We start from the raw sequence: 57671 nt of genomic DNA on the forward strand, positions 1-57671 counted from the left end.
GGCTAATGTGAAAAAGTTTTCAAAAAGTTTAGCGCTTGGGTTTGGCTTTGCGCATGACGGCCAAAATAGGGCCTGAACACACATAAGCTGCAAACAGCAGCAACAGCATGACCGACGGCTCGACGGAGATCATCACAAAGCCCAGCACGACGGCCAACAGCACTACGAAAGGCACCGGCTTTTTGAAATCAAGGTCCTTGAAGCTGTAGTAGCGGATGTTACTCACCATCAAAATACCGGCCGCACCGACGACGACGAGCATCAGCAGTTTGAAGCCAAACGCATCGGCATCGAAACTGTGAAACGTCCACACGCTAGCAGCTACCAGCGCCGCTGCAGAAGGGCTAGGCAAACCGATAAACCATTTTTTATCGACGCTACCAATTTGCACGTTGAAGCGTGCCAAGCGCAGCGCAGCACAGGCAACGTAAAGGAACGCCACCACCCAGCCTGTTTTGCCAATATCTTGGAGAATCCAGGTAAAGGCGACCAATGCCGGTGCCATCCCGAACGAGATCATATCGGCAAGACTGTCGTACTCAGCGCCGAACTCGCTTTGGGTGTTGGTCATGCGCGCCACACGGCCATCCAGACCATCCAGCACCATAGCAATGAAAATGGCCACGGCCGCCGAGGTGAACTCACCGTTGATACCGGCGACGACGGCAAAAAAACCGGAGAAAAGCGCGGAGGTCGTGAACAGATTGGGCAGTAGATAGATCCCTTTACGACGAATCTTCTTACCGTCTTCGACGGCCTCTTCCACGACCTCGGTTTCCCGCAGGAACGCCGCGGCGAGATCTTCATTACCGACGGTATCGTCCTTTGTCGTTGCGGGTTGTGGGGAGTCACCGCTGGCCGACGTCTCGGAAGGCTGCGTGTTGCCGTGCTCTTGATCGCGAGCATCCTGGGTCATAAGTGTCATCCATTTAAAGTGAAGTCACACGAAAAGTGATCTCTTTTCATTCTACACGGTGACGCCCAGGCGACCAGCCAATTGCCATAGACAACGAAAAACGCCCCGAAGCAGCGCGTCGGGGCGTGGGTAACTCGATGCGTCGATTAGTTTTTGGACTTGTCGACCAGCTGGTTGGCAGCAATCCACGGCATCATACCGCGCAGCTTGGCACCTACCTGCTCGATTTCGTGTTCCGCGTTCAGGCGACGGCGTGCCGTCATGGACGGGTAGTTGGTGTTACCTTCCTGAATGAACATCTTGGCGTATTCACCGGTCTGGATACGCTTCAGTGCGTTACGCATCGCCGCACGAGACTGGTCGTTGATCACTTCAGGCCCCGTTACGTACTCGCCATACTCTGCGTTGTTAGAGATGGAGTAGTTCATGTTGGCAATGCCGCCTTCGTACATCAGATCGACGATCAGTTTGAGCTCGTGCAGACACTCGAAATAAGCCATTTCCGGGGCGTAACCGGCTTCCGTCAGCGTTTCGAAGCCCGCTTTTACCAGCTCGACGGCGCCGCCACACAGGACCGCTTGCTCGCCGAACAGATCGGTTTCGGTTTCGTCTTTGAAGGTGGTTTCGATAATACCGCTGCGGCCACCGCCAACACCGGCTGCGTAGGAGAGCGCCAGCTCTTTCGCACTGCCAGACGCATCTTGGTGAATCGCGATCAGGTCCGGAATACCGCCGCCTTTGACGAATTCGGAACGAACGGTGTGGCCCGGCGCTTTCGGCGCGATCATGATCACGTCGAGATCTTTACGCGGCTCGATCTGGTTGTAGTGAATGTTGAAGCCGTGGGCGAACGCCAGCGTCGCGCCCTCTTTCAGGTTCGGCTCGACTTCCTGCTCGTAGATGGCTTTTTGGTTTTCGTCCGGCGCCAGGATCATGACCACGTCAGCGGTCTTGCACGCTTCCGGCACGCTCGCCACTTTCAAGCCAGCCGCTTCTGCTTTCGCTGCAGAAGAGGAGCCTTTGCGCAGGGCAACGGTCACGTCGACGCCCGACTCTTTCAGGTTGTTAGCGTGTGCATGGCCCTGCGAGCCGTAACCAACGATGGTGACTTTCTTAGCCTGAATAAGGGACAGGTCGCAATCTTTATCGTAATAAACGTGCATAGCGAAACTCCAGAAGTCGATGAAACCAAAACTTTTTTTGCGTATAGGTCAGCGTTGATGGCCACCCGTGCCGTCTTTTGCAGCACTAGGATTCGGCGTTGGGGTCACTCTACGACAGCGCAACCATTGCGTAAAACGCTATGTTTGCAACATACTATTTCATATTATGAAACCACGTTCAGGTTGCAGGTTCTCATGGATTTCCGTCTCCTCAAGCATGTCATTACCCTGGCCGATACGCTGCACTTTGGCCGCGCCAGCGAGCTTTGTCATATCAGCCCATCGACGCTGAGCCGCTCTATTCAACAGGTAGAGAGCGAGCTAGGCACGCGCCTGTTTGAACGGGACAACCGCCACGTGACGCTCACCCCTCAAGGCATCACGTTCCAACGCTATGCCAAAGAGACCCTGGAGCAGTGGGAAACTCAAAAACGCACCTTGGCCGCCACCACGGCGCAGCTCAGCGGCGAAATCAGCATTTACTGCTCCGTCACGGCGAGCTACAGCTTTCTGTATGAATTGCTCAGCGATGTACGTACCCGTCACCCTGGCATTGAGCTCAAGCTGCATACTGGCGACCCTGCCGATGCGATGTCGCGGGTACTGGAAGGTGCTGATGACATGGCCATCACGCCGCGGCCGCGTATCCCACCTAGCGCGCTGGCCTTCAAGTCGCTGACCCGCTCACCACTGCTGTTCATTGCACCGACCGAACCGCATGCGTGGCTACCGCAGCAGCCGGAAAGCTCCACCGCCGAGCAGTGGCAGCACGTGCCGATGATTTTGTCGGAAGCGGGTCTTTCCAGGGAGTATGCCAATACGTGGTTTAAAGCCATGGGCATTGCACCGCGTATTTATGCCCAGGTCGCTGGGCATGAAGCCATTGTGAGCATGGTGGGGCTGGGGTTTGGCGTGGGCGTGGTTCCCAAGATCGTGCTGGACAATAGCCCGCTGGCAGAGCGCGTGCAGGTACTCAACGTCAAGCCTGAGCTACCCCACTACGACGTTGGCCTCTGCGTGTTGAACCGACGGCTCAAAAACCCGATGATCGACGCGTTTTGGGTGGCAGTGACTCCGCGTTGATGTGCTGACCATCCATGACGAGGCACGCACAAAAAAACCGCCCAGCAAGGGGCGGTTTTTCGTCGACACCTTCCAGCGACTCGGCGCAGGCTACAGCGACAACACCTTATCACCACGGGCAATACCGGATACCCCGGTACGCGCCACTTCGAGAATGCCCACCGGCGCCATGGCCTGTAGGAAAGCATCCAACTTCGACGCGTCGCCCGTAATCTGCACGGTGTAGAGGCTTGGCGTCACGTCGACGATCTGCGCGCGGAAGATATCCACCGTGCGCTTTACTTCGTCGCGAGCAGCGCCAAGCGCTTTCACCTTCACCAGCATCAGCTCACGCTCGATATGATTACCCTCGGTGAGATCCACCAGTTTCACCACATCGATTAGCTTGTTGAGGTGTTTGGTGATCTGTTCGATCACTCGGTCATCGCCCACCGTAGTGACCGTCAGGCGAGACAGCGACGGGTCTTCCGTCGGTGCCACGTTCAGCGTTTCGATGTTGAAGTTACGCTGGGAGAAGAGCCCGACCACACGTGACAGCGCACCCGGTTCGTTTTCCATCAGAATCGAGATGATATGACGCATCAGGTACGCTCCGTTTTAGACAGCAGCATGTCACGCATAGCACCCAGCGGTACCTGCATCGGATAGACGTGTTCATGGGGGTCGACCTTCACGTCCAGGAAGACCAACTCATGCTTGTTGGCAAACGCACGCTCCAGCGCCGGTTCCAACTCGTCTAGCGTCGTCACGGTGATCGCGGTGAACCCGTACGCTTCGATCAGCATATGGAAGTCGGGCAGCGACTCCATATAGGAGTGCGCATGGCGAGATTTGTAGTTCAAATCCTGCCACTGGCGCACCATGCCGAGCGATGCGTTGTTCAGGTTGACGATCTTGACGCCCACGCCGTACTGCTTACAGGTGGAGAGTTCTTGCATCATCATCTGAAAGCTGCCTTCACCGGTGACGCAGACCACATCGTCGTCCGGGAAGTTTTGCTTGATGCCCATGGCAGCAGGGAAGCCAAAGCCCATGGTGCCTAGCCCGCCTGACGTGATCAGACGATTCGGCTTGTCGAACTTGTAGTACTGCGCCGCAAACATCTGGTGCTGCCCCACGTCCGTGGTGACGTACGCTTCGCCACGGGTCACTCGGCACAGCGCTTCGATGACTTCTTGCGGTTTCAGCACTTCGCCGGGCTTGGAAGGCTCGTAGAGCTTTCCTTCACGCTCGGCGCGCCAGCCGTCGATCTTCTGCCACCATTCGGTCAGCGCGTCGGGGTGCGCGATGGCGTTCCCCTGCACCAGGCTAATCATCTCGTTGATGACGCTGGCGGCTGGCCCTACGATCGGCACATCAGCACGTACGGTCTTGGATACCGAGCTTGGGTCGACATCGACATGAATGATTTTCGCTGTTGGGCAGAACTTCGACGTGTTATTGGTCACTCGGTCGTCGAAGCGCGCGCCAATGGCAATGATCAAGTCAGCATGGTGCATGGCCATGTTGGATTCATACGAGCCGTGCATGCCCAGCCACCCCAGACACTGGCGGTCGCTTTGTGGGTACGCACCAATGCCCATCAGCGTAGTGGTAATCGGGAAACCAAGCTGCTTCACCAAATCGGTCAAGCCTTCGCTTGCTTTGCCGGTCACCACGCCACCGCCGGTATAGAACACTGGGCGCTTGGCCTTCAGCATCATTTCGACGGCTTTTTTGATCTGCCCGGTATGGCCACGGGTTACCGGATTGTACGAGCGCAGTTTGACCTTTTTCGGGTACACGTACTCATAGCGCTCGGTGGGGGCCGTCATGTCCTTAGGAATATCCACCACCACCGGGCCAGGACGACCGGTCGATGCCAGATAGAAGGCTTTTTTCAATACTTCAGGAATCTCGGACGGGTGACGAATCGAGAAGCTGTGCTTCACGATAGGACGCGTCACGCCGACGATATCGGTTTCCTGGAAGGCGTCGTCACCAATCAAGTGGCTCATGACCTGGCCGCATAGCACGACCATGGGAATGGAGTCCATGTAGGCGGTCGCAATGCCAGTCACCGCGTTGGTAGCGCCGGGGCCAGAGGTCACCAGCACCACGCCGGGCTTGCCGGAGGCACGGGCATAGCCGTCGGCAGCGTGGGTGGCTGCCTGTTCGTGCCGCACGAGGATGTGCTTCACTTTGTCTTGGCGGAACAGCGCGTCGTAAATATGCAGCGCCGCACCACCGGGATAACCATAAATGTATTCGACGCCCTCATCTTGCAAGAAGCGGGCGATCATGTCTGCGCCGGAAAGCAGTTCCACTGTGTTTCTCCCCTGGAGGTCTCGAGTGCGATCCGCAGGACATCCTGCGGGGTCGAGTGCGGCGGTATGCCGCTGCCGGCCCATGCCGGCACCTGATGCCAAACCCTGGCAATATGGCCCGGTTAGGGCCTGCACTCTCATCGGGAACGCTCATCTATGTCGACCATAAAGAGCGTTTCCCTAACACGGCGGTTTGCCATGTCGGGGCGTTGGCCAGGTCAGGCGGTTAGCCCAAGCCCGGAAGTCCTTCGGCGGGTAGAGGCGTGAGCCTACCCTTCGCGCGGGGATGAGGGGTTGCCCGTTGGTTCCGCGCCCGCAAATCAGGAACCCACAAGATTCCATTAGCACCCTTAACCTGTCAACCTCCGATCCAGCCAAACGCAACAAAGGTCGCAGTCAGCACAAAAAAATGCCCCGACAGCGGCGCTGACGGGGCATTTGCCCTATATCATTGCGCAATCCCCGCACGGTATTGCGCCAAGTCCGGCTCTACGAGACGGCATGATTAGTGAAACACCAGCTTACCCTCTTCCGCGCTGATGTGAATGGTCGTACCGGGAAGGTACTTACCTGCCAGCAGATTCTGCGCCAGCGGGTTTTCGACGCGGCTTTGGATAGCGCGCTTGAGCGGCCGTGCCCCAAAGACAGGATCGAAGCCCACCACCGCGAGCTGCGCCATGGCATCGTCGCTCAACTCCAGGCGCAGATCGTGTTCCGCAAGCCGTGCCTTCAAGCGCTCCAACTGAATGCCAGCGATGGCCTGAATCTGCTCTTGGCCGAGGGCGTGGAACACGACCACCTCATCGATCCGGTTGATCAACTCAGGGCGGAAGTGATTACCCACAACCTCCATCACCGCGTTTTTCATCAGCTCGTAGTCGTTATCATCCCCGCCCATGCGTTGAATGATGTCTGAGCCCATGTTGGAGGTCATCACAATCACGGTGTTACGGAAGTCGACGGTACGACCCTGACCATCGGTTAAGCGGCCATCTTCCAGCACTTGCAGCAGAATGTTGAACACATCCGGGTGCGCTTTTTCCACCTCATCCAGCAGCAGCACCGAGTAGGGCTTGCGGCGCACGGCTTCGGTCAAGTAGCCACCTTCTTCGTAACCGACATAGCCGGGAGGTGCGCCAATCAAGCGGGCCACGGAGTGCTTCTCCATAAACTCCGACATATCAATGCGTACCATGGCCTCTTCCGTATCGAACAGGAAATTGGCCAGCGACTTACACAGCTCGGTTTTCCCCACCCCGGTCGGGCCGAGGAATAGGAACGAACCGTTGGGGCGGTTGGGGTCGGCAAGGCCCGCCCGAGAGCGGCGCACCGCGTTGGCGACGGCCTCGACCGCCTCGTTTTGACCAATGACGCGCTCGTGCAGGGCGTCTTCCATGCGCAGCAGCTTGTCCCGCTCGCCTTCCAGCATTTTAGAGACAGGAATGCCTGTCCAGCGGGAGACCACTTCCGCGATCTCTTCTTCCGTGACGTTGGAACGCAGCAGCTGGTGGCTCGCGGTGTCTGCTTCACCTTCGCCCGCTTCGCTGATCTTCTTCTCCAGCGCGGGAATTTTGCCGTACTGGATTTCCGACATACGACCTAAATCGCCCTGGCGGCGCGCTTGCTCAAGGTCGATACGCGCTTGCTCAAGCTCCGCCTTAAACTGAGCCGCACCTTGGATACTGGCCTTTTCCGCCTTCCAAATCTCATCCAAGTCCGCGTATTCACGCTCCAGCTCATGAATCTGCTGATTGAGTGCTTCTAAGCGTTTCTTGGTGGCTTCGTCGGTCTCTTTCTTAAGCGCTTCACGCTCCATTTTGAGCTGAATGAGGCGACGGTCGAGACGATCCATCTCTTCAGGCTTGGAGTCCAGCTCCATGCGAATCCGCGAGGCGGCTTCATCGATCAGATCGATGGCTTTGTCCGGCAGCTGACGGTCGGTGATGTAACGTGTCGAGAGCTTGGCAGCGGCAATAATCGCCGAGTCGGTAATATCGACGCCGTGGTGGACCTCATAGCGCTCTTTCAGGCCGCGCAGAATGGCGATGGTATCGGCCTCGGTAGGCTCGTCCACCAGCACTTTCTGGAAACGGCGCTCTAACGCGGCGTCTTTTTCGATGTACTTGCGGTACTCATCCAGCGTGGTGGCACCTACGCAGTGCAGCTCGCCTCGCGCCAGCGCCGGTTTGAGCATATTGCCCGCATCCATCGCACCTTCGGCTTTCCCAGCCCCCACCATGGTATGCAGCTCGTCAATGAACAGAATCACTCGCCCCTCTTCTTGGGAGAGCTCTTTCAGCACGGCTTTCAGGCGCTCTTCGAACTCGCCGCGAAACTTGGCCCCGGCGAGCAGCGCGCCCATATCCAATGAGAGCACACGCTTCTCTTTCAGACCTTCGGGCACCTCGCCATTGACGATACGCTGAGCCAAGCCTTCGACAATGGCGGTCTTACCCACACCGGGCTCGCCAATCAGTACCGGGTTATTTTTGGTGCGACGCTGTAGCACTTGGATCGTGCGGCGAATTTCGTCGTCACGGCCAATCACTGGGTCGAGCTTGCCGTCCAGCGCGCGCTGGGTCAGGTCCAGCGTGTACTTATTGAGCGCTTCACGCTGCTCTTCCGCATTGGGGTCGTCGACCTTGGCACCGCCGCGCAGGCTGTCAATGGACGCCTCTAGGCCTTTACGGCTTAATCCCGCCTCTTTCATCAGTTTGGTGATGGCGCTGTTCATTTCCAATGCGGCCAGCAGCACGAGTTCCGAGGCGATGAATTGATCGCCGCGCTTCTGGGCTTCACGGTCGGTGAGATTGATCAGCTTGACGAAATCACGAGAGGGCTGAACGTCGCCATCGAACTGGCCGACTTTGGGCAAATCGTCCATTTGACGCTGCAAACCGTCGCGCAGGCGTGAACTGCTGCCGTCGGCTTTCTCGATCAGCGCTTTGATGCCGGTTTCTTTGGTATCGATCAGTGCCAGCAGCAGGTGCGCGGGATCGAGCTGGTTATGGCCTTGGCCCACGGCGAGAGACTGCGCCTCGGCAATGGCGGCCTGTAATTTGGCAGTGAATTTATCGAATCGCATGACGTGCCTCCTGGGGAGTGCCGTGCGTTTGGACCCACGGCGTTTCCCAATAACCTGTCGTTGAACGTGCTAAAGACGATTAGCTTGACAAGTTAAATGGCGTCATATCCACGCATTTCAAGTGGCGATTAGTTGATCCAGATCACGCTTGCCATGCGGCCGGTATTGCCGTTATCACGGCGATAGGAGTAGAAGCGCGACTCGCAGGCGGTGCAGAAGTGCCCGCCGCTAATATGATGAATGCCCAAAGCTTCCAGGCGAAAGCGCGCGAGCCGATACAAATCGGCCATATAGTGCCCAAGCCGGTACGGGCTGTGGTCGAACGCGTCGGCCGTATCTGGGTGTATTGCGACGAAAGCGCCGTACACTTCTGGCCCTACCTCGAACTGGGCATTGGAGATCGCAGGGCCTAACCACACCAGAACATCGTCGGGATCGCAGTTCATGGCAGCTACCGTGGCTTCCAGCACGCCGCCTGCCAACCCGCGCCAGCCCGCGTGGGCCACCGCTACCTGCGTTCCTTGGCGATTACAAAACAGCACTGGCAAACAGTCGGCGGTGAGCACGACACAAGCGTACTCGCGGCTGTTGGCAAGCGCAGCATCGGCATCGGGTGCATCGCTTTGGTACTCCTGCTGCACCCTCGCGCCGTGGGTTTGGTTAAGCCACAGCAGCGGGCGGTCATCGCCAATCTCTTTTTGAAGCAATCGTCGACACAGCGCCACATGGTCGGCGTTATCGCCCACGTGAGCGGCCGGATTGAAGGCCGCAAAGTCGTTCTGGCTCGGCCCCGTTTCACGCGTGGTCACAAAGGCCCGCACGTTGGCGGGCGCGGGCCAGTCCGGTAGCAGTAGCGTCGGGCGTAGGTCTATAGCATCGCTCATCGCATGGTCTCGCTATCTTCGCGCAGGTAGTCCAACAACATTAGTAGATCATCGGGCAGGTCGGCTTGAAAAGTGAGGGTTTCGCCACTGACGGGGTGTACGAAGCTCAACTTGCGAGCATGCAGCGCTTGGCGAGGAAACTCGCGCAAAATCTCTTTCAACGGCCCGGCTGCCCCCGGCGGAAGCTTGGCACGGCCACTGTAGAGCGGGTCGCCAATCAGCGGATAGCGGGCATGGGCCATGTGCACACGGATTTGGTGGGTACGGCCGGTTTCTAGCTGGCAGCGCACGTGGGTGTGGGCACGAAAGCGCTCGACCACGCGGTAATGCGTCACGGCTGGCTTGCCGGAAGCCGTCACTGCCTGACGCTTGCGGTCTTTCGGGTGCCTGCCAATCGGCGCATCGATGGTGCTCCCCGCCACGGGCTTACCGATCACGATGGCGTCGTACTGACGCGACACGGTACGCGCCTGAAGCTGCTCCACCAGCACGGTTTGGGCGGGCAAGGTTTTGGCGACCATCATCAGGCCAGTGGTGTCTTTATCCAGGCGGTGGACGATGCCCGCACGGGGCACTTCCGCCAGTGTGGGGTGATGATGCAGTAGCGCATTGAGCAAAGTGCCATCCGGGTTGCCCGCCGCCGGATGCACGACCATGCCCGCAGCCTTGTTAATGACGATGACGTCATCGTCTTCGTAGACGATGTTCAGCGCAATGTCCTGGGGCTCGAAACGCGTGTCCTCTTCGATAGTCGCATTGAGCGTCAGCACTTCATGGCCGTGCAGTTTGGCTTTCGGCTTGACCTTGGCACCATCGACGGTGAGCTCACCGGCGTTGATCCACGCTTTCAAACGCTCGCGGGAGTAATCACTGAACAACTCCGCTGCCGCTTGGTCCAAACGTGCGCCAGCTAGCGTGGCGGGCACCCGCTGCGTGGCTTCAACAATACGAGACATGAATAACCTCTCTGAGACGCTAACCGCCCAAACAAACCACCCAAGATGTACAACTTGCCGTTGCGACGTGTCGCTAAGCCTGCGTTTTGCGTCTAGGTGTTTTATAGTGGGCTCACTGCGACCTATTCTACCATTTCTACTTATGGCCATCGTCGCTTTTCGGTGATTGAGGCTTGTTTGCAACGAGGATGATGATGCGCGTTTTTTCCGCTGCCCACCGCTTTGGCGCCCTAGCCTTGAGCCTTGCCCTTCTCGCAGGCTGCGCCAGCAACGACACGACCCCGGAAGAGGAAGACGAGTTTGCGGGTGTCCAGGAGCGCGAGCTGTACGAGCTGGCACGCACCGCGCTCGATAGCAACCGTTTTCCGATTGCTATCGAGCGCCTTGAAGCGCTGGATACCCGCTACCCGTTCGGTCCTCACGCTGAGCAGGCCCAGCTCGAACTGATTTATGCCTATTACGAAAACAGCAACTGGGAAGAGGCGCGCGCTGCCGCTAGCCGCTTCATCCGCTTACATCCGGATCATCCCCAGGTGGATTACGCTTACTACCTGCGCGGACTTTCTGCCTGGCAGGCGGGACGTTTCAGCCTCGAGCGCCTGCGCCTGATCGACATCTCCAAGCGTGATCTAGGGGCATCGCGCGATGCTTACAACGACTTCCGCGAACTGATTCAGCGCTTCCCGCAGAGCCAGTACGCCCCGGATGCCCAGCAGCGCATCGTCTACCTGCGCGAGCTCTTGGCGCGCCATGAGTTGCACGTAGCCGATTACTACCTGCGTCGCGGCGCCTTCCTGGCCGCCGTCGAGCGGGGTCGCTGGGTGATCGAGAACTATCCGGAATCCAACGCGACTCGCGATGCGCTGGCGACGATGGTCGAAGGCTACCAGGGGCTGGGCATGGATGACCGTGCCAGTGAAGTCCTCGCTGTGCTGCGGGAAAACGCACCGGATCACGAGCAACTACAAGGTGGTCGCTTCACACCAAAGCATGGCAACAGCGATTGAGCGTTGAATCATGCCGCTAGCGGCTGCCACGATTTGGCTGTACAATTTGCGCACTAATAAAACCACGCTTCGGCGTGGTTTTTTTATTCTTACCTAATTAAAACTTCATTAACAAAAACTTAATCAATTCGAAAAACATAAATAGTCATACAGATGTTGTACAAATTATGCTGCCAGCACTATTATCCCCTTTGCCGAACATAATAAAGCGCCTTCACGGCGCCTAAGGAGCCCCTTGCATGACCTCCCTGATGAAACGACTTTCGGGTACGAAAATAAGCACCCGACTCGCCGTCGGATTTTCTATCCTTCTGGCATTACTGGTGCTGCTCACCGTGGCAGGCATCCTTCAAGTCAACCAAATTGACCGTGGCTTAACCCAGATCAACGATGTTCACGGCGAAAAACAAGGTTACGCCGTCGATATGCGAGGCAGTGTTCATGATCGCGCCATCGTCTTGCGTGACATCGTCATCACTGCAGGTGATGGCATGTTGACAGAACTGCAGGCCGAGATGCGCCAACTCGAGGAGGCCTACCAAGCCGCCATGGCCGGAATGGCACAGGTCAATCAAACCTCGACGGCCTCGGCAGACGAGCAGCGAATGCTGGCGAACATCGGTGAGCAAGCCGATGCGACGAAGCGCTTGACGGCGCAAGTCTTGGCCGCTCGAGAGACGGGTAACAATCAGCAAGCCCAAGCCATTCTGTTAGAGCAGGCAGGCCCTGCCTACACGGAATGGCTCAACCGCATCAATCAGTTCATCGACCTGCAAGAACAGATCAACAACGTGACCACCGCCGATGCCCGTGCCACGGCTTCGGGTTTTCAGCTACAGATGCTTGGCTTAACGCTCTTTGCCCTACTGATCGGTGGCCTGATTGCCGTCTTCCTGTCGCGTCAGCTATTGCGGGAACTGGGTGCCGAACCCTTTGAGGTGAAAGCCTTTGCTCAAGCCATCGGTCGTGGCGAACTCGCCACCAAAGGACGGCTTAAGAAAGGCGATACCCGCAGCATCATGGCGTCGCAGGTCGAGATGGCGAAGCACCTCCAAGACATCGTGGCGCAAGTGCGCGCCTCGGCGGAGGCCGTCGCCTCCAACAGCGAGCAGATTGCGGAAGGCAACAACGATCTTGCCTCTCGCACTGAGGAGCAGGCCAGCGCCCTGGCCGAAACGGCCTCCGCCATGGAGGAGCTCAACAGCACGGTGAAGCAGAACGCCGATAACTCCGAACAGGCCAGCCAAGAAGCCGCCAGCGCTTCGACAACGGCCACCCGGGGCGGTGAAGCGGTGCATCAGGTCGTCGCCACCATGAACGATCTCAATAAAAGCTCTCAAGAGATCGCTGGCATCATTTCGACCATTGATTCGATCGCCTTCCAAACCAACATCTTGGCCTTGAACGCCTCGGTCGAGGCAGCCCGAGCAGGCGAGCATGGCCGCGGGTTTGCCGTCGTTGCCGAAGAGGTGCGTAAGCTGGCCCAGCGCAGTGCCGATGCTGCGCGGGAAATCAACAACCTCATCAGCAGCAATCTCGAGCGCGTCAACCATGGTAACGAGCGGGCGGAAGAAGCCAGCAAATCCACCGAAGAGATCGTCGAAGCCATCCAGCGTGTGACCACCATCATGCAAGAGATCAGCAATGCCAGCGCCGAACAGAGCGCTGGCGTTCAGGAAGTGGGCCAAGCGGTCACCGAAATGGATCAGGTCACGCAACAAAACGCATCGTTGGTACACGAAAGTGCGACTGCCGCCAACAACTTGCGTCAAAATGCCCACCAGCTGCTGCATGCCATGGGCGCATTCAAACTGCCGTCGACGGCGTCGAGCACACCACGTCGCGTGAGCCAAGCCACCCCACCGTCCTCCCCCGCGCCCCAGAAAGCGCCGGCGCTGCCTGCAGCCAACTCCAGCGCTTCTGCGGAACCTGAGTGGGAAAGCTTCTAAATAAAACGCCTGACCTGCCGTTAATTATTTAGAGAGGCCGTGGCGTGATGCGCCACGGTCCACTGCTTTCCCTTGAGGTTACTATGAAACCTTCGCAAAGCCTGTTCATGGTGTTTTTGCTCCCCATTCTGATGGTCGTACTTCCCGTGGCACTGCTATTGGGGCTAGCCACCTATACGATCAAAGAGCAGTCGCTGCAGAGCTATCAGCTTCAGTCCAACGACCTGGATACCCTTGTGCAGATGGCGACGTTTGATCGTCAACTAGGCGATCTTCATCAACGCATGAGTGAAGTGTTTAGCCGCGCGGAAGCGACCGATCTGGGCGCCATGCAGCGTTACTCCGAATACGGCCTGATTAACCAAGAGCTATCGCGCATTGGTGACAGCATTGATCAGTTGGCCGCCTCGCCGCTGATCTTCGACCTGAGTCAGGAGAGCGCCGACACCTTACAGCGCGCCTTTCGTGAATATCGCCGGTTTGTCAGCATGGCGAACGAAGCGGCTACCCTGAACCAGGGAGACCCAGGGTATTACCTGCAAGAAGCCCAGCGCCACTTCTCGACTTTCAGCCTCTTTTCTCAGCAGATTTTCGAGGCGCTGACCCAGCGTGCCAGTGATCGTCACCGGGAGTCGTACACCGACCTCATCCAATCGCGCAACTCCACGCTATGGCTCGGTCTGGGACTCTTTGCCCTGCTGATCAGTGCCGCCTTTTTGGCCGCGTGGCGCATCAATCAGCGGCTCGTCACGGTGGGCGACGCGATTCTAGCCCTATCCGACAACCACCAAGCCCTGCCCGACATGCAGGCCGTCGAACGCCTAAGCAAACAGCACAGCGGCCCGCTTCAGCGCATTGCGCTTTCGCTGCTCTCTTTTCGCGATACCGAACAGCAGCGTCGCGAAGCGGAGCGCCAGGTCCATCAACTGGCGTACTACGACACGCTCACCGATCTACCTAACTGGCGGTTGATGAAAGAGCACTTGCAGCACTCGTTGGAAACCAATAGCCAAACCAATACCTACGGGGCGCTGGTGTACGTGGATGTGGACGAATTCAAGCGCATCAACGACGGCATCGGCCATCGGGCGGGCGACGACCTGCTCAAGCAGATGGCCTCGCGGCTAAAAACGTTGGAGCAACAGGGCTGCACCATCGGCCGCCTGAGCGGCGATGAATTCGTGCTGATCGTAGACGGTTTGGATGCCGACAAGCTGAAGGCCGCTGAGAAAGCCGAGTTCTTTGCGCAGCAGATCAATCACGCGCTGACCCAGTCTTACTGCTTGGATGGGCATTACCAGTATCTCAATGTCAGCCAGGGGCTCGTCTTGTTCAAAGGTGTCGATGACAGCGTCGACCAGCTTTTCCAGTACGCCAACTCAGCGGTTCACCTCGCCAAGCGCGATGGTCAAAATACGATCCGCTTTTATGACCCGACGGTGCAAGCACAGCTGGAAACGCGCACCGAGCTCGAGCGGGATCTGCGTCTCGCCATTGAGCGGGAAGAGTTCGTACTGGTGTATCAAATGCAGGTGGACAGCCAAGGGCGAGCCATCGGCGCGGAAGCGCTCATCCGTTGGCAGCACGCTACCCGAGGTTTCGTCTCGCCAGGCACCTTCATTCCGCTGGCCGAGGAGACTGGACTCATCGTGCCTATTGGCACCTGGGTACTGCACGCTGCCTGCGAACAGCTCGTCATGTGGGAAACGGCGGCACACACCAAGGACTTGGTCCTGGCCGTTAACGTCAGCGCCAAACAGTTCCAACAGCCGAACTTCGTTGAAGAGGTGGCCAACGCCCTGGAACTTAGCGGCGCTTCGCCGCACAAGCTGAAGCTTGAGCTAACTGAGAGTACCGTGATTGGCAAAGTAGAAGATACCATCGCCCGTATGCATCAGCTGAAGGCGCTGGGGATCAGTTTCGCCATGGACGACTTTGGCACCGGCTACTCATCGCTTCAGTACTTGAAGCGATTGCCGCTGGATCAGATCAAAATCGATCAATCCTTCGTGCGCGATCTTCATCAGGACGAAGATGACATGGCCATCGTCGAAACGATCATTGCCATGGGGCATTCGCTGGGACTGAACGTGATTGCCGAGGGGGTAGAAACCATGGAGCACTGGCGCTACTTGAACGAACACCAGTGCCACGCTTACCAGGGTTACTACTTCTGCAAGCCAGTAGCCGCGGAAGAGATGGCCAAACACTGTCTGGCCCCTCCTCCGGTACTGACTTAAGCCAGTGCGCGCTTGGGCCCTTAGTCCCCAGGCTGCCAGCCGTTCACGATGGGGTAGCGACGGTCACGCCCGAAACCACGGGGCGTGACCCGCACGCCCACCGGCGCCTGGCGACGCTTGTATTCACAGCGATCCACCAGCTTGACGACCTTGTAGACATCCTCTTCTTCGAAGCCGGCGGCAATGATCGCCTCGGCGCTCATATCTCCCTCAATGTAGCGAACCAGAATGGCATCCAGTACATCGTAGTCAGGGAGTGAGTCGCTATCCTGCTGGTCAGGGGCGAGTTCCGCACTAGGCGCACGCTCGATCACCCGCTCGGGAATCGCCGGAGACTGCGTATTGCGCCAGCGGGCCAAGCGGTATACCCAGGTTTTATACACATCCTTGATGGCGTTGTAGCCGCCTACCATATCGCCATACAACGTGGCGTATCCCACGGCCATTTCACTCTTGTTACCCGTGGTCAATACCATCAGCCCTTTCTTGTTGGAAATCGCCATGAGCAGCACGCCACGGCAGCGCGACTGCAGGTTCTCCTCGGTCGTGTCGCGCTCGGTACCGGCAAAGCTCTCAGCTAAGGTCCCCATGAACGCTTCCACCATCGGCTCGATGGGCAAGACGTCATAGTGCACGCCCAGCAGGTTCGCCTGCTCGGCGGCATCCTGTTTGGAGATATCCGCCGTGTAATGGTAAGGCATCATGACGGCTTGAACCCGCTGCGGCCCTAGCGCATCCACTGCAATGGCCAGCGAAAGCGCGGAATCGATGCCGCCAGACAGTCCCAGCACCACGCCTTTGAAACCGCTCTTGTTGACGTAGTCACGCAGGCCGGTCACCAGCGCACAGTAGAGACTCTCTTCCGGCTCAACGTCGGGCTCGATCTCCCCGGCTTGGGGCTCCCAGGCATCCGCGCTGGTTTGTAGCAACTGAATGGGCATCAGCCCTACCTGCCAGTAGGGCGCCAGCACCTTGAGTTGGCCACTGGCATCGACACAGCTCGATCCCCCGTCGAACACCAGCTCGTCCTGACCGCCAATGGTATTGACGTAAACGATAGGACGCTGCACGTCTTGGGCGCGCTGTTCCAACAGACGCAGACGCTCGGCGGGCTTGTCCTGATGGTAGGGTGACGCGTTCAAACTGATCAGCACTTCAGCACCCGCCTCGCGAGCGGCCTTCACCGGCGCGCCTTCCCACAGGTCTTCGCAAATCAGCAGGCCCAGCTTGGCTCCTTTGTGCTCGTATACCAGCGGTTCGGTGCCCGGGGTGAAGTAGCGCTGCTCATCAAACACTTGGTAGTTGGGCAGCGCTTGCTTGGCGTATTCCGCTTCCCATTGGCCGTTGTACAGCACCCCCGCCAAGTTGTAGCACTTGCCTTCACGGACGCCGGGATAGCCGATGATCACCAGCACATCGCGGGAGATCTTTTCCGCCATTTTTGCCCGCGCTTCCCGCAGACGAGTTTCCATGGAAGGGCGCAGCAGCAGATCTTCCGGCGGGTAACCGGATAAAAAAAGCTCAGGGAAGACAACAATATCCGCCCCATGCTCGATCCTCGCTTCACGCACCGCTTCAATGGCACGCGCGGCATTGCCGGGAATATCTCCTACCAGAGGGTCGAGTTGGGCCATTACCAGCGTTAAGTCTTGCATGGGCGTCAAAATCTCTTGAGAATCTTCGGAATACGGTGGCATCTACCTCGTTGCTGCATTGTCCCGCAAGGCGTGCCCAGTGGCAAAGGCCAAGCGGCCACGAATGCGATGTCACCGCCCTTTCCCACATGGGAGCCATTGAGGATGAACCTATTGATCATTCGGCTGATTATTTTCGCCGCGCTGTTTTACGCAGGCCTGAAGCTTTACGGTATGTACCGCCAACGTAAGCTGGCTCACCAGCAACAAACGCCACCACGCCATGAGGGTGGCCGAATGGTGCGCTGCCGCTGGTGTGATGTTCACGTACCGGAGAGCGAGGCGCTGCGCGACGCAGAGCAGTGGTTCTGCTGTAGCGCCCACCGTGATCGTTTCCTGCAGGAGCAGGAAGACAGCCAACGTTAATCGTCACGCTAAACGCTCGGCCGTTAGCCGATAAGGCGTCGGGTCCATCAGCGGCTTGCGCCCTAGCACTAGATCGACCAGAAGATGGGTCGACGCGGGCGCCAGCACCAACCCATTACGGTAGTGCCCGGCATTGACGAACACGTTCGGATGGTCGGGCAGCGCGCCGATGAAAGGAATGCCCGCCGGTGAACCGGGACGCAATCCCGCCCAATGGTGCGCGACGGGGTAGTTGGCTAACGCGGGGATTATGTTCTCTGCACTGCGCTTGAGCGATGCCAACGCCTCTTCATCGGTGGTCGTATCGAAGCCCGCCTCTTCCAACGTCGACCCCACAAGCAGTAGCCCATCGCTGCGTGGAATCACGTAGCGGCCATCTTTGAGTACCACACGCTGAACCAGCCCTGGCGGCGCTTGATAAGCGATCATCTGACCTTTGACTGGCCGAACCGGTAGGCGCACGTTCACCTCCTCCAATAGCTGGGCCGTCCAGGCCCCACCACAGACGATGAACTGCTCTGCCCACTGCTCTCCACGGCTCGTTGCGACGCCCACCACACGGCCTTGGCGCTGAATCATGCCTTGTACGCTGCAGTGCTCCATCAGCGTCACGTTGGGCATGGCGGCCAGGCGCGCGCGTAGCGCTTGGCCCAAGCGCGGATTACGCACGCTGCCGAGGGTGGGCATCCAGAGCGCACTGCCCTGCGGAGCGGCAGCTTCAGGCTCTTTATGGCGAACGAATTCTGCATTGACTCGTTCCAGCGGCTTGCCTAGCTGTCGGGCCCAATGCAAGGCCGCCTCGTCATCGTACACGTTCAAGTAGAGCAAGCCCTTTTGGCGGTACTCCGGGTCGATGCCGGTCTCTTCCAACAGGCGCAGGGCCAGCGTGGGGTATACCCCTTCGGACCAGCGCGAAAGCTGAGACACGGGTTCGCCATAGCGCCATGGGTAGAGCGGCGAAACGATTCCGCCACCGGCCCAGGACGCCTCTTTTCCGCATGTCCCACGCTCTATCAGCGTGATATTCTGACCAGCATCCGCCAGTTGCAGGGCGGTCATCATGCCGATGACACCACCGCCTATAATTAAAAAATTGCTCACAAATATTGCCCATTATTGCTAATAGAGTCGCTAATAGAGTACCAGCGCCTTGGCGGTATGAGGAAAATGAGCATAGGGATGCGTTTCCACAGGTCAAGCTATTGAGAGAGACTATGGCACAGCCTCACTACACTGCTAAGCGCAATATTAAGGGCTTTACGCTGCTTGAGCTGCTCGTGGCACTCGCCTTGATGGGTATATTGGCGGCCTGGGGGCTACCGAGCTTCCAAGCATTAGGAGAGCGCTCAGCAGTCACCAGTGAGATTAATCGGCTGCAAGCCATTCTCACCCTGGCAAGAAATACAGCCATTACTCAACAAAGTGATATCACCGTTTGCCCCACCAATGATAGTCGGGAGGCCTGCACGAACGATTGGAACAACTCCGTCGTTGTAGTCAAAGGAGATCAAACAACCAACATCAGTGATGCAGACATCGTGCGCATTTTCGCACCCACAAAAGGCACTCGCGTCACTAAAAATGGCCAATCAAGAATAAAGTACAATTCAGTAGGCCATGCGGGAGGATTTAACAGCACCTACACTGTTTGTCCTAGCAGTGACGAAACGTCACTAACGGGAAAGACACTGGTGGTCAGTCGATTGGGGCGTTCGAGAGTAGGAGAAGATCCCATCAGCTGTACGAACTGATAGGATCTCCTTTTCTCAAAGAGATGAGGGATCAGGCAATACCGTCCAGGTAACGCTCGGCATCCAGCGCTGCCATACAGCCGCTGCCTGCCGAGGTGATCGCTTGGCGGTAGATATGATCCATCACGTCGCCGCAGGCAAACACGCCCGGCACGCTCGTGGCCGTGGCATTGCCTTCACTGCCCGATTGCACCTTGATATAGCCACCGTTCATCTCCAACTGCCCTTCGAAGATGCCCGTATTGGGGCTATGGCCAATGGCAATGAACAGCCCCGGCGCGTGTATCTCTTTCGTGCTGCCATCCTGGGTAGACTTCACACGCACGCCGGTCACGCCGGTGTTATCCCCCAGCACTTCCTCGACTTCGTAGAACCACTCCAGGGCAATTTTACCCGCCTCGGCTTTCTCGAAGAGCTTGTCCTGCAGGATTTTTTCCGCGCGCAAAGTATCACGACGATGAACCAGCGTGACCTTGGACGCGATGTTAGACAAGTAGAGCGCCTCTTCCACTGCGGTGTTACCCCCGCCAACGACCACGACCTCTTGGTTACGGTAGAAAAACCCATCGCAAGTCGCACAGGCCGACACGCCCTGGCCCATGAACTGCTGTTCGGTGGGTAGCCCCAAGTAGCGCGCGCTGGCACCGGTGGCGATGATCAGCGCGTCACAGGTATAGGTGCCGCTGTCGCCTTTCAGGGTATAGGGCTTTTCCGCTAAGCTGACTTCATTGATATGATCGAACAGCACCTCGGTATTGAAACGCTCGGCGTGCTGCTTCATGCGCTCCATTAGCTCAGGACCCTGGACGCCTTCGGCATCGCCCGGCCAGTTATCCACGTCGGTCGTGGTGGTCAATTGGCCACCAGCCTGCATACCGGTAATGAGCAGGGGGTTGAGGTTGGCCCGAGCGGCATACACGGCGGCCGTATAGCCCGCCGGGCCGGACCCAAGAATAATCAAACGTTCATGACGCGTTTCCATGACACCACCTTAGTCACAATTGAGCAGATAACGTTGCAAGAGAGTCTGCCTGAAATGGCGTCAAGTACAAGCTATTACAAGGGTTAGCCTATGCTATTAGGCGAAGATGGCTTGAAAGGCGAGGGTAATACACCCATGTGTTAGTAATAAGCCATACTGTTACATCCTACGATGAGACCGCCATACCCAGACAAGCAGTGACCGTCGCGCAACGCCAAGCAATCAGAGGAGAATGGAATGAGCAAGATACCCAATACGCTTCATACCTTAACGGCAGGAAGCCAAGAGTATCACTACTACAGCCTGCCCAAGGCGGCTGAGACGCTAGGCAACATTGACCGGCTGCCCAAAACACTCAAAATCCTGCTCGAAAACCAGCTGCGCTTTGCAGACGATGAGAGCGTCGAGCAAGCAGACATGCAGGCGCTGGTCGACTGGCAACAAGAGGGCAAATCCAGCCGTGAAATTGGCTACCGCCCTGCCCGCGTGTTGATGCAGGACTTTACCGGTGTGCCCGGCGTCGTGGATCTCGCCTCCATGCGCGCGGCGGTAGAAAAGCTAGGCGAAGACCCCGCCCGCATCAACCCCCTTTCTCCAGTGGATTTGGTGATCGACCACTCGGTCATGGTCGATAAGTTTGGCAACCCAGCGGCGTTCCAAGAAAACGTCGATATCGAAATGCAGCGCAACGGCGAGCGTTACGAGTTCCTGCGCTGGGGCCAGAAAGCGTTCGACAACTTCAGCGTCGTACCGCCCGGTACCGGCATCTGTCACCAGGTGAACCTGGAGTACCTGGGCCGCACGGTATGGACCAAAGAGGAAGATGGCCACACCGTTGCCTACCCCGATACCCTGGTAGGTACTGACTCTCATACCACCATGATCAACGGCTTGGGTGTGCTGGGCTGGGGCGTGGGCGGCATCGAAGCAGAAGCCGCCATGCTGGGTCAACCGGTCTCCATGCTGATTCCCGAAGTGATTGGTTTCAAACTCACCGGCAAGCTGCGGGAAGGCATTACCGCCACCGACCTCGTGCTTACCGTGACCGAAATGCTGCGTAAGAAAGGCGTGGTCGGCAAGTTCGTCGAGTTTTATGGCGACGGACTGAAAGACCTGCCCCTGGCGGATCGTGCCACCATCGCCAACATGGCCCCGGAATACGGCGCCACCTGCGGCTTCTTCCCAGTGGATGACGAAACGCTCAACTATCTGCGCCTGACTGGCCGTGAAGATAGCCAGATCGCGCTGGTCGAAGCGTACAGCAAGGCCCAAGGCCTGTGGCGCGAGCCGGGTGACGAGCCCATCTTCACGGACACGCTCAGCCTGGACATGAACGATGTAGAAGCCAGCCTGGCAGGCCCCAAACGCCCGCAAGATCGTGTGGCCCTCAAAGACATGGCCAGCGCCTTTAGCAAAGTCATGGAAGAGGATGGTAAAGCGCTGCCCAGCACCGAAAAGGGTAAGCTGGCCTCCGAAGGCGGCCAAACCGCTGTCGGCATCGACCGCAGCTACGAGCATGACTTCAAACATAGTGACAGCCAAACCGTCACGATGGGTGAGCAGGACTTCAGTCTCGACCCCGGGGCGGTGGTGATCGCAGCGATTACATCGTGCACCAACACCTCGAACCCCAGCGTAATGATGGCAGCCGGCTTGCTGGCGCGTAACGCCCGTGAGAAAGGCTTGAGCACCAAGCCCTGGGTGAAAACATCGCTGGCGCCTGGCTCCAAAGTCGTCACTGACTATCTCGCCGCGGCCAATCTCGATGATGACCTGGATGCACTGGGCTTCAACCTCGTAGGCTACGGCTGCACCACCTGTATCGGTAACTCTGGCCCCTTGCCGGAAGAGATCGAAAAAGCCATCAATAATGGCGACCTTACCGTGGCATCGGTGCTGTCGGGCAACCGTAACTTTGAGGGCCGTGTGCACCCGCTGGTCAAAACCAACTGGTTGGCATCACCGCCCTTGGTCGTTGCCTATGCACTGGCGGGTAACGTGCAGTGCAACTTGACCACCGACCCGCTCGGCCAGGACAGCGACGGCAATCCGGTGTACCTGAAAGACATCTGGCCTTCGCAGGCAGATATCGCCAGCGCCGTCGAGAAGGTGAATACCGAGATGTTCCGTAAGGAGTACGGAGCCGTCTTCGAAGGCGATGAGACGTGGAAAGCCATCAAAGTGCCAGAGGGCAAAGTTTACGAGTGGCCGGAGTCGACCTATATTCAACACCCGCCCTTCTTTGAAGGCATGCAGCGGGAGCCAGACGCCATCGAGGACGTGAAAAATGCGCGCGTCCTGGCAATGCTCGGCGACTCTGTCACTACCGACCACATCTCGCCTGCGGGCTCCATCAAACCCGATAGCCCTGCTGGTCGCTACCTGCAAGAGCACGGCGTGAAGCCGGTCGACTTCAACTCTTACGGTTCGCGCCGAGGCAATCATGAAGTGATGATGCGTGGCACCTTCGCCAACGTGCGCATCAAAAACGAAATGCTCGACGGCGTGGTTGGCGGCGAAACACGCCACGTACCGAGCGGCGAGCAGATGGCCATCTACGATGCCGCCATGAAATACAAAGAAGAAGGCACGCCGCTGGTGGTGATTGCGGGTAAAGAGTATGGCACCGGTTCTTCGCGCGATTGGGCCGCCAAAGGCACGCGCTTGCTAGGCGTACGCGCGGTGATTGCCGAATCCTTCGAGCGCATCCACCGTTCTAACCTGATCGGAATGGGCGTGGTACCGCTGCAATTTCCGGAAGGCGAAAGCCGTGAAAGTCTGGGGTTAACTGGGGATGAAGAGATCTCGATTGCCGGTTTGAGCGATTTGAGCCCTGGCGGTACCGTGCAAGTCGTGATCAAAAATAGCGACGGCGAACGTACCGTTGATGCCAAGTGCCGAATTGATACCGTCAATGAGCTGGCGTACTACCGCCACGGTGGTATCCTTCACTACGTGCTGCGCAAGATGATCGGCGCAGCCTAAAGGTACGACCTACCAATGCTTGCATCGCCCCCACCTCGGTGGGGGCTTTTTTTGCCTGCGTGACGCGCCCTTAGAAAGCGCGACGACGGTAGAAACGGTATTCAGGCGACCAGCAGGCAGACTCGATACGCTCACGCAGCACGGTGCCGCTGGTTTTCAACGCAACGCCGTTTTGCTGCGCTTGCGCTGCCACCTCAAAAGCAATCGATTTGCTGATATCACGAATTCGCGACAGTGGCGGCAAGAGCGCACCTTTGCCCTCTTTCACCAGCGGCGCTTCACGCGCCAGCGCCCGAGAGGCACTCATCAGCATCTCATCGGTGACGCGGTTGGCATTTGCCGCAATCACACCCAGCCCAATACCGGGGAAGATATAGGCGTTGTTGCACTGGGCAATCGGGTAGGTACGGCCGTTGTACACCACCGGTGCGAACGGGCTACCGGTAGCCACCAACGCTTGGCCATCGGTCCAGCGAATCACGTCTTCTGGCACCGCTTCAGCCTGCGAGGTCGGGTTGGAGAGCGGCATGATCACCGGATGCTCGCAGCCTGCATGCATGGTGCGAACGACTTGTTCGGTAAAGATACCGCGTTGGCCGCACACGCCAATCAGAATGGTGGGTTTGATCTGCGCGATGGTCTCTTCCAACCCTTGGCCGTTCCACTCAGCAACCAAGGCAGGGTCATGGGCCAAACGGCGCTGAAAGTCACGTTGCCACGCTTGATCCGTGGTCATTAGACCTTCACGGTCGACGATGAAGATGCGCGCACGCGCTTCCGCTTCGGTCAGCCCCTCGGCCTCCATGGCCACGACGACCTGCTCGGCAATACCACATCCAGCAGAACCGCCCCCGACGAACACCACACGCTGTTGGGCAATCGTCTCCTCGCGGGCTTGGCAAGCGGCCATGAGCGTGCCCACCACGACCGAGGCCGTCCCTTGCACGTCATCGTTGAAGCAGCACAGCTCGTTACGGTAGCGCTCCAACAGCGGCACGGCATTGGCCTGAGCAAAGTCCTCGAACTGTAGCAGCACGTTCGGCCAGCGACGCTTCACGGCACAAATGAACTCCGCCATGAAGGCATCGTACTCCTCCTGGCTCACCCGCTCATGACGCCAGCCCATGTACATCGGATCGTCCAGCAACGCCTGATTATTGGTGCCTACATCGATCATGATGGGCAGCGTATAGGCCGGACTGATACCGCCACAGGCCGTATAAAGCGCCAGCTTCCCGATAGGAATACCCATCCCGCCAATGCCTTGGTCACCCAAGCCCAAAATACGCTCGCCATCGGTAACAACAATCACTTTGACGTTATCTTTGGTAGCACTGCGCAGGATGTCGTCCATGTGCTCGCGATCCGGGTAGCTAATGAACAGCCCCCGGTGGTTGCGATAAATGTTGGAGAACTCCTGGCACGCCTGCCCAACCGTAGGCGTATAGATAATCGGCAGCATCTCTTCCAAATGCTCAGAGACGAGACGGAAATAGAGCGTTTCGTTATCGTCTTGAATGGCGCGTAGATGAATATGGCGCTCGAGATCGCTGTGGCACTGCTGGTACTGACGGTACACCCGCTCTAGCTGGTCTTCGATGGTTTCGACTTTTTGGGGTAGTAACCCTATCAAGTTAAACGCCAGTCGCTCCTCTTGAGTAAACGCGCTGCCTTTGTTCAATAGCGGCATTTCAAGCAAAGAAGGACCGGCGTAAGGAATGTATAAAGGGCGTTTACTCATCGTAGACATAGGCACTCTCTTTTTATGTCAATTGCTGTTGCAATGCAGCAACGCTGGGCGTTGGCGGCGTTTGAGCGTAATGTAACATGCTAGTACGACAAAGGTGGAAGAGACATAAATAAAGGGCATAAAAAAAACGCCTCGGCATTGCCGAGACGTTTTCTGGAAGCCACTAACGTGAGTCTTCTAACAGCTTTTGGCAACGGGTCGACGCCCCGCTTCCCCATCAAAGAAGAACGGCCGCAGCTTAACGCCCGCCATGTTGCCAGCGAACGCCGCCACCATCCACACCCAGCCGTGCAGGCTGCCAGAGGCAATACCGCTAAAGTAAGCGCCGATGTTACAACCAAAGGCCAAGCGGGCGCCATAACCTAGCATGATGCCACCGATCACCGCTGCCAATACCGATTTCAATGGAATGCGAAAGTTAGGTGCAAAACGTCCTGCCAAGCTCGCGGCGGCCAGGGCGCCAAGCATAATGCCGACGTTCATCACCGTAGTAATATCGCTCCATACGCTGGCTTCCAGCGCGGCGGCGTTGCCAGGCGTTTGCCAGTAGCCCCACTGGCTCACATCGCCACCTACCAGTTCAAAGCTTTTGGCACCCCACAGCGCAAACGCCGAGGTGATTCCCCACGGGCGGCCTGCCAATGTTAGCGTGGCAAAGTTCAGCAGCGCCAGCGCCACCGCACCGGCTACCAGCGGCCATGGGCCCGACAACCAGCGCTCGGTGCTCGGTTTATCCACCATCGGAGCCTGCTCTAAATGGCCATGGCGGCGCTTCTCCATAATCACCGTAAACGCAGCAATCGCGGCAAACAGCACCAAGCTAATGCCGATACCTCCACCCACACCCGCCACATTGACTAGCGATACAGGCTGGAAAGCAGGAAGGCTTTGCCACCAAGTAAAGTGTGCGGTGCCAATGACCGAACCCACAATAAAGAACACCAGCGTAATCAGCATGCGTGCATTGCCGCCGCCCGCTGTAAACAGCGTACCCGACGCACAGCCACCGCCTAGCTGCATGCCTACCCCGAAGATAAACGCGCCCACCAGCACAGAAATACCGATGGGAGAAACGAAACCGCGCACTTCAGTACCAAACAGACTGCCCGCCCCTAGCGCCGGGAAGAACAGCACCACCGCAACCGCCAGCATCACCATTTGCGCCCGCAGCCCGCGCCCACGGCGTTCGGTGATAAAGACCCGCCACGCCGCCGTAAAGCCAAACGCCGCATGATAAAGCACCATGCCCAGCAAGCCGCCCACGATCATCAGCAAGCCGATGTTGGCGCTGAACAGCACGCCAATGATGAGCGAACTCAGCACAATGGCCGCCGTCGCTAGAAAGGGCACACGATAGTTGATCGGTGCCACTGTTGAAGTCGTTGCCATAGTTCACCTATTAGTCACGCCAAAAGCGCCTGCAATAGCGAGGCGCTTGGCTAATTTGGACAATAGTTATAAGCCTAACGTCGGATGTAGAATGCTGAAAATGCTTTATTTAGCAGTTCTTATGCTTTTAACGAATATTACACAAACCGCCCCAGACCTACCGCAGAGCGTAAACGGTCCATGGTGTTCGCTGCCTCCTCTCTGGCACGTTCGGCTCCTTTCTGGAGCACGGCTTCGATATGGCCGGGGTCTTCCATCAGCGTGTTATAGCGTTCACGAGGAGCACTCAGGTGGGCATTAAGATATTCAAATACGCGATCCTTCGCCTCGCCCCAACCGATGCCTTCAGCGTATTGCTGACGCATGGCCGCCGCTTCTGAGTCGCTCGCGAACGCTGAGAAAATTTGAAACAGCGTACAGGTGTCAGGATCTTTCGGCTCCCCTGGCTCGAGCGAGTTGGTTTTAATTTTTCTCACTAGCTTTTGCAGCTTTTTGTCGCTTACAAACAGCGGAATCGTGTTGTTATAGCTCTTGGACATCTTGCGGCCATCCAAGCCTTTGAGCACTTCGCCCTTTTCACTCACTACCGCTTCAGGCGGTGTGAAGTACTGTCCTTTGAACAGATGATTGAAGCGGCCAGCGATGTCCCGTGCCATTTCGATATGCTGAATCTGATCACGACCCACGGGTACTTTATTGGCGTTGAACATCAGTATGTCGGCAGCCATCAGCACCGGGTAGCCAAACAGCCCCATGGTGATGCCTTTATCGGGATCCTGGTCGCCGGCTTCTTCATTCTCGGCGACGGCGGCTTTATAAGCGTGAGCCCGATTCATCAACCCTTTTGCGCATACGCAGGAGAGCATCCACATCAGCTCGGGGATCTCATGAATATCCGACTGACGGTAGAAGATGGCATTGTCGGTATCCAGGCCAAGTGCCAGCCACGTTGCCGCGATCTCCAAACGAGAAGCTTGCACACGCTTGGGGTCTTGGCACTTGATCAGCGCGTGGTAGTCAGCAAGAAAGTAGAACGACTGCACATTCGGATCTTGGCTTGCTTCGATAGCGGGCTTGATGGCGCCCACGTAGTTACCAAGGTGCGGCGTTCCGGTCGTGGTAATCCCGGTCAGCACACGGGTTTTGGCTGTCTGACTCATGATATTTTAGCTCTCGGACAAATAGCTCTATCATAACGTTTCACCAGACGAGTGGCTAACAGCTTCAACGCCAACCGCTTAGAGACCAGGTCAACTCCCCGTTACCAGACGCTGGCGGGGCATTACAGCTCCCCCAACTGGCCTGTTCTTCGTCATTCAGGAGATTAAAGGCAGTACGCAGCGCCTCTTCATCATAGTTAAAATCGTTACTTCCACCGCCGCTAAACTCAATATTTGCGGAAGCAAATGTTAGGTTACTGGCATTATAAGGCGCGACTAGCAAAGCCCCATTTAAGTCTCTTCCTCCGCCGCCCTTTTGTGAATAGTTACCCAACACAATAATCAAACCATCAAATTCAGGGTTCCCCCCAGCATCATAATTACCTTTAACCACTAACACACCCGCACCGGATATATTATTTGCATTGATGGTACCATTTACAAAAGTGATCTGCTCGTTGCCTTTACTTCCAAAAGATGTATTATTTCTAACACTTCCGCCCTGCACTTGAACGGTATCACTTCGTGTACGGATCATTTCGATAAACGCATGGAATTTTTCAGCACTCTCACCCCGGCTAAACAAGCCATCAGGAATACCCCCCTGGATATTATCGTTGGCGGCGTTAGCGCTGGAGAACCTTTCAAGATCGCCTTGGGTTACCGTAATATCAGGAACACTGCCTTTACCGTTAAACTCTGCTTGAGAATTTGGAAGGAATAAGTTATCGACAGGGCTTGCGATGGTTAAAGGGGATAAATCATCAAACGAACACCATGCATCCTCTTTCAAACCAACGCCAAACACTCCCAATGCCTCATCATGATAAAACTTATTATTACCCTCTACAGAAAGTTTTCGTGAATATACAGAACCATAAAGATGACTCGACCCCACAAAGTTTACATGCGAGTATGGCGCTAAGATCTCCCCATAGTAAGTAGACTCTCCACTAACATAGACACCAGCATTTTCACCCTCTTCATTTAACGAGTCATCATAAAGCGAGACCAGTGAAAAAGCCGCCCTAGGCTCTTCCTCATCATCAACGACAAGACCATTTCCTTCAACCTCTATTTTTCTTCCGCCTTTTAATAAAAACTTACCCTTTACAATAACTGTTAGGCTACTTCCATCTTCAATTATAAATTTAGAACCGCCTGAGATCTCAAAATCTTGCTCTACCAGCATTACTATATTAGCTGGGCTTTCTTTGGTTCCCACCTGAAAAACCCTACTTCCAGCAAGTTTGAAGTTATCAACACGCACAACACTTTCACCGTTTAAGCCCTCAACCTCCACATAATCACCAGAGTACTCAGGATGCGGATCATAAAGTCCCTCTGAACTTAAAACCGTAGCCTCAGAAATATTCCAATCAGTAATTGAAATATCACCGGAAGATGAAATACCTGTTTCATTTAAGTATTTTTCGTACAAGCCGACTACACCTTGCTCGTCACAAGAGGCTGTGGCCTCTAGCTCTTCTAGGCCAGCCCCCCCACTTCTTAAGAGCAGCTCTCCGCCCACATGATCTCTAACTTTTCTTCTATTTCCTACAGCTGCTTCTGCAACCACATCACCATTTACCAAAGCATTATAGTTGCCACTAAAATCTGCAAGGCCGTTAATGTATGCATCACCACTAACTATAGACGAGCTTGAAAAAACCAGGTCTCCAGTAGAATAGACTTTCCCATTAATTCTGCCATTACCTGTAAGAAAAACATCTGCTCCCTCTTCTCTTGTAGATAAGTAAGCATTTCCTGTCTTTTGATTAATGCCGCCCTCTACCTGAGAGTTAAAACTATTAAATTCAGCACTTCCACCTCCCCGCATTCCTCCAACTCGCATACCTTCACACGCAATGAACCCCCTTTGATACTGACGCCATGAAGCGCTATCCGTTTCCCTACGAGAATAACTGTATATAATAGCCGAATCACGCGCAGCACTATTACGTAACCCGCGATCCCAGGAGGTGATCGTGACCGTTTGCTCCTCAGTATTCACTTCAAATTGCAGCTCAAGATTCGCCAGTAACGCTTCTTTTATTTGGCGCTGGTCTTCCTCCTCCAGTTCATCAAAATTGGCAGGCAGCAGATCCTCAATAAATTCGTCTAACGTACCGGCTTGGAGTAGCTGAGCAATGGCATCCCCCGTTAGCTTTCCCCCCGTCTCTTCAAGCAGCTGCGGATTGGCCACTAACTGCCCTAAAAAATCGTTGCGATTTGTGGTATTGACAGGGTTCACTAACGACGACAAGGTATTTTCAGCGGTCATTTGCGCTTGAACGGAAGAGCGAAAATTCCCTGCCAATCGCTCATCGACCAGTGAGGACTGCATAGCGGTCATACCCACGACCATTGAGGCAGATAATAAGGCCATGACAACAAAGAGTGCGGCGCCTTGTTGCTGTTTCTTCATTGCTACTTCACTCGCTCAATGGGTTGTTGGCCGTGACGACATCACGATCAGTAACATGAAACGTTAGCAACGCTCCGCCAGCCATTAAAGGAACATTCACAACATATTGATAGATGCTATGTTGGGCCACCGAGGCGAGAGGCTCTTGATCTTCACTGCACTCAGCATCGCTAATCGAATAACCTTCTTCAAAGGCTTTATCAAAATCGATAACCGGTTGATTCTCTTCCTCAGTGTCACTAATTGTGCAACGACATTGCGCCCCTGATAGAGAACACGAAAGTGTATAGCGATCAGTATCACCGCTATCTCTTAGTTCCTCTGCCAAGATTTGTGTCAAAAAAACTACCACCTCTTGCTTTCGGCTTAGCTCATCGACAGCACTGAATGTAGAAAACGTCGACAAAAAAAGCTGTCCTGCACCTAGCGCAATCACTGTACCAATGGCCATAGCGACCATTAACTCCACTAGGCCCGCCCCCACCTGTCTACGAGCGGTCATGAGGCTACTCCCGTATTAGGGAGCGTAAAACGATAGCGATACTCATCTTCGCCATTGCTAGACATACTCTTTAGGGAAATGACAATCGTAAACTCACAACTATCAGAAAGCGTTACACTACTATTGTCCCAGTTGGCATCTCGTAATGGGTTAACACTTGCATCTTCAGACCAATGATCAATCCAGTCACTCTCAAGGGCTCTCACCGCATCTGCATCGATGTTCTCACAGTTAGGATAGTTGGCTAATAAATTCCAAACTCTCTCTTGTGCATCGACCGCTGCCACCACAGCAACGGAGCGCTGGTACCCTTCAGTAGCACTTTGAAGAGATTTCAACTGCATAGCAGCTACCCCCATCAAGCCAAAGGCAAGCACGACTAATGCTATTAATACCTCAATAAGTGAGAACCCTTGCTGCCGCTTCATTACCAGCACGCCTCAGGAGCACGCTCACCTTTCGCACTTAGAGTAAGATCTCCTTCACAGCCGTCTGCACGCTGGGTAGCAGCCGTCAATAAATAGCCGCCATCGCTTTGACGACCACTGGTGAATGAAATGTCGTAATGACCGCTTGGGGAAACAGTCATCTCTAGCTCGCATTCTTCGTAGCTATACTCACGGGAGTAGCAGCGCTCCATCTCTGAAGCTGCTTGAAGAAGCGCTGTCTGACCATCAGAGCGAACAGAGCGTTCGACGTAACGAGTGTAACTGGGGTAAGCAATGGTTGCGATGAGCCCAATTATGACTAATGCAATCAGTAATTCGATGAGGGTAAAACCGCGCTGGTGCTTACTGACGTCACCCGCACGGCGATCAAAACCATAAGTCACTGAGCGATGCTCCCATATCGGTTTACTCATACTTTGAGTATGTCTTAAACCGACAAGGTTTGCATTACTCGCTGACGATCACCCGCTCGCGAAGCTCTTTCGGCATCGAGAACGTAATCGTCTCTTCACGTCCTTGCAGTTCGACCGGCGCTTCGGCACCCAGCGCTTGCAGTTGGTCGATGACGCCTTTTACCAGCACCTCGGGGGCGCTCGCGCCAGCGGTGACGCCAATGCGTTTCACGCCTTCCAACCACGAAGGCTCGATTTGCTCGGCGTTATCGATCAAGTACGCGGGGGTGCCCATCCGTTCCGAAAGCTCACGTAGACGGTTAGAGTTCGAGCTGTTGGGGCTACCGACCACCAGCACCAAGTCGCTATCTGCTGCCAATTCACGCACCGCATCCTGGCGGTTTTGAGTGGCGTAGCAAATATCGTCTTTGCGCGGCCCCTGAATCTCAGGGAATTTCTCTCGCAGCGCGTCGATCACTTTGGCGGTGTCATCCATAGAGAGCGTGGTCTGGGTCACGAATGCCAGCGCCGTGGGGTCATTGACAACCAGATTGGCAACGTCCTGCTCATCTTCCACCAGATAAATCTTGCCGCCGTGGGAGGTGTCGTAGCGCCCCATGGTGCCTTCTACTTCCGGGTGACCTTCGTGGCCAATCAGAATGCACTCCTGGCCACGCTTGGCGTAGCGAAGCACTTCCATATGCACTTTGGTGACCAGTGGGCAGGTGGCATCGAACACTTTCAGGCCACGCTGCTCGGCATCTTGCTGCACGGCACGGGAAACGCCGTGGGCAGAGAAGATGACGATCACATCGTCGGGCACTTCGTGGAGCTCTTCCACGAAGACCGCGCCGCGTTCGCGCAGGGTTTCTACTACAAAACGGTTGTGCACCACTTCATGGCGAACGTAAATCGGCGGGCCGAAGACATCCAGCGCGCGGTTGACGATATCGATCGCGCGGTCGACCCCCGCACAAAACCCGCGCGGGTTGGCTAGCTTGATCTGCACGGGCTGAGATGACTCTGATGACTGCATAAAAGCGCCTTGATGCAACCTGCATCGCTCAGGAAATTAGTGTGTGGTGATCGGCGTGACGTTGAGCACTTCAACCTCAAACGTCAATGTACGCCCTGCCAGCGGATGGTTGAAGTCAACTTCTACGCGGTCACCGTCAATGGTTTTGACCACGCCCGGCAATTCCGTTCCTGCTTTATCAGCAAACGACATCACCATACCGATTTCAGGCGCTTCATCACCAAAGTCGGCCCGCTTCAATGTCTGAATATTCTGCGGGTTGTGCTGACCAAAGGCGTGCTCTGGGGTGATATGAAACGTCCCGCTCTGGCCAGCTGCCATGCCTTTGATCGGATGCTCAAACCCCGGCGGCAGGTTACCGTCGCCATACTGAAACGTGGCCGGCGCCTTCTCTTTAGTGGAGTCGACGACCGTGCCATCTTCCAACTTCAGCGTGAAGTGCAGGGTAATTTCCATACCCTCATCAATTAGGTAATCCATGGTGCCTCGCTCATTGATACTAAGAAGATGATGACTGCGCAGCTTTCTTACGCCGCCGCTCACCCATAATCGACTCCCAAATTAAGCCCACGGCCCCCAGGGTAATGCCGATATCCGCCACGTTAAAGGCGGGGTAGTACCAGCCCGCCGCATGGAAGGAAAGAAAATCCACCACATAGCCATGAATCAAGCGGTCGTATAGGTTACCCAGCGCCCCACCGATAATCAGCGGCAAGGCGATAGCGAGCAGCTTCTCATCCGCACGTACCCGAGATAACCAAACGGTGAGGCCAATGCTGGCACCAATGGCAATCGCAGCAAAAAACCAGCGCTGCCAGCCGGGGTGCTCGGCTAAAAAGCTAAACGCCGCGCCGGTGTTGTGCAGCAGCGTGAGGTTGAAAAACGGCAACACCTCAACCGGCTGTGCATAACTTAAATAGTGGCTGGCCAAGTATTTTGTGGCGAGATCTAGCACGATGACGGCGACGGCCAGCCATAACCAGCGCAGTGGCCGCCGCATGGGCGGCCACTGAGGTGCTTTATGAGCAGGAGAAGAGTTAGGCATAGTAACGAATCTCACCGCTGCCTTCGGGTAAGTTGCTCACACAGCGGCCGCACAGGTCGGGGTGCTCGGCAACGCTGCCCACGTCCGCCCGGTGGTGCCAGCAGCGCTCGCACTTGGCATGCCCACTGGCGCTCACCGCAACCTTCAAGCCTTCAAGCTCGGTGCTTTCGGCATTGGCGGCATCCGCCAGCGGCGCTAGGTGCACCTCGCTGGTGAGCATCACGAAGCGCAGCTCGTCACCGAGCTTCGCCAGCGTCGCGTGCAGCTCGTCATTGACGAACAGCGTCACTTCCGCCGCCAAGCTACCCTTGATTACTTTGGCGTTACGGGCGTCTTCCAGGCATTTGTTCACCGAGTGCTTCACTTCCAGCACCTGCTCCCAGAAAGCGCGGCCCATCTCGGCGCCCTCATCCAACGTGGAAAGCCCGGTGTAGTAAATCTCCAGCAGCACGCTATCACCACGCTCGCCGGGGATATGCTCAAAGATCTCCTCGGCGGTGAACGACAGAATTGGCGCTACCCAGCGGCTCAGCGCTTCCACCACGTGATAAAGCGCGGTTTGCGCGCTGCGGCGGGCTAGCGAGTCGGTTTGAGTGGTGTACTGGCGATCTTTGATCACGTCCAGGTAGAAGCCGCCCAGCTCCCGTGCGCAGAAACCGTGTACCTGCTGGTACACATCCAGGAAGCGGTACTCCTCGTAGGCGGTTTCGATGCGGCCTTGAAGCTGTGCGGCGCGATCCACGACCCACTGATCCAGCGCCAGCATATCGCCAAACGCCACTTGGTCCCGCTTGGGATCAAAGCCGTTCAGGTTGGAAAGCAGGAAGCGCGCGGTGTTGCGGATACGACGGTACACATCGGCAGTGCGCTTGAGGATTTCATCCGAGACGGCCATTTCACCGGAGTAGTCGGTAGACGCTACCCATAGGCGCAGAATATCGGCACCCAGCTTATCCATCACGCTTTGCGGAGCGACCACGTTACCGATGGACTTGGACATCTTGCGGCCCTGGGCATCCACCGTGAAGCCGTGGGTCAGCAGCTGGCGATACGGGGCATGGCCATCAATCGCCGCGCCGGTGAGCAGCGATGAGTGGAACCAACCGCGGTGCTGATCAGAACCTTCCAGGTACAAGTCAGCGCGCGGGCCGCTTTCATGACCGTGGGGGTGCGAGCCGCGCAGCACGTGGCGGTGGGTAGTGCCTGAGTCGAACCACACGTCCAGCGTGTCGGTGACTTTTTCGTAGTCAGCGGCTTCCGCACCAAGCAGCTCGGAAGGTTCGAGCTTGAACCATGCCTCAATGCCCTCTTGCTCCACGCGCTTGGCGGCTTCTTCCATCAGCGACACGGTGTTGGGGTGCAGCTCACCGGTTTGCTTATGCAGGAAGAACGGAATCGGCACGCCCCAGTTACGCTGGCGGGAGATACACCAGTCCGGGCGGTTGGCAATCATGCTGTGGAGGCGCGCTTGCCCCCAGGCCGGAGTAAACTCGGTCGCTTCGATACCGGCCAGCGCCCGCTCGCGCAGGGTTTTGCCATCTTTACCCTGAATATCCATACCGACGAACCACTGGGCCGTGGCGCGGTAGATCACCGGCGTTTTGTGGCGCCAGCAGTGCATGTAGCTGTGCTTAATAGGCGTGTGGGCCATCAGCGCGTTGACGTCACGCAGCTTCTCGATGATGTTCGGGTTGGCTTTCCAGATCATCTGACCGCCGAAGAACGGCAGGTCATCCGCGTAAACGCCGTTGCCCTGCACCGGGTTCAGCATGTCGTCAAAGCTCATGCCGTGCTCGCGGCAGGTGACAAAGTCATCCATGCCGTAAGACGGAGCAGAGTGAACGATACCGGTACTGCCCACCTCTGACTCAACGTAATCCGCCAGATAAACCGGCGATAGGCGGTCGTAGAACGGGTGGCGGAAATTGATCAGGTCAAGGTGTTTGCCTTGGGTCGTCGCGACCACCTCACCTTGTAAACCAAAGCGCTCCAAGCAGCTTTCGACCAGCTCTTCGGCCAACAGCAGCAGGCGCTCGCCGGTATCCACCAGCGCGTAGGTAAAGTCCGGGTGAACGTTCAGCGCCTGGTTGGCGGGAATGGTCCACGGCGTGGTGGTCCAGATCACCACGGCGGCGGGCTTTGATAGCTCGCTTAAGCCAAACGCTGCCGCCAGCTTGTCGGCGTCTTCCACGGGGAAGGCAACGTCGATGGCATCGGATTTTTTATCGGCGTACTCGACTTCCGCCTCGGCCAGCGCCGAGCCACAGTCGAAACACCAGTTCACCGGCTTCAGGCCTTTAAAGACGTAGCCCGCATCGACCATATCCGCCAGCGCGCGGATCTCGCCCGCTTCGTTGGCGTAATCCATGGAGCGGTACGGGTGATCCCAGTCACCGATGATACCCAGGCGCACAAAGTCCACCAGTTGGGTTTCGATTTGGGCACCGGCGTACTCACGGCACAGCTCACGGGCTTTATCCGCCGGAAGGTGCTTGCCGTGGGTGGTTTCGACCTTGTGCTCAATGGGCAGGCCGTGGCAGTCCCACCCCGGCACGTAGGGCGCATCAAAGCCCGCCAGGTTTTTGGACTTAACGATAATATCTTTAAGAATTTTATTAACGGCGTGACCGATATGGATACTGCCGTTGGCGTAGGGAGGGCCATCGTGCAGTACAAACAGCGGCGCACCCGCACGGGCTTCGCGCAGGCGCTGGTATAGGTTCATGTCCTGCCACTGAGAAACACGCCCTGGCTCCTGCTTCGGCAGCATGCCGCGCATGGGAAAGTCGGTTTCTGGCAGGTTTAGCGTGTGCTTATAGTCCATAGTCCGGTCAGCCGTCGTTAGTATCGGCGGCGTCATCCGCCGAAGTGAAATCAGAAGAAGCGGTCTCACGCCCAAGCGGGGCCGAGGCCAGCGGAAGAGAGGTCGTTAGATCAGCGTCGGCGGTCGCAAAGTAGCGGCGCGCCTTGGCTTGGTCCTGGTGAATCTGTGCTTTTAGCGCATCAAAATCGTCAAACTTCACTTCTCCCCGCAGCCGTGTGCAGGGATAAACCGTCAGCCGCTGGCCATACAGATCGCCAGAAAAATCCAGCAGGTGCACTTCCAGCGTAGGGCGTTTAGACCCCACCGTAGGCCGAAACCCGACGTTCGCTACGGCGGGGTGGCGCTCGCCATTCGCCAATTCGGCCACCACCGCAAACACCCCCCGTAGCGTCAGCGGCTGGGGCAATAGCGGTAGGTTCGCGGTTGGTACGCCAATGGTGCGACCTAACTGCTGGTCGCGCACCACGCGGCCATGCAGCGAATAAGGCCTGCCCAACAGGCGGGCGGCCACTTCAAAGTTACCGCTGGCCAGCAGCGTACGCACTCGGGTGCTTGATACCCGCTCGTCATCGACTTTGAAGGTGCGAGTATGCTCTACGCCAAAGCCATGAGTGCGCCCCACGGCTTCTAACAAACTGAAATCGCCACGGCGATCACAGCCAAAACGGAAGTCGTCGCCCACCACTAGATGCTTAACGCCCAGCCCATCAATCAACACCTGATCGATAAACTCGCGCCCGGTGAGGCTGCGCAAGGCATCGTTAAACGGCAGGCAAAGCACTTGCTCGGCACCGTGGTCGCGCAGCAGGCGCACTTTTTCCCGCAGGCGCGTTAAACGCGGCGGCGCCTGGTCTCCGGCAAAAAACTCGCGGGGCTGAGGCTCAAACACCACCACGGTCAGCGGTACGTTCAGGCGCGCAGCGTGCTCGCGGCACTGCTGTAGAATCGCCTGATGGCCGCGATGCACGCCATCGAAATTACCAATGGTCGCCACGCAGCCACGATGGGACGCTGTCAGATTGTGCAGACCTCGAATGACGTGCATGGCACCCCTGTTTAAAAGCATTAGGTTTTAAAAGCGTTGGCCGTTTTCAAAGCGTTTGATTATAACGAACGCGCTGCTCTGGTGCAGAAGAAGATAATAGCGCTCACGCGCCTGCCCCTTTCCTAGCCGTTCATTTTAAAGTGGCGAAGCCGCAGGCCAAGCGCCGTTAACCAGATAAAGTAGAGCCCGCCCCCGAGCACTACTAGCCCGGCCACCCAGCGGACGCGCTGCCATAGCCCAAACTCTAACCACACCTGCCAATCAGGTGAGACTAACATAAGCGCCACGCTCATCAGCACGCTGCCGCCGACTAACTGCACCGCGTAACGCCCCCAACCCGGCTGAAACACCAGCACCTGCTGTCGATAAAGCAGATACCCCAGCAGCCCCGCGTTTAAAAATGCAGATAGCGCAGTGGCCAACGCCAAGCCCGCGTGGGCCAGCGGCCAAATCAGCAGTAGGTTGAATACCATGTTCGCGACCATGGCGATAATGCCTACCTTCACCGGTGTTTTAGTGTCCTGGCGGGCGAAGAAACCAGGCGCTAGCACCTTAATCAGCATAAAGGCCACCAGTCCAAAGGCATAGGCACGCAGGCTCATGGCCGCCATCTGAATATCGTTATCGGTCATCGCCCCATAGTGGAACAGGGTAATCAAAAACGGTTCAGCCAGTATCGCCAGCGCTAGGGCTGCGGGCACGCCCAACAGCAACACCACACGAATCGCCCAATCCAACATGGCGGAAAAGTGCTCGGTGGACTGCTCCGCATGACGTTTGGAAAGCGCAGGCAGAATAATGGTGCCAATCGCCACACCAAACACGCCAAGCGGCAGCTCTACCAAACGGTCAGAGTAGTAAAGCCATGAGACGCTGCCCGCGGCCAACAGCGATGCCAGCACCGTATCCAACAGCAGGTTGATCTGGGATACCGAGACCCCAAACAAAGCCGGCACCATCAGCTTCAAAATGCGCTTCACGCCCTCGTGGGCGAAGTTAGGCCACGGCGTCGGCAGCAGCCCCAAACGCAGCAAAAACGGCACCTGAAAGGCAAGCTGGGCCGCCCCAGCGATCAGCACGCCCCAGGCCAGCGCCATGGCAGTCTCTTCCATTAGCGGCATTAACAACAGCGCCGCGCCGATCAGCGAAATATTCAGCAGCACCGGTGTAAATGCGGGCACTGCAAAGCGGTTCCAAGTGTTTAGAACGCTGCCGGAGAAGGCGGTTAACGAAATCAGCAGCAGGTAGGGAAAGGTGAGCCGCAGCATATCGGCGGTCAGCGCCAGCTTTTCAGGGTCGCGGCCAAAACCAGGTGCAAACAGCCATACCAGCCAAGGTGCGCCCAGCATCGCCAACGCGGTGATTAACGCCAGCAGCGCGGTTAGGCTCCCCGCCACCGCATTCAGCAGTTCACGGATCTCCTGCTTGGTGCGCTGGGTGGAGTACTCAGAGAGCACCGGCACAAATGCCTGGTTAAACGCCCCTTCTGCAAATAAACGGCGCAGAAAATTGGGAATTTTAAACGCCACAAAGAAGGCGTCTGAGCCGTTGCCCGCGCCCAGAAACGTTGCCACGACCACATCGCGCACCAACCCCATCACCCGGGAGAGCATGGTCATCGCGCTGACCACCAACCCCGAACGCATTAGCCCGCGGCGTGGTGGCGGCATATTGGCATGCTGTGGTGTATCGGCGCTCATCAGGTTATTCCCTACAGGCTAAATAGAGAGGCACATATCGCCCGGTAGGCGACGTTCAGGCACAAAAAAACCGGCCGCAGCCGGTTTTTTTATGGCGCCTGCCGGCTTACGCCGCCAGAGCCTTAATGCGCTTGTTCAAGCGGCTTTTCAGACGTGCAGCTTTCTTCTTAGAAAGAACGTCTTTATCAGCAATACGGTCAACGACCGGCTGCATTGCCTTGAACTCTTCCATCGCTTTGCCATGGTCGCCAGTGTTGATCGCTTTGATCACACGCTTGATGTAGGTGCGGACCATGCTGCGCTGGCTGGCTTTCAGGACGCGACGAGTCTCGGCCTGGCGGGCGCGCTTGCGTGCTTGCTTGCTGTTCGCCACAGGTATCTCCTTGGAGAATAAGGGCTGCCTAAAAACGGCAACGAATTTACTATGTGTTTGTCGGATGGCATTGCCAAGTCACGACATTTCCTTAACAACCAATTGATTCAGCAGCGTTTCTAACTCTGCCAAATAGTGTAACGAGCAGTCTTATGGCTGCCCGCTCACGGGTCTTGTCTGAGAGGATGGCGTAGTCTATCACGCGTAAAGCGGGCTTGCTAGCCGCTGTCAATCCTTTTCGAGCGCGCCGCTAAGGCAATGCCTGCCCAGTGGGCGCCAAAATCTTGCGCAAAAAGCGCCGCGTACGCTCATACTGCGGATTCGTGAACAGCTGCTCGGGAGGCGCCTGCTCGACAATCTGGCCTTCATCCATAAACACCACGCGGTCGGCAACATCTCTAGCAAACTGCATCTCATGGGTGACCACAATCATGGTTTGCTGCTCGGCAGCCAACTGTTTCATTAGGCCAAGCACTTCTTCTACCCACTGCGGGTCAAGTGACGAGGTCGGCTCATCAAACAAAATGACATCGGCATTCGCCGCCATGGCACGACCAATGCCTACCCGCTGCTGCTGGCCGCCGGAAAGCGATGCGGGGTAGGCATCCGCTTTATCCGCCAAGCCAATGCGCTCCAGAATCTCCCTTGCTCGGGCATGGGCCTGCGCCTTGGGCAGCTTATCCACCACAATCATGCCTTCGCTAATGTTCTCAAGCGCCGTTTTGTTGGCGAACAGGCCGTAGTTCTGAAACACAAAGGCAGTGCGGCGGCGCAGCGCCAAAATATCCGCCCGGCTGGCTTTACGCGCATCGACACGCAAATCACCGACGGTGATACACCCTGCCTCTGGGCGCTCTAGAAAATTGATACAGCGCAGCAAGGTGGACTTACCGGTGCCCGATGGGCCGATAATGACGATGATTTCGCCCTGCTCAAGGTGTAAATCGACATTGGTAAAGACCGGCTGCTGACCAAACTGCTTACTGACGGATTCAAGCGTGATCATCGCTGGTACGCCTTATTCAGATACGTTTCTAAGCGGCGCTGGCCCCAAGAGAGCGCTTCCACCACCACCCAATAGATAATCGCCACCAGCAAGAAAGCTTCTAAGTATAAAAAGCTGCCCGATGCCTCTTTTTGGGTCGCGCCCATCAACTCCGTCACGCCCAGCGTGAAAGCCAGCGAGGTCGCCTTGATCATATCGATGAAGTAGTTCATCAGCGTGGGCGTGGCTACGCGGGTGGCCTGGGGCAGGATAATCCGCCGCATCAGCTGCGACTGGGTCATACCAATCGAGAGCGCCGCTTCGGTTTGGCTACGGTCGATACCGACAATTGCCGCACGAATGGATTCCGCCATATACGCCGAAAAGTGCAGCGTCAGGCCCAGTACCGCCGCGGTGACGCCATTGATGGAAATCAGCGCATCAATCAATTGCGGCAGACCGTAGTAAAACAGAAACAGCTGCACCAGCAGCGGCGTACCGCGAAAAAACGAGATAAACAGTAGCGCCGCGCCGTTCAAGACGGGGATTTTCGATACCCGCACGACCGCTAACAAGCAGGCAATGATCAGCGCAAACACCATGGCGATGCTCGCCATCTGCAGCGTCAGCGGTAAATAACTGAGCAGGACCGGCAACAGGCCCCACATATACTCCACGTTTAGCATCGTCGTATCGCTTATAAGCAAAACGGCCGTGGCAATGCCACGGCCGCCATCATCAGAGGTTAGCCGTACTTATGGCTGCGTGATGTCAGTATCGAACCACTTCTGAGATATTTCACCCAAGGTGCCGTTGTCGCGCAGTTCCTCAAGCGCGGCGTCGACACGGTCGCGCAGCGCTCGTCCCTCTTCATCGTCACGGAACGGTAGCGCGTTTTCGATAGTGGTAAACGGCTGCCCCGCCAACGCCAGCGGCAAACCGCGCTCGCTGATCACTTGACTAGCACTCACTCGATCCATCACGAACGCATCGACACGGCCCAGCGCCACATCCTGCTCGACGTTGGATTCGTAGGTGCGGATATCGATCTCGTCGGCATTCGGCTGCTCACGCAGCAGCTGCTCGTAGTTAGACCCTAAGTTCACTGCCACGCTTTTGCCGGACAAATCCTCAACGCCGTTGATGGTGTCGTTACCTTCACGCACGACCACTTGGGCACCGTCGTACACATAAGGCGCGGTAAAGGCATACTTGGCTTTGCGCTCATCGGTAATGGTGATTTGGTTGGCAATGGTATCAATGCGGCCGGATTCCAACATGCCTGCCAAGCCCGAGAAGCTCGCGGTCACGAACTCAATCTCGTCGCCGGTGATCTCCCCTACCGCATTCATCACATCGACTTCGAAGCCTTTCAGTTCATCCTGCTCGACATAAGTAAACGGGAAGTAGCCACCGGACATGCCCACCCGCAGTGTGTCGGCCTGGGCAGCCACGGAGACTACCCCTGCCACGCCTAAGGCGAGAGCAGCGGCGATCTTCTTCAAACGGTTCAAATTTGCCATACGGATTTCCTCATTGGGTCATACAACCCACAGCTTATACGGAGGGCGCTGGCTTTGACTCCGTCATCACCAGCGCAATGCCGACAAGATACCAGCAAAAAAGAAATAATAAACCGCCTGCTTATTGTTTTTTGGAACTAGCCCAGCGTCGTTTCTATACCATCATTTAGCGGTCAAGCCCCGGGACCTGATCCAACTGTGCATAGGCGTGACGCAACCACACTTTCATCCTCTGACGTTCGGCGATGTTCATCATGCGCCGGTCGTTGGCCACCGCCCAGAAACTGCTGTCATTGAAATCGATTTTTTGGGTGAGCTTGGCATGCAAGCGCGGCAGCTCTATGAGAGTAGCCCCTTGCACACGGGCCTGCTGATACGCCTCTGACTGCGTAAAGCGCTCAAAGCTTTCGCCACGCCCAAGGTTCTGAACGACCACGACATCCACCGGCTGCGACGCGTAACGGGTTAACACCTGAGACAGTAGCGCGACTGAATCTGCGCCATCATCCATCACGTGCCACCACACGACCTGCATGCCCAGCTCCTCGAGCAGCCCAAACACATCGGTTTCCTCAATCCAGCGATTGATGGGCTGGGCGGACTGTGCGGCCAAGTCGATAATCAAATCCCGGTCTGGCGCCTCTTCTACGGCCGATAGCATGCCATCAAGGCTATCGTCATCGCCCACCACTACCGAAGAGGCGTACTCCTGATAAAATCGTGAAAACGTGCCGTGGGAAGCGTCGCAATCAAAGCCTAAAAATGGCCGCTCGTGATCGATGTAGTACTGCGCCAACACCCGCGCCGTCATCGACTTGCCGACACCGCCCTTCTCACCGCCAATAAAGTGAACCTTGCCCATCCTTGTCTCTCCGCCGTCAGGCCCGATGCCCTGTTGGAATTTAGCAGGAAAAAAGGCTAGCGGGATACGCCGCACCAACGATAAGGGTTTAGGGCTACGTATGAGAGGAGGCTTTCAGCATGGCGAAGGTGTGCTCCCGCTGCTGTTTTACAGCGCTGTCTAGGATGGCGAGCAGGCGGCCATAATCTTCTGCTTGGGTTTGATCCAAACCGTGATGCATTACTTTATCAAGCAACGTTTGGGTATCGCGGATCAATGCATCTAATTCCAATATGACCGTTTCGTGATCCTGCGATGTCATGTTGGCCTCATTGGCGCTGTTGCAACTGCTGAACCCGCTGGTAGAGCTGTTGGGCATTACTAATCGCAGTGGCCTCAAAAGCATCCAGACTGAGCAGCACGTCTTGCCGCGAGTCCTGCATCACTACCTCAAGCTCTTTGTGGTAGCGTTGCAGCAAATGCTCAAGATTCATGCGAATCATGGTCAGCTCTAGCTGAAATTCTGCCTGCAGCTTGGTGTAGCGCTCAATGTGTGCAGGAACCTCGCTGGTGTTAACGATAGAACAGATCATTCGCTCAACTTGCTTTTCAACAGCCGATAGCTTGGGGACAAGCTCTGTCATCACGTATAAAGCGGAAATGGTAGCGGCATTTGGCTTCACGGCATTCCTAAGGGTCTAGTGTAAAGGGGTCATGCCATTTTATGAGATTACTAAGACCACCTAACGATTAATTAACCTTATGAAATGGCGGCATATTGCTCTGCTACTTTCATAAAATCAGCTCCTACCCCTCACACCAAGCCTAACAACACTTTCCTGATGTAAATCCATAGATCACCCCAGCAAAGCCAGTACGTTCTGCGGAATTTGGTTGGCCTGTGCGAGTACGGACGTACCTGCCTGCTGCAAAATTTGTGCGCGGGTCATGTTAGCCACTTCGACTGCATAGTCAGCGTCCATGATACGTGATTGCGCAGCCGCCAAATTAGTAGCCATAAGCTGGTTCCCCTCAATCACAGAAGCCAGGCGGTTTTCCGTTGCACCCAGGTAGCTTCGCTTTGCATCTACCATACCAATGGCTTTATCTAACGCCGCGAGCGGGTTACGTGGTATCTGAATTCGAAAATCTTCTCCTACTTCTTGGATGCGCAAACGGGTGTGAGGCGTGCCGTTATCATTAAATCCATCCCCATCGGTTTGCACAAAAAACGCTTTATTCACACCTTTTTCTAACTCACTGGAGTAATATACAACTACTTGGCTATTGCCATTTTCGGTGCGTAAAACAATCTCGCCCTTTTGATCATGATCGACTAAGGTAGCTGTTTTATAGCCACCTAACAGCGAACTTTCGCCAGGCAGCTCAAAGTAATAGTTACCGTCTTCACCTTCTGTTAATACATTGGAGTAAGTTCTACCTTCGATGTCAGTGTATTCAACAGAGACGTTACGTGGGTCAATCGTGACCGTTGAAATACCGTGCACTTTGTCAACAACGTGCTCATCAATGCCAAGTACCGTAGGGGAGCTTTGGGTGGCGGTGACTGTATAGCTAACGGGTTCGCCCTTCTCATTCAGTTTGACATCTAGGTCAGCTTCATAATAACCATAACCACCGCTATTCAGCTCTCCCCGAATGATCCATTGCTCATCACTCGTGCGACGAATTAACTCTGCAGACCCTGGACTAATCTCGGCAAAATCATCACCCACAAAATCACTCGCAGCAATCGAAAAATCCGTTACAGAAGGCGTATAAATAACATTGCTATTAAAACTAGCGGATTGTTGCTCGATATCTACACCAGAGTACACTTGGCTGGCTGCCGTTAGCGTTAGCTCTTGGCTAGCCAATGCTTCTGTAATTGCGTAATAGCTATCAGTAGCACTGTCATAAGCATAGTAGCTACCATCATCGACACTCTGACGCAGCTCCGTGACATTGACCGCGACACCTGAATGATCGTAAACAACTTGATCAAAATCATTGGGATTGAAAGTATCACCACCCTCATCAAAACTAGGCACTGTCGAAAAGCTCTCACCTCCCGCTGGCGTATAGCCACTGAGCGCAACATCTAATTTATCATCTACACGAACGCCACTCAGACGCGAGTAAACAGGATCGACACCACCATCAAACTCTAGGTAAAAGGTTCCTATATTATCCTTATCTTCTACCAAACGGGGCGATGATAGCGACATGCCGCCTGCATTTAGGTATTCAACATTGGCGTAATCGGCCAAATTGTAGACGACGCCACCAAATTCAAACGTGGTTTCCGCTTGATAATTCGCAACAGGCTCAGCCTGCTTTGAAACCACTGCCGTGGGTGAAGACGTATCCTCAAAGCTGACTTCAAATTCAGCCTCATGATAGGAAAGGATGCCACCATTGTTGGTTTCAATATAATAAGCGTCATCGCCTCGCACGACTTTTTCATTAGCTGACAGGCCAGAAATGAAGGTTTCATCTAGTGTAAAATCTGTTCTAAACAGCGGTTGTGGATCCGTAATATCAACAACGCTCAGATCGGTGGCTGTTTCATGAGTGGCCGACACGTTAACACGAGAAAAGTTACCCCCTCCCATACTCACGTAGTAACTGTTGATCGCAGCGGCTTCCTTTTGGTGATCTCCGGCTAGCGAGACATCGCCCAACCCATAAAGCGTTCTTTCGGCACCCGCCGGAAAATTTGCTTCCGTCAAAGCATCGTCTACAACGATATCGTCAGCGGGACCAAACAGCATATCGCGAGGCGTCACGCTGCCAGGCTCTCCGGCTACGTTGAAGCCTGTTAGGCCCAACGCATCAACGCTGAACCCAGGAGGAGACAGGTCCACACCCAGCGCCTCTCCGTCATTTGCCCCTACTTGTAGTGATATATTCCCTGCTCGCCCGGTCATCAGAGGAATACCGTTGTACTCCTTCTGTTCGACCAGCCGATCGATCTCCATCAAGTTTTGATTAATTTCAGCTTGAATAAAGTCACTATCACGCGTTTGGTTAGTATCGTTTAGGCCTTGCACAGTTAATTCACGAATGCGCTGCAGCTTATCGCTGATACTACCCAACACACCCTGCGCTGTTTGTGACAGAGACACGCCATCATTAGCATTGCGCGCCGCTTGGCCAAGCCCTGTGCGCTGCGCTTGGAAGCGGTTACTAATGGCCTGCCCTGCTGCATCATCTTGGGCACTGTTGACACGCAAACCCGATGCCAACCTTTCCATGCTGGTGGCCAGCGCGGTGCCCGACTTGCCCATGCTTTGCTGGCTAACTAGTGAGGCCAGATTCGTGTTGATGACAGCCATGCCAATACCCATCTTCCATGAACGTTATATGAATAATAACGGCGTGATTCACAGCAACTTTAGAGAAATATGTGGCTATGCGCGCCTGGGCACAATCACAAAAAAAACCGACCCCCATAGGGAGCCGGTTCATTATGCTACTTAACGATAGAGAAACTTCCCTATCGAGGCCAAGCCTCAGATTAACCCAGCAGAGAGAGTACAGACTGCGGGATCTGGTTGGCCTGGGCCAATACAGAGGTACCGGCCTGCTGCAGAATCTGCGCGCGAGTCATGTTGGCTACTTCAGTGGCGTAGTCAGCATCTTCGATGCGCGAACGAGCAGCAGAGAGGTTGGTCTCGTTGGTGGACAAGTTTTCGATAGCTGATTCAAAGCGGTTTTGGATCGCACCCAGGTCAGAGCGCAGGTTATCAACCTTGCTCAGAGCAGCATCCAGAACCTCCAGCGGATCTTCTGTACGCTCGCCTTTAGTCACAGCTTCTGACGTTAGGTTGCCATCTGCACCAACGAAGTACTGGTTAGCGGCAGCATCAGTAATGTTACCATTGTCATTAACAATCAGATCCACAGACTCTTGGGCCGCTTGCGTATACTCATCATCAGCATTTACGTATACGGCATTCCCGTTGGAAGTCACGTCAAGACCATTGCCGCCATTATCGCCAGTTAACACAATAGCATCTTGCCCAGCAGCACCGTCACGAGAGGCGGTCGTGGTCGTAGTGATGGTAAGGCTATTTGTTTCCGCTGCAGCCGCCAGATCTTCAGCAGAGATTTTCACATCATTTAGTGTTACAGAACCACCACCAGAAACGTTATTAACCGAAGAGCCATCTTCCAGTGTCAGGCTTATCGTACCGTCATCCGCATCAGCAGTAGAAATCGCTGCAGTTAGGTTAGTAGTAGTTGCCGCATTCAAGGTTCCACCTACGTTATCGTAAGTGAGTTCACCAGCTGTGGTAATATACAACGCGGTGCCATCGCGATCCGTGATGGTACCATCATCTTGAATAGTGATATCAGTGCTTTTAGAACCATCCTCTGTAGCATAGACCGCATTTTGAGCTGTACCTGTGTCTACATAAGTATCAGCCTCACCAGCCGTTACGCCATTAGTAATGTCGTAAGTGAATCCACCGGCACCATCGCTAACCAGCCCGTCTAAAGCAACTTCACCAGTTGTGGTGTTACCGAGAAAAGCATCAAGGCCAGCCGCAGTTGCACCGGCTGTCACCTCGATTTTAACACCCTCTTCGACGCCTTTAAGGACATCAATCGCATCTACTTCGGTATTATCAGTGACCATGGAATAGGTGCCAGCATTTAAGGCAACGTTACCGCCATCCGCTACAATTTCGTCCAAGTCGTCTTTGGTGGCAGCAACGTTTTGTACTTCACCTTTATCATTGACGTTGAAGCCAGCAAGCTCCAGAGTATCACGGTTAATTTGCTCAAGGTTGATTTCAATGGCTTCGCCATCATTAGCACCAACCTGAATTTTCAGTGTCCGCTGAGTGCTGTCGACTGCACCCACGTTTTCACCCAATACTTTAGTACCGTTAAAGTCAGTTTCTTTAGAGATACGATCAATCTCTGTCAGGCGTTGATTGATTTCAGCTTGGATGGAGTCCAGGTCTGAATCAGAGTTAGTGCCGTTTTGTGCCTGCACTGACAGTTCGCGAATACGCTGCAAGTTGTCGTTAATTTGGTTCAAGCCGCCTTCAGCAGTTTGCGCGATAGAAATACCATCATTAGCGTTACGCTGAGACTGAGCCAAACCGGTGATTTGAGCAGTCATTCGGTTGGCGATAGCCTGACCGGCCGCATCATCCTTGGCGCTGTTGATACGTAAACCAGAGCTCAAACGCTCCATAGAAGTTTGCAGAGCAGACTGAGACTTGGACAGATTCTGCTGGCCAATCATGGAGGTGATGTTGGTATTGATCACTGACATGGTGATTCTCCTTGCGTGTGAACTGGCCGTCAGGCCCGCTTTTCGGCTACTTGTTGCGCCGTTATATTGATTAACGGCCTGATGAGGAGAACCTTTAGGGGTGAGTAGTAAAAAATTATGTAATGTTTGGTAAATGGGGTGATGACTTTTGGCAACTAGCTGACATCGGTCGCGAGCCAAAGCTGCCTCCCACAGTAGTCACCACCTTCACCACCTACCTTGGCTGCTTTTACACTGGCTCTTGCCACCCTCACCCTGGCTCAGAAGTGAAAAAGCCCCCTTGAAATGGGGGCTAGCGGGCAGTTTGTAGCGGCTACCTCTTACGGCCTAGCTGAGCATCTAGCGCATCAAACTGTTGGGTGAGGTAGCTACTCATGCTGTTCATCTGCGCAATCATACTGTCCAACTGGCCGAACTGGGCGCGGTAGCGGCTGATGGTGCGCTCAATAGTCATTTCCATGCGCCCAAAACGCTCGTCTAGGCTTTTCACCCGGTTTTCAGCACCGCTAATGGCCAGCTTCACTACCCCATTGTTGCCAAGCATTTGCTCTACGGTGGTGCTTAATCGACCCGCCATCCCCGCGTCATCCGTTTCCCCTGCAAAAAAGTCGCTTAACGCCTGGGGGTTGTTGGCTACTAGGCCACTTAGCTTATCATCATCGACTTCCAGCGTACCATCACGCTGTAGGGTAATGCCTAACTGGCTTAGCGTGGAAAGTTCGCCGCCTTCTATACCGCCCGTTAGCACGCTGCGCAGGCGGCCTTCAATGGTACGTACGGTGTTATCGCCTACCAGCTCACCAGCGGTTTCGGCATCGCCGCTGAAGCTGGTGAGTTTGCCAATGGTGCCTTTTAAATCGTTGAACGCTTTTACGAAGCCATTAATGGCTTCGCGCTGCTTTAGCGTGTCGCGCTCTACGTTGATGGTGCTGGTCGCTGTTTCACCATCGGCAATGCTGAGCTCGGCTAGATTCAGCGTTACCCCTTGAATGGCACCTTCTATTTGGTTGTTGGCACTGCTAATGGAAATGCCGTTAACCGTGAGCGCTGCATCCTCACCTGCCCGCTTAGTAGCAGCATCTTCGGCAAAAGGCCCTGCCACCGTGACTTCAGGGGATTGGCTGGTATCTACAAAGCTAAAGCTGGCAATAGAGGCATCCGCTCCGGTATTTTTTGAGCTGAGTGCCAGTCGGTAGCCTTGGCCGTCATTAATAATAGTGGCGTTGACGCCTGCGTCTTTATTGGCATTAATCGCATCGCGTATCGCGGAGAGGCTGCTGCCAGGGGCGATATCAATATCCACAGAGTCCGCACCACCAAAATCCAGCCGTAGCGCCGTTGCGCCTTGAAGGTCTAGCGCGGTGTCCCGGTCAGTCACACGGGTTGAGGCCAGCGTGCCAGAAGTGGCTAACTGCGATACCTCTACCCGGTAGCTACCGGGCAATGCACTGGCAGAGGTAGTGGCGTTAATGGCATCGCCACGTACGTTCGCGGAAAGGCTTTGGTAGAGCTTCGGGTCGTTGAGTTTCGCTACAGTATCTTGAAAGCTGTTTAGCGATGTTTGCAGCTGGCCGTAGGCAGAAATCTTATCCTGCTGTTGCTCTTTTTGGCGGGTAATCGGCGCGAGTTTGCCCCGCTCCGCTTCTTGAAGCTGGTCTAATAAGCCGGTGAGATCCAGGCCAGAGCCGACGCCTAGGGAGGTTATTGTCGCCATGCAGATGTTCCTCGGTGCAAAAGGCTAAACCCACAGTCATTCATACATTGCGCCAGCGGTGGCGTTTCGACTGAGTTTAATAGCAATTTTATCGACGAAAAAACGATTAACTTTAGGCCTTTTTTATCACTTAACCATGAATACCCCATTACCCCAACAAAAACGCCTGCTTAGCGCAGGCGTTTTGTATGACTCGACAGCAAGCTACATTTAATCACGGCCTAACTGAGCATCCAGCGCATCAAACTGCTGTGTGAGGTAGCTGCTGGTTTGATTCATTTGAGAAATCATCGTATCCAACTGGCCAAACTGAGTACGGTAGCGAGAGATGGTCTGCTCGATGGATTGCTCCATGCGTGTGTAACGCTCACCCAGCGACTCAATGCGATTCTCAGCACCAGAAATCGCGCCGGATACCGTGCCATTAGTGCCTAGCAACTGCTCGATGGTTTGGTTGATTTGACCTGCCATACCTTCGTTATCGGCAGCGCCGGCAAAAAAGGCGGAGAGCGCATCCTGATTATTGGCAATGGCATCGTCTAGCTTGCCGCTATCCATTTCCAAGGTACCGTCGCGCTGCAGCGAAATACCGATATCCGTCAGCATCGAGAACTGGCCTTCGATACCTCCACCCAGCACACTGCGTAAACGCGACTCCACCGTGCGTACCGCACTGTCGCCCAACAGCTCCCCAGCAGCGCCCGTTTCAGCATTAAAGCTGGTGAGTTCGCCAATGGTGCCTTTTAGATCGTTGTAGGCATCGACAAAGCCAGTAATCGCTTCGCGTACTGCGCGGGTATCTTGCTCGACTTTAACTGTGCTATCGCCTTCCGCCTGAAGGTTAAGCGTGACGCCCTGAATCGCACCTTCTACCTGATTAGAAGGGCTGGTGATGGCCACACCGTTGACATTAAGCACCGCATCTTGGCCTGCTTGCGTAAACTCTGATTCCAACTGCCCGCCAAATGCCGCCCCTAGCGTTATGCCTGAAATAGACGCGTCTTCACCGGTTTGCGTGGAATTGAGCGCTAGTCGGTAGTTTTCACCGTCAAAAATAATAGAGGCAGAGACACCACTATCTTCTTTCGCGTTAATGGCATCGCGTACTTCTTCAAGCGTACTATTCGCAGCAATGTCTACCTCAACGTCAGCTTGATCAGCGCCTGCAAAGTTGAGGGTCAGTGTGGTCGCTTCTGTGGCCAGAGCAGTAGTTAAGTCCGTTACGCCTGCTGTTGCCAGGGTGCCAGATGTTGCAAGCTGTGTAACGGATACGTTATAGCTACCGGGCTGCGATTCGCCATTGGCCGTGGCAGTGAATGCTTCACCGCTAACGTTGGTCGAGAGACTCTCATACAGTGTACTGTCGTTGAGAGCATCCGCTGCGTCCTGAAAGGCAGAAAGGGCCGTTTGCAGCTGGCCGTAGGAAGAAATTTTGGTTTGCTGGGTTTCCAGTTGCCGTTCGATAGGGGCCAGCTTGCCACGCTCAGCGTCTTGCAGCTGATCGAGCAAGCCGTTGAGATCAAGACCTGAACCAATACCCAATGATGAAATGGAAGCCATACATTACCGTCCTTTTTTGAAAAAGCCGCCTGTCGTGCTGACGCCCCTTATCAATACTGTTCAATTACGTTAATTCACTCATGGTATTTATCGGCCCACTGCTACTTAACTTTAGGGAAAAAAACCACTCGGTACGAGATTTATCCTACTGTGCGGATCAGCTTTACCATACGCATGGCGGAGTATGGGCCAGCTGTGTGGCGTTTCCATGACATCTACCTCAATCGCCTCTTTAGACCTTGGTCTAACACCCAGCCCTGCTTTACAATGCACCGCAGCAACTCCATTTCGCTGCGATTGCAGGAGCCACACCCCATGCCCGCTGAAGCGCTACCCTCTGCGTCGACTGCCTCTTTTCACATTCAGCGTAGCTTACGCCACTGCCTTTCTAGCATGGCAGAGCTGCTGTATGAGAGCGGCCACGTGCTCGAAACGATCACGCTGCCGCAGCGTGGGTTGTCACGCCAGGAGCTAGACGCTCTGCGCCATCAGCACCCTCGTTGGGCGCTTTGTCAGAAGACGTTGGAAGAGAGCGATGCCGCCATGCTTAACGACTACGGTCGCTTCGTTTTGACGCCACTCGGTCGAGAATTGATGTTCGATATGTTTGGGCAAGGCGCCGCTGACTGCGCCTAACCGATGTACAGAAGCACAAGACTAGTAAAGAAAACGCCCGCTGGAAGGAAGCGGGCGTTTCAGAGCACTCAAATAGCACTAAGTCGTTGAGAATACGACCTAACGCAGACCGAGCAGTGAAAGAATAAACAGGACGACAACGATCAGGCCGATGATATAGATAATGTTACGCATAACGGCACTCCTTGCTTTAGCGTTTCATGGAAATCAAAGGGTTGCTTCCCTTCAATAGGCGCTTTTAGCGTAGCAGGCTTTTTAACGATTTGCGTAATCGCCATGATTGCCTCTTTGAGGGAACCTTGCTTCATCACGGTTTTCAGAACCTTACTTTTCCTTTCTTAGGTGCTGCCATGAAAACCATTGCTCTTGCGCTGACATGCGTGCTGAGTGCTGTGACAACCACCCACGTGGTCGCCCAAATGCCCTCTCCCAATTCACTGCAAGCACTCGATCAGCAAGCTCGGGCACTCGATCGCCTACACACCGTGGTGGTCGCTCATGACGGCAACATCATTCATGAACATCACCAAGGGGGCCCAGGCGTTGCAGCACCTGCCAACGTCAAATCGCTGTCTAAAACGGTGTTAGCCGCCATCACCGGGGCGGCGATCAAGGCGGGCGTCATTGAGTCCGTTGACCAGCCGCTGGTGGCGCTACTAGATAGTGTCCCCAGCGCTGCTGCCCCACAAGTGAACGACATCACCGTTGCGCATTTACTGGCGCAACAAGCAGGGTTAGAGCGTACATCGGGCAGCAACTATGGCGCTTGGGTAGCCAGCGCCCATTGGGTAAACGATGCACTCACTCGCCCGTTCGTCGACCGCCCAGGTGGGCGTATGCTCTACTCCACCGGCACCAGCCATTTGCTGTCAGCAGCGCTAACTCAGGCCAGCGGTGAAAGCACCCTCGCGCTTGCCCAGCACTTGTTAGGCAAACCGCTCGGCATTGCGATTTCCCCATGGCCGCAGGACCCTCAAGGGATCTACTTTGGCGGTAACGATATGCAGCTTTCCCCTCGCGCGCTCATTGCGATTGGGGAGCTGTACCGCAACGACGGCATGGCCAATGGCCAGCGCGTGCTGCCTGAAGGCTGGGTAGAAGATTCATGGACGCCCAGAGGCCAATCACCCTGGACAGGCGATGGCTACGGCTTTGGCTGGTTTATCACGACGCTCGCGGGTGAACACGTCGCTTACGGAAGAGGATACGGCGGGCAGGCGCTATATGTGATTCCCGAGCGGGAGATGACGGTGGTAATTACCTCAGACCCAACCCCGCCATCGCCCGGTGGCCAGTTCCAGCAGCAGCTCAACGCACTGGTGACTGGCTTATTGGAAGAGGATTAACGACGTACGCCACTGCTCCTGTCAATCACTACTTGTTAATAACTATTTGTTAATGACTACTCTCCTTTATGCGCCAAACTCATCAAGTAGAGCGCGGCGGCCAGCGCCAGAACGGAGAGTGCCAGGTAGATCGCATCCAAGGGTGTCGCGAATCGAATATCCACAACGGCTCGGAAAAACTCGATAATCACGGCCAGAATCACCACACGGGCGATTTTGTCTTTCAACTGATCCAGCGAGGCAACGTTGAAGGGGTGTGCGGGGTAACGCACTTCAGCTTGGTCGATGCGCGAAACGAACAGCCGATACACGCCTAGCCCAAAAATCAGCAGCACAATGGCGATCAGATAGATATCCACCGCAATAATGATATCGGGCACCAAGGTGTCGTGAATGTTGCGGGTATCATCCACCAAGTAGTAGTGCAGCACATCGCCCACCACTTTGAAGATATCCAGCGTGCCCACGATAAACAGCATCAGCGAGCCTAATAAGCTCGGCACTACCGCTAGCATGACCAAAAAACGGGAATTCCACAGCGCCGCCTCGACACGTCGCTCCCATACGGACTGTTGGTGAGGCGGTTTGGGCGGCGGCGGTGAATGGGGAGAGGGTGAGTGGCTCATCGTAGGCACATAGCTCCTTCTTGCTTTTAGACCAATCGCGAGAGTGCCTAGTAAAGCATTAGACGAGGTTCATCACTACTACCGTGAAGGTCACGCCGGTCAGCAAGAACCCTAGCGCTAGCATGAGGCCATCTCTAGCCACCAGCCCCAATCCAAACAGCGTGAGCGCAAGCCCAGCACCGTTAGCACTGAATGGAATGAACTCCATGGGCGGCATGGCCAAGGCGACCAGCAGACAAATGAAGGCGGTGACACGGATGCCGATGTAGCCGGTCATCCAAGCCAAGCGCACACCCAACAAGCTATCTACCCACTTAGCGGGCTTTTTCATGTAGCGTAGCGCTTTATCGAACTTATGCCGGGAGAGGGAGCGGTTCAGCAACCAGCCAGGCAGCCAGAACGTTTCTCGGCCAATCAAGAGCTGCACTGTCGTCAGTAGCACCAGAGCAGCCATCAGCGTTGGCATACCGGGAATATCGCCAATAATCGGCGCCAGCGTAATCAAGCCTGCCAACAGCAGCAGCGGCCCAAACGAGCGCCGCCCCACCGCATGCACCACGTCGTCCACGCTGACCTGCTCTTTTTCCCGCTCCATCTGCTCCATGGTGTGGATCAGCTCGGTTAAGTTCGTCGCATCCTGCGTGTTACTCATGGGCGTTTCGGCGCTCCTTTGCCGTGGGTATCGTGATGGAAAGAGGGTTCTTCCGGTGACTGGTTAAGCTTGCTGCGAATAAAGTCGCTATGGCTGACATGCAGCAGATCAGCCAGCCGACGAATCCGATGCTCTTCAAGAGGGTCGAGCGAGCCGTCGGCCCAGGCCAGCTGCCACATTAAATTGACCAGCTCCAAGCGCTGCTCGTAGCCGTAGTGCTGTTTGATCAGGCTGACGAACTGATAGTGATCCACCGCGTCATCGACCTCCGCCTCTGCCAGCGCCATTAAATCGCTGACATCCTGCTCGTTGAGCCGATAGCGCGCCATCAGCATGTGCTTCAGCGCCGCGCGCTCTTCATCACTGTTGTCGTAATCGGCGCGCATCACTTCACACAGCAGCGCTGCCGACGCTAGCTCTAGGGTGAGCGTTTGGTTATCACGCTGTTCAGGCGCGGAAAGCACCTGTTGGAAGAAAGAGTGAATGGCATCCAGCACGGCGGTCTCCTCATCTCAGTGGCTAACCTAGGACTACACGACACCTTAAGAGTGCCGCCCTAGGCCTCACCGTTTACTCTTTCCGCTTGGCAAGCTGCTCTTTGAGCTGTTTGGGCACTTGCTTGATGATCAACCGATCCTGGGTTTCGTCATACTCAATGCTGGAACCCAGCAGGTGTGAATCAAAGCTGATCGAGACGCCTCCAGAGCGCCCGGTGAAGCGGCGAAACTGGCTGATAGTACGTTTGTCCGGCGGAATTTCCGGCGAGAGGCCGTAGTCGGCGTTGCGAATATGGTCATAAAACGCCTTGGGCTGCTTCTCATCCACGAGCCCAGAGAGCTCTTCCAACGTCATCGGTTCGCCACGGCGCAGCTGCTCGTTGGCGTAATCAACCAGAGTATCGGTTTTTTCCCGGCTGGCGTCGTCGTCCAGGTCCTCTTTTTCGACGTAGTCGCTAAAGGCTTTCAGCAGCGTGCGGGTTTCGGCGGGGGCATCAATGCCCTCCTCCATGCCCAGCAGCGCCGCTACGCCATCGGCGAGCTTTTTACCGCCACGGTCTTTTAGAAACGAGACGTACTGGGTACTTTCCCCACCGCTCTGCCACTGGGTCAGGTTGATGCGGGCCGCCAGGGTGAGTTGGCTCGTGTTCAGTTGGGCGGCAGGCACCGCTTGGTGCGCGTCGTTAAAGCCGATACCTTCCCGCTGGTGAATGAGGGCCATCAGCAGCGTTTCCGTATCGCCCTGTTGTAGATGAGCGATGACCAAGTAACCGCCAACGGAGAGCTGCCCCTGCAGCGTTTGGGCCAGTCGCTCGGCAATGGCATTCGCCAGTTGGGCAAAGGTTTGCTCGTCGGCTTGATACGCCGTGAGCCACGCCACCAGCGGCCCGGCCTGCTCGCCCTGCTCGGCAAAGCGCCCCCAGCCCTTCGCTTTGGTGTTGTAGGTATCGTTTAGCGCATTCACTAGGCTTGCCATCACCGCGTCATCGCCGGCAGCGGCCTCGGCAGGCGGGGCCGTCACACTTAAGCGTTCGCCATCGAGAGATGGCTCAAGGCGGTAAACAGTACTTTGCAGTAGCGGCATAAACAGGCATTACCTTTATAAAAACGTCGAAGAGGTCACTTCAGCATCAGGGCTTTAAGCGGTAACCGGTGCGGAAAATCCAGGCAATGGTGGCAAGGCTTGCCGCCAAAAACAGCAAAATCATCGCCACGCTAGCTCCTAAGCTGACATCGCTAATGCCGTAGAAGCTCCAGCGGAAACCGCTAACGAGATACACCACCGGATTCGCCAAGGTCACGCTCTGCCAAAACGGAGGCAGCATATCGATGGAGTAGAAGCTGCCGCCCAAGAACGTGAGTGGGGTAATCACCAGCAGCGGTACCAGCTGCAGCTTGTCGAAGCCATCCGCCCAGATGCCGATGATAAAGCCCAACAGGCTGAAGGTGACGGCAGTCAGTACCAAAAACGTCAGCATCCAGAACGGGTGGGCGATCTCAAGCGGCACAAAGAAGCTGGACGTACCGAGAATGATCAGCCCCAGCAGTATCGATTTCGAGGCCGCCGCCCCTACGTAACCCACGACAATCTCTAAATAGGAGATCGGCGCTGACAAAATCTCATAGATGCTGCCGGAGAACTTGGGAAAAAAGATGCCAAACGAGGCGTTCGAGACGCTCTGGGTCAGCAGCATCAGCATAATCAAACCAGGGACGATAAACGCACCGTAGCTCACCCCGCCAATTTCGGTAATCCGCGAGCCAATCGCCGCGCCAAACACCACAAAGTAGAGCGAGGTAGAGATCACCGGTGAGACAACGCTCTGTAGCAGCGTGCGGCGAGTGCGGGCCATCTCCGCCATATAAATCGCACGAACGGGATAGAGGTTCATGAGCGCTCCTTCACCAGGTCCACGAAGATATCTTCCAGCGAGCTCTGCCGGGTGTGTAGATCTTTAAAGCTGATGCCCGCCTGCTCTAGCTGCGTTAACAGGGTAGAGATCCCTCGCCCCTCCTCTTCCTGACGGCCATCGTAGGTGTACACAAGCTCATAGCCGTCGGCGGTCAAGCTGAGTTCTTCCTGCGCCAGCGCAGGCGGCAACTCCGTTAACGGGCTGTGTAGCTGCAGAGTGAGCTGCTTGCTGCCCAGCTTTTTCATTAGCGCGGCTTTCTCTTCCACCAGCACGATCTCGCCGCGATTGATGACGCCTATGCGGTCGGCCATCTCTTCGGCTTCTTCAATGTAGTGGGTGGTGAGAATGATCGTCACCCCATCGTCCCGAAGCCCGCGTACCACGTTCCACATATCCCGCCGCAGCTCAACATCCACCCCGGCGGTCGGCTCATCCAAAAACAGAATGCGTGGCTCGTGGGAGAGCGCCTTGGCAATCAGCACCCGCCGCTTCATACCGCCGGAGAGGGTCATCAGGCGGTTGTGGCGTTTATCCCACAGCGAGAGTGACTTGAGCACTTTCTCGATATGGGCGGGGTTGGGGGATTTACCAAACAGGCCACGGCTGAAGCTCACCGTGTTCCAGA

General features: G+C 55.7%; 48 protein-coding genes and 2 pseudogenes (1 of these 50 running past the window's edge). 9 read left to right on the plus strand and 41 right to left on the minus strand.

All coding sequences use genetic code 11. The features are described from left to right. Nucleotides 1-28 precede the first annotated feature (28 nt). Both pssA and ilvC read right to left on the minus strand, forming a co-directional pair. Nucleotides 29-916 carry a CDP-diacylglycerol--serine O-phosphatidyltransferase gene (pssA, locus tag QIT27_RS09040; RefSeq protein WP_159343233.1) on the minus strand — a complete coding sequence of 296 codons (888 nt, stop codon included), beginning with the start codon at nucleotides 914-916 and terminating at the stop codon, nucleotides 29-31. Between the two features lie 146 nt (nucleotides 917-1062). After that, the gene (ilvC, locus tag QIT27_RS09045) at nucleotides 1063-2079 is read right to left on the minus strand and encodes a ketol-acid reductoisomerase (RefSeq protein ID WP_044630358.1); all 1017 of its coding nucleotides are present in this window, start codon (nucleotides 2077-2079) and stop codon (nucleotides 1063-1065) included. 195 nt (nucleotides 2080-2274) lie between these two features. Here ilvC and ilvY point away from each other — a divergent pair, with 195 nt between their 5' ends. Beyond that, nucleotides 2275-3162 carry an HTH-type transcriptional activator IlvY gene (gene ilvY, locus QIT27_RS09050; RefSeq protein ID WP_285263561.1) on the plus strand — a complete coding sequence of 296 codons (888 nt, stop codon included), beginning with the start codon at nucleotides 2275-2277 and terminating at the stop codon, nucleotides 3160-3162. Between the two features lie 90 nt (nucleotides 3163-3252). Here the strand turns inward: ilvY and ilvN are convergent, their stop codons facing one another. The 5 genes from ilvN to rluD form a co-directional block, all read right to left on the minus strand. After that, nucleotides 3253-3744: an acetolactate synthase small subunit gene (gene ilvN, locus QIT27_RS09055; RefSeq protein ID WP_030074339.1), complete on the minus strand. Its 492-nt coding sequence runs from the start codon at nucleotides 3742-3744 to the stop codon at nucleotides 3253-3255. Continuing rightward, nucleotides 3744-5468, minus strand: a complete 1725-nt coding sequence (locus QIT27_RS09060; protein ID WP_159343235.1) for an acetolactate synthase 3 large subunit — start codon at nucleotides 5466-5468, stop codon at nucleotides 3744-3746. The genes ilvN and QIT27_RS09060 overlap by 1 nt, the downstream gene beginning before the upstream one ends. A gap of 505 nt (nucleotides 5469-5973) precedes the next feature. Further along, nucleotides 5974-8553, minus strand: coding sequence for an ATP-dependent chaperone ClpB (gene clpB / locus QIT27_RS09065; protein ID WP_159343236.1), 2580 nt, complete (start codon nucleotides 8551-8553; stop codon nucleotides 5974-5976). 128 nt (nucleotides 8554-8681) lie between these two features. Then, nucleotides 8682-9437: a peptidoglycan editing factor PgeF gene (pgeF, locus tag QIT27_RS09070; protein WP_253019302.1), complete on the minus strand. Its 756-nt coding sequence runs from the start codon at nucleotides 9435-9437 to the stop codon at nucleotides 8682-8684. After that, nucleotides 9434-10393 carry a 23S rRNA pseudouridine(1911/1915/1917) synthase RluD gene (gene rluD, locus QIT27_RS09075; protein ID WP_285263562.1) on the minus strand — a complete coding sequence of 320 codons (960 nt, stop codon included), beginning with the start codon at nucleotides 10391-10393 and terminating at the stop codon, nucleotides 9434-9436. The genes pgeF and rluD overlap by 4 nt, the downstream gene beginning before the upstream one ends. 194 nt (nucleotides 10394-10587) lie before the next feature. Here rluD and QIT27_RS09080 point away from each other — a divergent pair, with 194 nt between their 5' ends. The 3 genes from QIT27_RS09080 to QIT27_RS09090 all read left to right on the plus strand — a co-directional run bounded on the left by QIT27_RS09080 (nucleotide 10588) and on the right by QIT27_RS09090 (nucleotide 15589). Then, complete coding sequence (locus QIT27_RS09080) at nucleotides 10588-11400, plus strand: outer membrane protein assembly factor BamD (protein WP_159343239.1); 813 nt, start codon at nucleotides 10588-10590, stop codon at nucleotides 11398-11400. Between the two features lie 239 nt (nucleotides 11401-11639). Further along, complete coding sequence (locus tag QIT27_RS09085; protein ID WP_285263563.1) at nucleotides 11640-13349, plus strand: methyl-accepting chemotaxis protein; 1710 nt, start codon at nucleotides 11640-11642, stop codon at nucleotides 13347-13349. Nucleotides 13350-13432: 83 nt separating this feature from the next. After that, nucleotides 13433-15589, plus strand: a complete 2157-nt coding sequence (locus tag QIT27_RS09090) for a putative bifunctional diguanylate cyclase/phosphodiesterase (RefSeq protein ID WP_285263564.1) — start codon at nucleotides 13433-13435, stop codon at nucleotides 15587-15589. Nucleotides 15590-15609: 20 nt separating this feature from the next. Here the strand turns inward: QIT27_RS09090 and QIT27_RS09095 are convergent, their stop codons facing one another. Continuing rightward, nucleotides 15610-17244 carry an NAD+ synthase gene (locus QIT27_RS09095; protein WP_285263765.1) on the minus strand — a complete coding sequence of 545 codons (1635 nt, stop codon included), beginning with the start codon at nucleotides 17242-17244 and terminating at the stop codon, nucleotides 15610-15612. A gap of 144 nt (nucleotides 17245-17388) precedes the next feature. On the opposite strand from QIT27_RS09095, the gene QIT27_RS09100 reads away from it, so the two are divergent. After that, nucleotides 17389-17649, plus strand: coding sequence for a PP0621 family protein (locus tag QIT27_RS09100; RefSeq protein WP_253019299.1), 261 nt, complete (start codon nucleotides 17389-17391; stop codon nucleotides 17647-17649). 3 nt (nucleotides 17650-17652) lie between these two features. Here the strand turns inward: QIT27_RS09100 and thiO are convergent, their stop codons facing one another. After that, a complete protein-coding gene (gene thiO / locus QIT27_RS09105; RefSeq protein ID WP_285263565.1) occupies nucleotides 17653-18750 on the minus strand; it encodes a glycine oxidase ThiO in 1098 nt (365 codons plus the stop codon). A gap of 113 nt (nucleotides 18751-18863) precedes the next feature. On the opposite strand from thiO, the gene QIT27_RS09110 reads away from it, so the two are divergent. Continuing rightward, nucleotides 18864-19400, plus strand: a complete 537-nt coding sequence (locus tag QIT27_RS09110; protein WP_285263566.1) for a GspH/FimT family pseudopilin — start codon at nucleotides 18864-18866, stop codon at nucleotides 19398-19400. A gap of 31 nt (nucleotides 19401-19431) precedes the next feature. Here the strand turns inward: QIT27_RS09110 and trxB are convergent, their stop codons facing one another. Continuing rightward, nucleotides 19432-20382: a thioredoxin-disulfide reductase gene (trxB, locus tag QIT27_RS09115; protein ID WP_159343245.1), complete on the minus strand. Its 951-nt coding sequence runs from the start codon at nucleotides 20380-20382 to the stop codon at nucleotides 19432-19434. Between the two features lie 237 nt (nucleotides 20383-20619). Here trxB and acnA point away from each other — a divergent pair, with 237 nt between their 5' ends. Then, complete coding sequence (gene acnA / locus QIT27_RS09120; RefSeq protein WP_285263567.1) at nucleotides 20620-23367, plus strand: aconitate hydratase AcnA; 2748 nt, start codon at nucleotides 20620-20622, stop codon at nucleotides 23365-23367. 70 nt (nucleotides 23368-23437) lie between these two features. Here acnA and QIT27_RS09125 read toward each other — a convergent pair whose 3' ends face one another. From QIT27_RS09125 to fliD (QIT27_RS09240), 25 genes and pseudogenes are all read right to left on the minus strand, one after another. Then, nucleotides 23438-25117: an NAD-dependent malic enzyme gene (locus QIT27_RS09125; protein WP_159343247.1), complete on the minus strand. Its 1680-nt coding sequence runs from the start codon at nucleotides 25115-25117 to the stop codon at nucleotides 23438-23440. A 177-nt stretch (nucleotides 25118-25294) separates the two neighbouring features. Continuing rightward, the gene (locus tag QIT27_RS09130; RefSeq protein WP_285263568.1) at nucleotides 25295-26506 is read right to left on the minus strand and encodes a YeeE/YedE family protein; all 1212 of its coding nucleotides are present in this window, start codon (nucleotides 26504-26506) and stop codon (nucleotides 25295-25297) included. A 137-nt stretch (nucleotides 26507-26643) separates the two neighbouring features. After that, nucleotides 26644-27666 (minus strand): tryptophan--tRNA ligase, encoded by a 1023-nt coding sequence (locus QIT27_RS09135; RefSeq protein WP_285263569.1) that lies wholly within the window; start codon nucleotides 27664-27666, stop codon nucleotides 26644-26646. Between the two features lie 64 nt (nucleotides 27667-27730). Further along, nucleotides 27731-30094: a DUF7305 domain-containing protein gene (locus QIT27_RS09140; protein ID WP_285263570.1), complete on the minus strand. Its 2364-nt coding sequence runs from the start codon at nucleotides 30092-30094 to the stop codon at nucleotides 27731-27733. Between the two features lie 7 nt (nucleotides 30095-30101). After that, nucleotides 30102-30596, minus strand: coding sequence for a PilW family protein (locus tag QIT27_RS09145; RefSeq protein WP_285263571.1), 495 nt, complete (start codon nucleotides 30594-30596; stop codon nucleotides 30102-30104). Then, the gene (locus QIT27_RS09150) at nucleotides 30593-31024 is read right to left on the minus strand and encodes a type IV pilus modification PilV family protein (RefSeq protein WP_285263572.1); all 432 of its coding nucleotides are present in this window, start codon (nucleotides 31022-31024) and stop codon (nucleotides 30593-30595) included. The genes QIT27_RS09145 and QIT27_RS09150 overlap by 4 nt, the downstream gene beginning before the upstream one ends. Further along, entirely contained in the window at nucleotides 31024-31428 is a 405-nt protein-coding gene (locus QIT27_RS09155) for a type IV pilin protein (RefSeq protein WP_285263573.1), read from the minus strand. The genes QIT27_RS09150 and QIT27_RS09155 overlap by 1 nt, the downstream gene beginning before the upstream one ends. Before the next feature lie 64 nt (nucleotides 31429-31492). Next, nucleotides 31493-32473, minus strand: a complete 981-nt coding sequence (gene ispH / locus QIT27_RS09160) for a 4-hydroxy-3-methylbut-2-enyl diphosphate reductase (protein ID WP_285263574.1) — start codon at nucleotides 32471-32473, stop codon at nucleotides 31493-31495. Nucleotides 32474-32509: 36 nt separating this feature from the next. Then, nucleotides 32510-32953 carry an FKBP-type peptidyl-prolyl cis-trans isomerase gene (fkpB, locus tag QIT27_RS09165; protein WP_159343254.1) on the minus strand — a complete coding sequence of 148 codons (444 nt, stop codon included), beginning with the start codon at nucleotides 32951-32953 and terminating at the stop codon, nucleotides 32510-32512. A gap of 19 nt (nucleotides 32954-32972) precedes the next feature. Beyond that, entirely contained in the window at nucleotides 32973-33518 is a 546-nt protein-coding gene (gene lspA, locus QIT27_RS09170; protein WP_159343255.1) for a signal peptidase II, read from the minus strand. Beyond that, nucleotides 33511-36342 carry an isoleucine--tRNA ligase gene (gene ileS / locus QIT27_RS09175; RefSeq protein WP_285263575.1) on the minus strand — a complete coding sequence of 944 codons (2832 nt, stop codon included), beginning with the start codon at nucleotides 36340-36342 and terminating at the stop codon, nucleotides 33511-33513. The genes lspA and ileS overlap by 8 nt, the downstream gene beginning before the upstream one ends. 7 nt (nucleotides 36343-36349) lie before the next feature. Further along, the gene (ribF, locus tag QIT27_RS09180) at nucleotides 36350-37387 is read right to left on the minus strand and encodes a bifunctional riboflavin kinase/FAD synthetase (protein WP_172416535.1); all 1038 of its coding nucleotides are present in this window, start codon (nucleotides 37385-37387) and stop codon (nucleotides 36350-36352) included. Between the two features lie 122 nt (nucleotides 37388-37509). Continuing rightward, complete coding sequence (gene murJ, locus QIT27_RS09185; RefSeq protein ID WP_285263576.1) at nucleotides 37510-39087, minus strand: murein biosynthesis integral membrane protein MurJ; 1578 nt, start codon at nucleotides 39085-39087, stop codon at nucleotides 37510-37512. A 106-nt stretch (nucleotides 39088-39193) separates the two neighbouring features. Next, nucleotides 39194-39460 carry a 30S ribosomal protein S20 gene (gene rpsT, locus QIT27_RS09190; RefSeq protein WP_083024671.1) on the minus strand — a complete coding sequence of 89 codons (267 nt, stop codon included), beginning with the start codon at nucleotides 39458-39460 and terminating at the stop codon, nucleotides 39194-39196. A 250-nt stretch (nucleotides 39461-39710) separates the two neighbouring features. Then, on the minus strand, nucleotides 39711-40466 hold the full coding sequence (locus QIT27_RS09195; protein WP_285263577.1) for an amino acid ABC transporter ATP-binding protein: 756 nt from the start codon (nucleotides 40464-40466) through the stop codon (nucleotides 39711-39713). Then, nucleotides 40463-41131, minus strand: coding sequence for an amino acid ABC transporter permease (locus tag QIT27_RS09200; RefSeq protein WP_137094889.1), 669 nt, complete (start codon nucleotides 41129-41131; stop codon nucleotides 40463-40465). The genes QIT27_RS09195 and QIT27_RS09200 overlap by 4 nt, the downstream gene beginning before the upstream one ends. Before the next feature lie 69 nt (nucleotides 41132-41200). After that, nucleotides 41201-41968: an amino acid ABC transporter substrate-binding protein gene (locus QIT27_RS09205; RefSeq protein WP_285263578.1), complete on the minus strand. Its 768-nt coding sequence runs from the start codon at nucleotides 41966-41968 to the stop codon at nucleotides 41201-41203. A 166-nt stretch (nucleotides 41969-42134) separates the two neighbouring features. Then, nucleotides 42135-42830 carry a P-loop NTPase family protein gene (locus QIT27_RS09210; protein ID WP_285263579.1) on the minus strand — a complete coding sequence of 232 codons (696 nt, stop codon included), beginning with the start codon at nucleotides 42828-42830 and terminating at the stop codon, nucleotides 42135-42137. A 94-nt stretch (nucleotides 42831-42924) separates the two neighbouring features. Then, the gene (locus tag QIT27_RS09215; protein ID WP_285263580.1) at nucleotides 42925-43131 is read right to left on the minus strand and encodes a hypothetical protein; all 207 of its coding nucleotides are present in this window, start codon (nucleotides 43129-43131) and stop codon (nucleotides 42925-42927) included. A 7-nt stretch (nucleotides 43132-43138) separates the two neighbouring features. Beyond that, a complete protein-coding gene (locus QIT27_RS09220) occupies nucleotides 43139-43402 on the minus strand; it encodes a hypothetical protein (RefSeq protein WP_285263581.1) in 264 nt (87 codons plus the stop codon). Nucleotides 43403-43666: 264 nt separating this feature from the next. Further along, the gene (locus QIT27_RS09225) at nucleotides 43667-46147 is read right to left on the minus strand and encodes a flagellin N-terminal helical domain-containing protein (protein ID WP_285263582.1); all 2481 of its coding nucleotides are present in this window, start codon (nucleotides 46145-46147) and stop codon (nucleotides 43667-43669) included. A gap of 182 nt (nucleotides 46148-46329) precedes the next feature. Continuing rightward, nucleotides 46330-46602 (minus strand): annotated as a pseudogene (locus tag QIT27_RS17065) (flagellin); the annotation flags it as partial. Nucleotides 46603-46629: 27 nt separating this feature from the next. Further along, nucleotides 46630-48102 (minus strand): annotated as a pseudogene (locus QIT27_RS09230) (flagellin N-terminal helical domain-containing protein); the annotation flags it as partial. A gap of 313 nt (nucleotides 48103-48415) precedes the next feature. Next, nucleotides 48416-49816, minus strand: coding sequence for a flagellar filament capping protein FliD (fliD, locus tag QIT27_RS09235; protein ID WP_285263584.1), 1401 nt, complete (start codon nucleotides 49814-49816; stop codon nucleotides 48416-48418). 210 nt (nucleotides 49817-50026) lie between these two features. Then, nucleotides 50027-51376 carry a flagellar filament capping protein FliD gene (fliD, locus tag QIT27_RS09240; protein WP_285263585.1) on the minus strand — a complete coding sequence of 450 codons (1350 nt, stop codon included), beginning with the start codon at nucleotides 51374-51376 and terminating at the stop codon, nucleotides 50027-50029. 315 nt (nucleotides 51377-51691) lie between these two features. Between fliD (QIT27_RS09240) and QIT27_RS09245 the strand changes: the two genes are divergently transcribed. Both QIT27_RS09245 and QIT27_RS09250 read left to right on the plus strand, forming a co-directional pair. Further along, entirely contained in the window at nucleotides 51692-52012 is a 321-nt protein-coding gene (locus QIT27_RS09245; protein ID WP_253018256.1) for a hypothetical protein, read from the plus strand. 350 nt (nucleotides 52013-52362) lie between these two features. Beyond that, on the plus strand, nucleotides 52363-53358 hold the full coding sequence (locus tag QIT27_RS09250; RefSeq protein WP_285263586.1) for a serine hydrolase domain-containing protein: 996 nt from the start codon (nucleotides 52363-52365) through the stop codon (nucleotides 53356-53358). A gap of 56 nt (nucleotides 53359-53414) precedes the next feature. On the opposite strand, the gene QIT27_RS09255 is transcribed toward QIT27_RS09250, so the two are convergent. From QIT27_RS09255 to QIT27_RS09280, 6 genes are all read right to left on the minus strand, one after another. Further along, a complete protein-coding gene (locus QIT27_RS09255; RefSeq protein WP_159343269.1) occupies nucleotides 53415-53984 on the minus strand; it encodes a YqhA family protein in 570 nt (189 codons plus the stop codon). Nucleotides 53985-54042: 58 nt separating this feature from the next. Then, nucleotides 54043-54636: an exopolysaccharide biosynthesis protein gene (locus QIT27_RS09260; RefSeq protein WP_159343270.1), complete on the minus strand. Its 594-nt coding sequence runs from the start codon at nucleotides 54634-54636 to the stop codon at nucleotides 54043-54045. Then, nucleotides 54633-55133 carry a tellurite resistance TerB family protein gene (locus tag QIT27_RS09265; protein ID WP_285263587.1) on the minus strand — a complete coding sequence of 167 codons (501 nt, stop codon included), beginning with the start codon at nucleotides 55131-55133 and terminating at the stop codon, nucleotides 54633-54635. The genes QIT27_RS09260 and QIT27_RS09265 overlap by 4 nt, the downstream gene beginning before the upstream one ends. A 73-nt stretch (nucleotides 55134-55206) precedes the next feature. Then, a complete protein-coding gene (locus QIT27_RS09270; RefSeq protein WP_285263588.1) occupies nucleotides 55207-56217 on the minus strand; it encodes a nucleoid-associated protein in 1011 nt (336 codons plus the stop codon). Nucleotides 56218-56263: 46 nt separating this feature from the next. Further along, nucleotides 56264-57025: an ABC transporter permease gene (locus QIT27_RS09275; RefSeq protein WP_054641238.1), complete on the minus strand. Its 762-nt coding sequence runs from the start codon at nucleotides 57023-57025 to the stop codon at nucleotides 56264-56266. Beyond that, nucleotides 57022-57671, minus strand: partial view of an ABC transporter ATP-binding protein gene (locus tag QIT27_RS09280; RefSeq protein WP_285263589.1) — the 3' portion only. The gene runs 286 nt beyond the window's last position; the window shows 650 of its 936 coding nt (coding positions 287-936); the start codon falls outside the window, past its right edge; it ends in the stop codon at nucleotides 57022-57024. The genes QIT27_RS09275 and QIT27_RS09280 overlap by 4 nt, the downstream gene beginning before the upstream one ends.

It is taken from the genome of Halomonas sp. LC1 (genome assembly GCF_030247125.1).
GTDB lineage: Bacteria > Pseudomonadota > Gammaproteobacteria > Pseudomonadales > Halomonadaceae > Vreelandella.

Bases quoted from the DNA above. Each gene is read 5' to 3' on its own strand.
- ilvN (WP_030074339.1), bottom strand. From the start codon at position 3,744: ATGCGTCATATCATCTCGATTCTGATGGAAAACGAACCGGGTGCGCTG.
- QIT27_RS09135 (WP_285263569.1), bottom strand. From the start codon at position 27,666: ATGAGTCAGACAGCCAAAACCCGTGTGCTGACCGGGATTACCACGACC.
- ilvC (WP_044630358.1), bottom strand. From the start codon at position 2,079: ATGCACGTTTATTACGATAAAGATTGCGACCTGTCCCTTATTCAGGCT.
- QIT27_RS09080 (WP_159343239.1), top strand. From the start codon at position 10,588: ATGCGCGTTTTTTCCGCTGCCCACCGCTTTGGCGCCCTAGCCTTGAGC.
- murJ (WP_285263576.1), bottom strand. From the start codon at position 39,087: ATGAGCGCCGATACACCACAGCATGCCAATATGCCGCCACCACGCCGC.
- acnA (WP_285263567.1), top strand. From the start codon at position 20,620: ATGAGCAAGATACCCAATACGCTTCATACCTTAACGGCAGGAAGCCAA.
- clpB (WP_159343236.1), bottom strand. From the start codon at position 8,553: ATGCGATTCGATAAATTCACTGCCAAATTACAGGCCGCCATTGCCGAG.
- QIT27_RS09110 (WP_285263566.1), top strand. From the start codon at position 18,864: ATGGCACAGCCTCACTACACTGCTAAGCGCAATATTAAGGGCTTTACG.
- pgeF (WP_253019302.1), bottom strand. From the start codon at position 9,437: ATGAGCGATGCTATAGACCTACGCCCGACGCTACTGCTACCGGACTGG.
- pssA (WP_159343233.1), bottom strand. From the start codon at position 916: ATGACCCAGGATGCTCGCGATCAAGAGCACGGCAACACGCAGCCTTCC.
- QIT27_RS09195 (WP_285263577.1), bottom strand. From the start codon at position 40,466: ATGATCACGCTTGAATCCGTCAGTAAGCAGTTTGGTCAGCAGCCGGTC.
- ilvY (WP_285263561.1), top strand. From the start codon at position 2,275: ATGGATTTCCGTCTCCTCAAGCATGTCATTACCCTGGCCGATACGCTG.
- QIT27_RS09145 (WP_285263571.1), bottom strand. From the start codon at position 30,596: ATGACCGCTCGTAGACAGGTGGGGGCGGGCCTAGTGGAGTTAATGGTC.
- QIT27_RS09150 (WP_285263572.1), bottom strand. From the start codon at position 31,024: ATGAAGCGGCAGCAAGGGTTCTCACTTATTGAGGTATTAATAGCATTA.
- fkpB (WP_159343254.1), bottom strand. From the start codon at position 32,953: ATGGATTACCTAATTGATGAGGGTATGGAAATTACCCTGCACTTCACG.
- ribF (WP_172416535.1), bottom strand. From the start codon at position 37,387: ATGCACGTCATTCGAGGTCTGCACAATCTGACAGCGTCCCATCGTGGC.
- lspA (WP_159343255.1), bottom strand. From the start codon at position 33,518: ATGCCTAACTCTTCTCCTGCTCATAAAGCACCTCAGTGGCCGCCCATG.
- ispH (WP_285263574.1), bottom strand. From the start codon at position 32,473: ATGCAGTCATCAGAGTCATCTCAGCCCGTGCAGATCAAGCTAGCCAAC.
- QIT27_RS09225 (WP_285263582.1), bottom strand. From the start codon at position 46,147: ATGGCTGTCATCAACACGAATCTGGCCTCACTAGTTAGCCAGCAAAGC.
- QIT27_RS09255 (WP_159343269.1), bottom strand. From the start codon at position 53,984: ATGAGCCACTCACCCTCTCCCCATTCACCGCCGCCGCCCAAACCGCCT.
- QIT27_RS09250 (WP_285263586.1), top strand. From the start codon at position 52,363: ATGAAAACCATTGCTCTTGCGCTGACATGCGTGCTGAGTGCTGTGACA.
- QIT27_RS09125 (WP_159343247.1), bottom strand. From the start codon at position 25,117: ATGTCTACGATGAGTAAACGCCCTTTATACATTCCTTACGCCGGTCCT.
- QIT27_RS09090 (WP_285263564.1), top strand. From the start codon at position 13,433: ATGAAACCTTCGCAAAGCCTGTTCATGGTGTTTTTGCTCCCCATTCTG.
- fliD (WP_285263584.1), bottom strand. From the start codon at position 49,816: ATGGCGACAATAACCTCCCTAGGCGTCGGCTCTGGCCTGGATCTCACC.
- fliD (WP_285263585.1), bottom strand. From the start codon at position 51,376: ATGGCTTCCATTTCATCATTGGGTATTGGTTCAGGTCTTGATCTCAAC.
- QIT27_RS09220 (WP_285263581.1), bottom strand. From the start codon at position 43,402: ATGATCTGTTCTATCGTTAACACCAGCGAGGTTCCTGCACACATTGAG.
- trxB (WP_159343245.1), bottom strand. From the start codon at position 20,382: ATGGAAACGCGTCATGAACGTTTGATTATTCTTGGGTCCGGCCCGGCG.
- QIT27_RS09245 (WP_253018256.1), top strand. From the start codon at position 51,692: ATGCCCGCTGAAGCGCTACCCTCTGCGTCGACTGCCTCTTTTCACATT.
- QIT27_RS09205 (WP_285263578.1), bottom strand. From the start codon at position 41,968: ATGGCAAATTTGAACCGTTTGAAGAAGATCGCCGCTGCTCTCGCCTTA.
- QIT27_RS09130 (WP_285263568.1), bottom strand. From the start codon at position 26,506: ATGGCAACGACTTCAACAGTGGCACCGATCAACTATCGTGTGCCCTTT.
- QIT27_RS09200 (WP_137094889.1), bottom strand. From the start codon at position 41,131: ATGCTAAACGTGGAGTATATGTGGGGCCTGTTGCCGGTCCTGCTCAGT.
- QIT27_RS09215 (WP_285263580.1), bottom strand. From the start codon at position 43,131: ATGACATCGCAGGATCACGAAACGGTCATATTGGAATTAGATGCATTG.
- QIT27_RS09260 (WP_159343270.1), bottom strand. From the start codon at position 54,636: ATGAGTAACACGCAGGATGCGACGAACTTAACCGAGCTGATCCACACC.
- QIT27_RS09085 (WP_285263563.1), top strand. From the start codon at position 11,640: ATGACCTCCCTGATGAAACGACTTTCGGGTACGAAAATAAGCACCCGA.
- ileS (WP_285263575.1), bottom strand. From the start codon at position 36,342: ATGGACTATAAGCACACGCTAAACCTGCCAGAAACCGACTTTCCCATG.
- rluD (WP_285263562.1), bottom strand. From the start codon at position 10,393: ATGTCTCGTATTGTTGAAGCCACGCAGCGGGTGCCCGCCACGCTAGCT.
- QIT27_RS09095 (WP_285263765.1), bottom strand. From the start codon at position 17,244: ATGCAAGACTTAACGCTGGTAATGGCCCAACTCGACCCTCTGGTAGGA.
- QIT27_RS09275 (WP_054641238.1), bottom strand. From the start codon at position 57,025: ATGAACCTCTATCCCGTTCGTGCGATTTATATGGCGGAGATGGCCCGC.
- QIT27_RS09270 (WP_285263588.1), bottom strand. From the start codon at position 56,217: ATGCCGCTACTGCAAAGTACTGTTTACCGCCTTGAGCCATCTCTCGAT.
- QIT27_RS09210 (WP_285263579.1), bottom strand. From the start codon at position 42,830: ATGGGCAAGGTTCACTTTATTGGCGGTGAGAAGGGCGGTGTCGGCAAG.
- QIT27_RS09140 (WP_285263570.1), bottom strand. From the start codon at position 30,094: ATGAAGAAACAGCAACAAGGCGCCGCACTCTTTGTTGTCATGGCCTTA.
- QIT27_RS09100 (WP_253019299.1), top strand. From the start codon at position 17,389: ATGAACCTATTGATCATTCGGCTGATTATTTTCGCCGCGCTGTTTTAC.